We start from the raw sequence: 55,826 nt of genomic DNA on the forward strand, positions 1-55,826 counted from the left end.
CAACCGTCCACACGTGATTGAGATTTTCGACGTTTTCCTTGGAAAGTTCTTTGGACAGGCGCGTCGCCGCCTCAGTGGCTGTTCGAAGCCTTGATGTGTTTCCATCTACTGCTGCTGATTTCTCCCGAAGCTCTTTTGACATCTCAGGAAGAGCAGCTTTCCGAGCAAACTCCACAAACAGCCCATGGCGCAACGGTATCCGACTACCGTGCGCCAGTATCAACCGGATTACCCCCAAGGCCGCCCGCCGCAAGGCAAACGGATCCTTCGATCCGGTCGGCTTCTCATCAATCGCCCAGAACCCCGTCAGCGTGTCGATCTTGTCGGCCAGCGCCACGGCGACCGAGACCGGCGCTGTGGGAACCTCGTCCGAGGGGCCGAGGGGTTTGTAATGGTCGCGGGCGGCGTCGGCGACGGCGTCAGGCTCTCCGGCCTCCAGCGCATAGTAGCGGCCCATCGTGCCCTGCAGCTCGGGGAACTCTCCGACCATGGCGGAGCGCAGGTCCAGCTTGGCCAGGCGGGCGGCGCGTTCGGCTTGTGTGGGATCGGCACCGACCAGGGGCGCGATTTCTCGGGCCAGGGCGGCAATGCGTTCCACCCGGTCGGCCTGGGAGCCGAGCTTGTTGTGGAAGGTGACCGCAGACAGCCCTTCGGCCCAGGCCGTCATGCCCGATTTCGCCTCGCGCAGGTCGTTCTGCCAGAAGAAGGCGGCGTCCGACAGGCGGGCGGCCAGGACGCGCTGGTTGCCCGACAGGATCGTCGCGCCCTCATCGGGCGTCTCGATATTCGCGACGGTCACGAAACCCTCGATCCGCCCGGTGGACGGGTTGCGGGCCGAGAAGAACTTCTGATGCTCTTTCATCGAGGTCTGCAGGACCTCGGGGGGCAGGGCCAGGAAACGCTCCTCGATCACGCCCATCAGGGGGACGGGCCATTCCACAAGGCCCGCGACCTCGGCCAGCAGGGCGTCGTCGGGGACGATCTGCCAGCCGCGGGCAAAGGCCAGGTTGTCGGCCTGCGCGCGGATCTCGGACGCGCGTTCCTCGGCGTCCAGCATCACGCGGGCGCGGCGCAGTTTGGCGGCATAGTCGTCGAAGCCGCTGACGGTGAAGGCGTCGGGCGCCATGAAGCGGTGGCCGCGGGTGGTGTTGCCCGCCACGATCCCGTCGACGGTCAGCGGCACGACCGAGGCGCCGGCCTCATCCGACAGGATGCACAGGATGGAATGCAGCGGGCGCACCCACCGCAGGCTGCCCGACCCCCACCGCATGGATTTGGGCCAGGGGAAGGTGCGGATGGTCGTCTCCAGCACCTCGGCCACGATGTCGGCGGCGGGGCGGCCGGGCTGGGTGATCGTGGCGAACCAGACCTGGCCCTTCTTGTCGTCGCGCGCCTCCAGCTGATCGCGGGTCAGGCCCGCCCCACGCAGAAACCCCTCCAGCGCCTTTTCGGGGGCGTCGGTGCGCGGGCCCTTGCGTTCCTCTCGCGTGGTGGGGCTGTGGGCGGTCAGGCCCTCGATGGTCAGGGCCAGGCGGCGGGGCGTGCTGAACGCACCCGCGCTGGCATAGGTCAGGCCGGCCGCGACCAGGCCGTCGGTGACCAGGCGTTTCAGGTCCTCACGCGCACGGGTTTGCATGCGGGCGGGAATTTCCTCGGAAAACAGTTCGATCAGCAGGTCGGGCATCAGTCCATCACTCCGCGTTCCGGGGTCTTGTCGAGATATTGGTGCCAGCCATAGACGCGGCCGTCGGGATAGATCGCCAGCACGCGATCCACGTCGGGACGGATGTCCTCGACCGAGAGGACGGCGCGGGCGGCGCCGCTTTCCAGATCGGCGCCAATCCGTCGGGCATCGAAACAGTCGAACCAGCGCGGGCCGATCAGGGGCGTCGCGTCGGGAAAGGGGATGGCGTCGGCGGGCAGGTCGGTGACCGTCGCGCAGGCGCGCCAGCGCAGCGGGCTGCTGTCTGCGTCGATCGCCTCGACATCCGCGATTGTCAGCGGCTGCGGGCCAGCAGGTGTGGCGACCTCCAGCGTGACGGTGGCCGGGTCGATGCTGTCATAGTATCCGTATTCCTGCGCATACCACATGCCCCCGCCCGCCGCGACCGTGGCAACCAGCAGTCCGACCGCGGCGATCTTGCCGCCGTTCATGCCGCGCCCGCCGCGTCGGTGGTCAGGAACAGGTCGGCGCAGCCCTTGGCCAGCGCGCGGACGCGGCCGATATAGGCCTGGCGTTCGGTCACGCTGATCACGCCACGCGCGTCGAGCAGGTTGAAGATGTGGCTGGCCTTGATCGCTTGGTCATAGGCCGGGTGCGCCATCGGGATGGTGCGGCCCGCGCTGTCGGTCGGATCGGCGGCCAGGATGCGGGCACATTCGGCCTCGGCATCCTTGAAGTGCTGGAACAGCGTGTCCGTATCGGCATGGTCAAAGTTCCAGCGCGAATATTCCTGTTCGGTCTGGCGGAAGATGTCGCCATAGCGCAGCGGGATGGGCGCGTCGGGCGCATTGAAGGGCATGTCCATGACATGTTCGACGCCCAGGACATACATCGCCAGACGCTCCAGGCCATAGGTCAGCTCTCCGCTGACGGGTTTGCAGTCATGGCCGCCGACCTGCTGGAAATAGGTGAACTGGCTGACCTCCATCCCGTCGCACCAGACCTCCCAGCCCAGGCCCCATGCGCCGAGGGTGGGGGATTCCCAGTCATCCTCGACAAAGCGGACATCATGGACCATCGGGTCCAGCCCGATCGCGCGCAGGCTGCCCAGATACAGCTCCTGCAGGTCGGGCGGGGACGGTTTGATGATGACCTGAAACTGATAGTAATGCTGCAGGCGGTTCGGGTTCTCGCCGTAACGCCCGTCGGTGGGGCGGCGCGAGGGCTGGACATAGGCCGCGGCCCAGGACCGCCCGCCCAGGGCGCGCAGCGTGGTGGCCGGGTGGAACGTGCCCGCGCCGACCTCCATGTCATAGGGTTGCAGCACCGCGCAGCCCTGTTCGGCCCAGTAATTCTGCAGGCGCAGGATAATCTCCTGAAAGCTGCGGGGTCGGTTGGGGCTGGTCATCGGGCCATCCTTTTGGGTAGATCGGGCGCAAGGTTCCGCGTCTTCTAGGCGCGCGGCGGAACAGGGTCAATAAAGGCCCGGCGGCGGGTGGGCGCCCGCGACAGGATGGCAGGATCAGGATGACGGCAAAGATGACCCGGATGCGGCACGCGGCGGTGGTGGTTCTGGCCCTGATGCCCGGCGTGGCGGGGGCCGAGGGTGCGGTGATCCGGCTGGAGGCGAAACGCTCTCCTGAGGCGGCTGCACAGGCGGCGCAGGCCTGGGCGGACCGGTTCGACGGGGTGGTGACGCTGCCGCTGCCGGGGGGCTGGACGGGCATCGCCATCGGCCCGCTGCCTGCGGACCGCGCCGGGCCGCTGCTGGAACAGCTGAAACAGGCGGGCAAGGTGCCGCAGGACGCGTTCGTCAGCACCCCGGCCGAGGGGACCGCCCTGACCCCCGCAGGCGCGCTGGCCGTGCCCGCCGCGTTGCCCGATGAGACACCGCCGTCGCCCGACCGCTATCTGCGCCTGGAATCCGCCCCGACCGAGGTCGAGGGCCGCGCCGCGCTGGAGCGGCTGCGCGCGACCTTCCCCGAGGCCGGGCTGTGGGCGCTGTCCGATGGCTGGTTCGCGGTGACGCTTGGGCCCGTGCCCGAGAAGGCGGGGCGGGCCTGGCTGCCGGTGCTGACCAAGGCCGGGCTGATCCCCGAGGATGCCGTTCTGGCCCGTGCGGCCGATCTGGGCCAAGCGGTGGAGGAGGGGGCCGCGCCCGATCTGGCCGCCCCCGGTGCGCCCGAGCCGCTGCCGCCGCTGGACCGGGTGCAGCGCGCCCTGCGGTGGGCGGGGCATTACGCGGGCGTCATCGACGGCAAGGACGGCCCCATGACCCGCGCAGCCATCGCGGCCGAGATCGCGACCGCCCGCGCCTCGACCGATCCGGGCACCGCGCTGCGCCTGCTGGAGGGGCGACGCGCGGCCTGGGCCGATGCGCAGGGGCTGGCGCCGCTGGTCGATCAGGCCACCGGGCTGACCGTCACCGCGCCGATGCGGGCGCTGACCTTTGACCGGGCGGAACGCGCGCTGTCGATCTATGGCCCGCGGGACGGGTCGGGGGCGGCGCTGATCCTGTTCAGCCAGCCGGGCGGCCAGCAGGAGCTGCTGGACCTGGCGGGGCTGGTCACCGCGCTTGGCTGGGTGCCCCAACCCGAACGCACCGTCCGGCAGGGGCATGTCACCCTGCAGGGCCGGAACGACGCTCATCTGGGCGCCGCCGAAGGCTGGGTCCGCGAGGGTCGGGCCGAGGGCTACGTGCTGATCTGGCCCGCGGGCGACGAGGCCACCCATACCCGCCTGCTGGCGGAGATCAGCGACAGCCTGACCCGCCACGGCCCCGGCACGAACGAAGGGGCCGCACCCTCGACCCTGCCCTAGCCGCGCCAGAATCGCGGCAGCAGCAGCACCAGCACCGAGACCAGCTCCAGCCGACCCAGGAACATGCCAAGCGTCATCAGCCACTTGGCCGAGGTCGGGAAATCGGCGACCGATCCGTTGGCGCTGATGCCTGGGCCCCAGACCGGGCCGATATTGGCGATCGCCGTCCAGGCGGCGGTCAGCGCGGTGCGCGGGTGCAGCCCGGTCAGGGACAGGCCCACGATCAGCAGGCCGAAGGTCAGAAAGAACAGCGTAAAGAACGCCATGACCGAATCGACCACGTCCTGATCCAGCGGCTGGCCGCCATAGCGCAGCGGATAGATGCGGCGCGGCGATTGCATGCGGCGGATCTGCGCGCGGACGGCCTCGAACAGGACCAGGTATCGGAACACCTTGACCGAACAGCCCGTCGACCCGGTGCAGCCGCCGATCAGCCCCACAAGGACCAGCACGACCAGCGGCAGGTGCCCCCATTGCGTCACGTCGGTCGAGGCAAAGCCCGTCCCCGAAAAGGTCGAGATGACGTTGAACACGGTCTCTCTCAGCATTTCCTCGGGGTGGGCGGTCTGGCCCAGCCACAGCACCCGGTACAGGATCACCACCCCGCAGGCATAGGCCGTCCAGCGCAGATAGGCGCGCACCTGCACGTCGCGCCACAGCGGCGCCGCCTGGCCGCGCATCAGCTGGACCATGCGGATGAACGGGATCGAGGCCAGCAGCATGAACACGCAGGCCGCCCATTCCGGCGCGCCCAGAAACTGTCCGAAGCTGGCGTCATAGCTGGAGAACCCGCCCGTCGAAATGGTGCTGAGCGCATGGACGATCGCGTCATAGCCGCTGAGCCCCAGCAGCAGATAGGTGATGATGCAGGCGCCGGTCAGGATCAGATACAGCTGCGTCATCTCTCCGGCGATCTGGCCCGCGCGGGGCAGCACCTTGCCCATCGTATCGAACCCTTCGGAGCGAAAGAACTGCATGCCGCCGACCTTCATCACCGGCAGGAACACCATCGCCACGACCACGATCCCCAGCCCGCCCGACCATTGCAGGATCGACCGCCACAGGTGGATGCCACGCGGCATCCCGTCCAGCACGGGGAACACGGTCGTGCCGGTGGTGGTGAAACCCGACATCGATTCGAACATCGCATCGGTAAAGCTGGCATCCGGCGCGCCCAGCACAAAGGGCAGCGCCCCGAAGGTCGGCAGCACCAGCCAGATCCCCGAGGTCAGCAGGAACGCCTGGTGCAGCGTCAGGTGGTCATAACGCCCCGCCGTGGTGACCGCGATCATCACGCCCGCGACCATGGTCATCACCGCCGATTGCAGGAACACCACCCAATGCGGATCGCCGTTCCAGGCATCGACCGCCATCGGGAACAGCATGAACGCGCCGATCGCGGTCAGGATCTTTCCGATCGGATGGGCGACGGGGCGGAGGTCTATCATCGCCTCTGGTTGCCGCGCGGTCACGGTCGCGTCAAGGGTCGTGAGGGGGCGCCCCGCAGCGCGCAGGGCGTCTGTGGCGCGGCGGCCCCTTGAATGGCGGCCTTGGGCAGGTTACGTTTTGTTCAACTTGTCATCGGAGGGCGTGTGTCATGACGCCCAAGCGTCCTGCGGGTGCGGACGTGGTCCCGAGAAATACGGTCGAACCGTCGGGCACCCGACACCCCGAGGAGGGGGCGCTTTATGCTGCGCTCGACCTTGGGACCAATTCTTGCCGGATGCTGATTGCCCGACCGACGGGCAGTCAGTTTCAGGTCGTCGACAGCTTCTCCAAGCCGGTTCAGCTTGGTCAGGGGCTGGAAGCTTCGGGACGCCTGTCCCGCAGCTCGATGGCGCGTACCGTTCACGCGCTTCAAGTCTGCAAGCGCAAGCTGGACCAGCACAAGGTGCGCAACATGCGCCTTGTGGCGACCGAGGCGTGCCGGCGCGCACGCAACAGCCGCGATTTCCTGCGCACCATCCGCCGCGAGACCGGCCTGCCCATCGAGATCATCGGGTCCGAGGAGGAGGCGCGGCTGGCGGTGATCAGCTGCGCGCCGCTGGTCAGCCACAAGACCGAGACGCTGATGGTCGTCGATATCGGCGGCGGCTCGACCGAGCTGGTCTGGATCGACCTGGAGGACGTGGAGCCCAAGGAGCGGCCTCGCGCCATCATGCGCCTGTCCGACGGCTTCGGGAACCCGCAGCCGGGTGGCGCGCGCGTCGTCGACTGGATCAGCGTGCCGTTGGGGGTTGCGACCCTGCGCGACCAGTTCGCGGATGTCGAGGACGATCAGGGCCGGTTCGCGCTGATGTCGTGGTTCTTCGAGGAGGCGCTGGCGAATTTCACCCCCTATGCCGACGGATCGCCCGATGAGGGGTTCCAGATCATCGGCACGTCGGGCACCGTCACCACGGTCGCGGCCAGCTTTCTGGGCCTGCGCCGCTATGACCGGACCAAGGTGGACGGGCTGGAGATGACCAGCGACCAGATTGACCGCGTCATCCACAGCTATCTGCAGCTGGGCCCCGAGGGGCGGCGCACCGACCCGCGGATCGGCCGCGAACGCCATGCGCTGATCATGTCGGGCGCGGCGATCCTGCAGACGCTGATGCGGGTCTGGCCCACGAACAAGCTGTCGGTCGCGGATCGCGGCCTGCGCGAGGGGTTGCTTTATGCCCAGATGGTGCGCGATGGGGTGCTGGCGCCGGAAGGTTTGAACGGAGTGGCATGAGATGACGAAGACACCGACCAGCCGGGACGGCAAGACCAGCGGGCGCGGTGCGCGCGATCTGCGCGTGCGCGTGAAATCCGCCAAGGGACGCAAGCTGTCCTCGACCCTGTGGCTGGAACGGCAGCTGAACGACCCCTATGTGGTCCGCGCGAAGCGCGAAGGCTATCGCGGGCGGGCGGCCTACAAGATCATCGAGCTGGACGACAAGTACCGCTTTCTGGTGCCCGGCGCGCGGGTCGTCGATCTGGGCTGCGCGCCCGGCGGCTGGTGCCAAGTGGCGGTGGCCCGCGTGAACGCCCTGGGCGAGAAATCGGGCAAGAAGGTCGGGCGCGTGCTGGGCCTTGACCTGCAGGAGGTCGATCCGATCGCGGGGGCCGAGATCCACGTGCTGGATTTCCTGTCCGACGGCGCGGATGATCTGGTCAAGGGCTGGCTGGGCGGGCCTGCGGATGTGGTGATGTCGGACATGGCCGCATCGGCGTCCGGGCACAAGAACACCGACCACAACCGCATCGTGGCGCTGGTCGAGGCGGCGGCCCAGCTGGCCTTTGACGTGCTGGAGCCGGGCGGGACCTTTGTCGCCAAGGTCCTGGCAGGCGGCGCCGAGACCGAGATGCAGGCGATGCTGAAGCGCAACTTTACCAAGGTCGCCAACGTCAAGCCGCCCGCCAGCCGCAGCGACAGTTCCGAGAAGTTCGTCGTCGCCATGGGGTTCCGCGGCCGCGAGGCGCTGACGGGACCCGAGGCGGGCTGAACGACCGCTTAGTCCGGCGTGCGGGTCATCTGCTGGCGATAGGTTTCGGGCGTGCGCCCGGTGGCCGCCACGAAGATCCGCGTGAAATGGCCGTGGCTGGCATAGCCCAGATCCTGGGCGATGCGCGGCGTGGGCCGGTCGGTATGGCGCAGCAGTTCGGCGGCGCGTTCCAGGCGCTGTTCGTGCACCAGATCAATCGCGCGGCGGCCGCGCGCCTGAAGGCAGGCGCGGTCCAGCTGGGTCAGCGTGGTGCCCAGGTCCTGCGCCAGATCGGCCAGGGTGCGGTCGGACCCGATCTCGCTGGCGGACAGGGCCAGGAACCGGTCGACCAGTGGCCGGTCGGCGAGCGCCGCGCCCGCGGAGGTGCGGCGGTCGCGCTCCGGGTCCAGCCGCGACAGGCGCAGCGACAGCACGTTCAGATAACAGTCCAGCGCCTTGCGGTCGGGGCTGCGCGCGGCCTCCTCGACCAGGGCCTGCAGGGTGGCGGCCAGGACCGCCGCGCCCTGACCGATGCAACCCGCCGTCACGCTGCGGGGCAGGGGGGGATCGACCTCGGCCACCAGTTCGGGAGAGATCAGCAGCACATGCCCCTCGGCCCCGGCGCGGGGGCGGGCGGCAAAGGCCGTCCCTGAGGGGATGAACCGCACGTCGCCCGGCTCCAGGATGGTGCCGCTGCGCGGGAAATCCAGCCGCATCCGCCCGCCGGTGACCCAGATCAGCGTGTGGTCGGGGCGGGTGCGGGGCTGGACGGGCGGGGTCGCGCTGCCCCAGGTGAAGGCGCCGATGGGCAGCAGGCGCAGGCTGGCGCGGCGCGGTGCGGTGCGGCGCGAGGCCGGCGTCACGCGCACGGTCAGCGCGTCAGGCACGACGATGCGCCCATAGGACAGCGCCGCAGGGGTGGTGCGCGGCAGCGTCGCGCCCGTGTCGCAGATGGACGCGGCGGTCACATCCACGTCGCCGCCCTGTCCGCGCACCGCCCGGCCAAGCGGGCCGAGGCGCGTCGGAGAGAACGGAAACCCCCCCTTCCAGCCAGAGCGTTCCCAGAGAGACATGTTCCCCGCCTGTCCTGAGCCGGCCGCATCGACCGGCAGCTTATGGGCGGATTATTGCCCATCCCGGTTGAAACTCAATGAATCATCTGCGGGTTTCGCACAATCATGACGCGATCGGCCCGGCGTTGCCCGCCTGCCACAGATGCCAGTCGCGCATCCGGCCCCGAAACCAGATCCGCTGCGATTTCGCATATTGTCGGGACGCGATAATGGCCCGTTCGGTGGCCTCCTGCAGGGTCAGCGCGCCGTGCAGATGCGCCATCAGTTCCGGCGCGCCGATGGCCCGCGCCCATTGCGCGGTGGGCGCCCAATGCGGCTGCATGGCGCGCGCCTCGTCCAGGGCGCCCTGCTCCAGCATGGCGTGGAATCGCCGGGCGATACGGTCCGCCAGCCAGTCGCGGTCGCTGGTGATTACGATGCGCTGGCAGGTGTCGGGCGGCATCAGGGGCGGCGGGGTGTCGGCCTGCCAGGCGGCGATGCCGCGCCCGGTGGCGGCCAGAACCTCCCACGCGCGCTGGACGCGGGCGGGGTTGCGCAGGTCGATCTGCGCGGCGCTCTGCGGGTCCAGTTCCGCGATCAGACCGGCCAGGCCGCCGGGTTCGGACAGCCGCGCATCGGCCTGGGCCCGCAGGGCGGGCGGCGTCGCGGGGATCTGCGCCAGCCCCCGCGTCAGCGCGGTCAGGTAAAGGCCCGTGCCCCCCACCACGATCAGCCGCCCCCGCAGCCCGGCCACCTGACGCAGCCAGTCGCCCACCGAATAGGCAGCCCCCGGCGCGACATGACCGTACAGCGCGTGGGGCGCCAGCGCCTCATCAGTCGCGGAGGGGCGCGCGGTCAGCACCCGCCAGCAGGACCAGACCTGCAGCGCATCGGCATTCACGACCGTGCCGCCTTGGGCCTGCGCCACCGCCAATGCCAGCGCCGATTTGCCGCTGGCCGTCGGTCCCGCGATCACCAGGTGGCGCGAGGCGTCGATCTGTGTCAGGTCAGGGTCACGCATGGGCCATCCGGCAGTTGATCCGGCGGCCCTTTTGCGACATTTAACGGCGCGATGAAAGCGACCGGCGACAGGAGCCCCCCAATGACCACCGAGACCCCCAGGCAATATGGCCGCGTGATGCTGAAGATCTCGGGCGAGGCGCTGATGGGCGACCAGGGCTATGGCCTGCACCCGCCCACCGTCGCCCGCATCGCAAGCGAAGTCGAGGCCGTGCAGGCCATGGGCGTCGAGGTCTGCATGGTCATCGGCGGCGGCAACATCTTTCGCGGGCTGCAGGGCAGCGCGCAGGGCATGGAGCGCACCACCGCCGACTATATGGGCATGCTGGCCACCGTCATGAACGCGCTGGCGATGCAGTCGTCGCTGGAGGCGCGCGGCCTGCATTGCCGCGTGATCAGCGCGATCCGCATGGACGAGGTCTGCGAGCCCTATATCCGCCGCCGCGCCATCCGCCACCTGGAGAAGAAGCGCATCGTGATCTTTGCGGCCGGCACCGGAAATCCCTATTTCACCACCGACACCGCAGCCACGCTGCGCGCCTCGGAGATGAATTGCGAGGTGATCTTCAAGGGCACCAAGGTCGATGGCGTCTATGACAAGGACCCCAACAAGTTCCCCGACGCCAAGCGCTATGAGACCGTCAGCTATGACGAGGCGCTGCAGAAGCATCTGGGCGTGATGGACGCGTCGGCCATCGCGCTGGCGCGCGACAACAAGCTGCCGATCATCGTGTTCTCGCTGGATGCGCCTGGCGGGTTCCGCTCGATCCTGGAAGGCCGGGGGATCTCGACCCGTGTCCACAACTGACGCGACTTTGCGCGGGCGTGTGGATCGGCTGATCCACGGGCCCCGCGCGCAGATGGTGATCACCGGGGTGATCCTGTTCAACGCCATGATCCTGGGGCTGGAGACGTCGCCTGCGATCATGGCCAGCGCCGGGCCGCTGATCCTGGCGCTGGATGCTGCCTGCCTGTCGATCTTCGTGATCGAGATCGCGATGAAGCTCTATGCCCGCGGGCTGCGCTTTTTCCGCGACGGCTGGAACGTGTTCGATTTCGTGATCGTGGGCATCGCGCTGATGCCGGCCACGCAGGGGCTGTCGGTGCTGCGCGCGCTGCGCATCCTGCGGCTGCTGCGCATCGTGTCGGTCACCCCCCGCCTGCGCCGCGTGGTCGAGGGGTTCCTGTCCGCGCTGCCCGGCATGGCGTCGGTGTTCCTGCTGATGGGAATCATCTTCTACATCTTCGCCGTCATGGCGACCAAGCTGTTCGGGACGACCTTTCCCGAATGGTTCGGGGACATGGGCAATTCGGCCTATTCTCTGTTCCAGATCATGACGCTGGAAAGCTGGTCGATGGGCATCGTGCGCCCGGTGATGGATGTCTATCCGCAGGCCTGGCTGTTCTTTGTGCCCTTCATCCTGATGACGACATTCGCGGTGATGAACCTGGTCGTCGGTCTGATCGTGAATTCGATGCAGGAGGCCCATCAGGAGGAGGAGAACGCTGCGACCGAGGCCTATCGCGACGAGGTGCTGGCGCGCCTGACCGCGATCGAGGAACGGATGCGGCGCGACGGGGGTTCGGGCGATGCGCGCTGATGGGAGCAGTGACGGGGGCCCGCTGCCGGACCCTTGGGCAAAGGCTTTGCCAATCTGCGACATTGTGGTTACAAGCGAAAAAAATTCCAAAGCAGAGGCAGTCCGACATGGCTGAGGACATCGACATCGATATCGACGATCTGGAGCGGCGCATGAAGGGCGCCATCGACAGTCTGCGCGGCGAATTCGCCAGCCTGCGCACCGGGCGGGCCTCGGCCTCGATGATCGACCCGGTCCAGGTCGAGGCCTATGGCCAGATGACGCCGATCAACCAGCTGGGCACCGTCAACGTCCCCGAGCCGCGGATGGTCACGATCAACATCTGGGACAAGGGCATGGTCAACAAGGTCGAAAAGGCCCTGCGCGAAAGCGGCCTGGGCATCAACCCGCAGACCAACGGCACCATCATCATGCTGCCCATCCCCGAGCTGAACGAGGAGCGGCGCCGCGAGCTGACCAAGGTCGCCGCCCAATATGCCGAAAGCGCCCGCGTCTCGATGCGCAACGTGCGTCGCGACGGCATGGACCAGGTCAAGAAGGCCAAGGCCGCCGGCATGCCCGAGGACGACCAGAAGCTCTACGAGACCGAGATCCAGTCCCTGACCGACCGCATGATCGCGGTGGTCGACGAGGCGCTGACGGCCAAGCAGGCCGAAATCATGCAGGTCTGAGCGGATCATGGCCTGGCCCAGAGGCGCAGCGACCAAGGCGGTGGCAGAGGGGACGTCGCGTCCCCGCCATGTCGCCGTGATCATGGACGGCAACGGCCGATGGGCCACCGAACGCGGCTGGCCGCGTCTGGTCGGCCACCGGCGCGGCGCCGAACGCGTCAAGCAGATCGTCCGCGCCTGCCCCGATCTGGGGGTGGACTGGCTGACCATCTATGCCTTCTCGACCGAGAACTGGAAGCGGTCGACCGAGGAGGTCCTGGGTCTGATGAAGATCTTTCGCCGCTACATCCAGCGCGAGGCCGAGGAGATGTCGGGCGAGGGGGTGCGCATGCGCTTCATCGGCGAACGCTCGCGCCTGGACCGCAAGCTGCAGGAGCTGATGGCCTCGATCGAGGCGCGGACGGCGGGCAACACCCGGCTGAACCTGACGGTGGCGATCAACTATGGCGGCCGCGATGAGCTGGTGCGCGCCTCGACCCGGCTGGCCGAGCGCATCGTGCGGGGCGAGGTCACGTCCCCCTCCGAGGCCGATCTGGCCGATTGCATGGACACCGCCGGACATCCCGATCCCGATCTGGTGATCCGCACCTCGGGTGAGACGCGGACGTCGAATTTCCTGCCCTGGCAGGCGGCCTATTCGGAATATGAATTCACGCCGACGCTGTGGCCCGATTTCACGCCCGACCATCTGGCGACGATCCTGGACCGGTTCGGCCTGCGCGACCGGCGCTTTGGCGGCGCATGAGGGCGGCACCGATCACCGGGGGCGGCAAATGGGGTGACCTGTCGCGCCGCGTGGCCTCGACGCTGGTGCTGCTGGCCATCGGAGTGCTGCTGGCCGTGGCGCAGGGTCCCTGGCTGAGGCTGGGCATGGCGATCATCACCGCCATCACCTTCTGGGAGCTGGCGGCGATGACCGGCTGGAAGAACCCGGCCCGCCATGTCACCCTGTTCGGACGCTCTCGCCCCATCGCGCTGGCCGCGATCGCGGGCGTGGCGCAGGCGTTCGCGCTGACCGGGCTGCCCTGGGCCTGGCTGGCGCTGTCGCTGCCGCTGCTGCTGGGCCTGCCGGGGGCGGCGCGGCGCGACCGGGCGACCTATGCGATCTTCGGCGCGGCGATCCTGCTGGTCGCCTATGAGCTGGTGCTGTTCCGCGAAAGCTTTGGCCTGAACTTCGTGCTGTGGCTGATGGGGGTCATCATCATCTCGGACACGGCCGGCTATTTCTTCGGGCGCATTCTGGGCGGGCCGAAATTCTGGGCCGCACTCAGCCCCAAGAAGACCTGGTCGGGCACCATTGCGGGCTGGATCGGGGCGTGCCTGTTCGGCGCGATCCTCTGGGCCACGGACCGGGGGGATGCCACGCTGATCTGGGTGTCGCCGCTGGTCTGTTTCGCGGGCCAGATGGGCGACATCGCCGAAAGCTGGCTGAAGCGGCGGGCCGGGGTCAAGGACAGCTCGAACCTGATTCCGGGCCATGGCGGCTTCATGGATCGTTTTGACGCAGTGACGGGCGCGGTGCTGGCCACCATGCTGATCGGATTCGTGACCAGCCTGCCCGTGGTGAACTGACACATGCGACGCATTTCCATTTTCGGCGCGACCGGATCGGTCGGGGCCAATGGCGTCGATCTGATCCGCCGCGCCCCGGGCGACTATCACGTCGTGGCCCTGACCGGCGGGCGCAACATCGCCCGTCTGGCGCAGATGGCCAGCGACCTGCGCGCCGAGATCGCCGTGACCGCCCATGACGAGCTGCTGGACGATCTGCGCGCGGCGCTTGCGGGCAGCGACGTCCAGGCCGCCGCCGGAGAGGCCGCCCTGCTGGAGGCCGCGGCCCGTCCCGCCGACTGGATCCTGTCGGCCATCGTGGGCGCGGCGGGCCTGGCGCCGGGTCTGACCGCGCTGGCGCAGGGCGGGGTGCTGGCGCTGGCCAACAAGGAATCGCTGGTCTGCGCAGGCGCGCTGCTGCGCGACACGGGCGCGCGGTCAGGGGCCACGATCCTGCCGGTCGACAGCGAACATTCCGCGATTTTTCAGGCGCTTGGAACGGATACCCTCGACAGCGTCAGGGATGTCACCATCACCGCATCGGGCGGCGCCTTTCGCGACTGGCCGCTGGAGCGGCTGGCGGCGGCGACGGTGGCCGAGGCCTCGACCCATCCGAACTGGGCGATGGGCCAGCGCATCACCATCGACAGCGCGTCGATGTTCAACAAGGCGATGGAGGTGATCGAGGCCAAGGAGTTCTTTGGCCTGGACGCCGCCCGCATCAAGGTTCTGGTCCACCCGGAATCGATCATTCACGCCATGGTCACCCATCACGACGGCGGCACCATCGCGCATCTGGGCGCGCCCGATATGCGCCACGCCATCGGCTATGCGCTGCACTGGCCCGAACGCCGTCCGCTGCCGGTCGCGGCGCTGGATCTGGCGGCGCTTGGCAGCCTGACCTTTCGCGCCCCCGACGAGACCCGCTGGCCCGCCCTGCGCCTGGCGCGCGAGGTGATGGCCGCGGGCGGGGCAGCGGGCGCGGTCTTCAACGCGGCCAAGGAACAGGCGCTGGACGATTTCATCGCCGGCCGCATCCGCTTTACCGAGATGGCCCCGCGCGTCGAGGCCACGCTGGAGGCGCTCTCCGCCGAGCCGGGCTTTGCCCAGGACCCCCAAGACCTGCCCGCCGTCCTGCACTGGGATGGCCTGGCCCGAAGAAAGGCCGCCCGATGATGGATCTGATTGCCCAGACCGCAGGCACGCTGTGGACGCTGCTGGCCTTTGTCACCGCGCTGGCGGTGATCGTGACCGTGCATGAATACGGCCATTACATCGTGGGCCGCTGGTCGGGCATCCGGGCCGAGGTGTTCAGCGTCGGTTTTGGCCCGCGCCTGTTCGCGCGCCGCGACCGGCGCGGCACGGTCTGGCAGGTGGCGGCGGTGCCGCTTGGCGGATACGTCCGCTTTATGGGCGACGACAACGTGGCCAGCGCCGGGCCGGGCCGCGCCGTCGATCCGGCGCTGCGGCGCCAGACGCTGCAGGGCGCGCCGCTTTGGGCGCGGTTCGCCACGTTGCTGGCCGGGCCGGTGTTCAATTTCGTGCTGTCGATCCTGGTCTTTGCGGGCTTTGCCGTGGTCCAGGGCCTGCCGGTCGATGAGGTCCGCGTGGGCGCCATCAGCGAGGCCCCGCCCGCTATCACCAACGAATTGCAGCCCGGCGACCGCATCGTGGCGCTTGGCGGGCAGCCCGTCGCCACCTGGCGCGACATCGGCGCCCTGACCCCCGATCTGCCGGTCGCAGCCCAGCAGGACTGGCGCGTCGAACGCGACGGCCGGACCCTGACCGTGACCGGACCCGACCCGATGCCCGCGCGCATCGGCGGCGTGGCGCCGCGCAGCGCGGCGGCGGCGGCGGGCATGCGCGCGGGCGACGTGGTGCTGGCCATCGACGGAGAGCCCGTCACCCGCTTTACCCAGATGCGCGAGGCGGTCGAGGCCGCCCAGGGCGCGCCCCTGGCGCTGAGCCTGTGGCGCCCCGGCGTGGGTGACGTCGCCGTCACCCTCACGCCCAAGCTGTCCGACCTGCCCGCCCAGGGCGGCGGGTTCGAGCAGCGCTGGCTGATCGGCGTGACGGGGGGCGAAAGCTTCTTCACCCCCCAGACCCGCAGCGCCGGGCCGCTGGAGGCGCTGTCCCTGGGCGCGGGCCAGACCTGGGGCATCATCACCTCGTCCCTGACGGGGATGTGGGCGATGATCTCGGGGCAGATCGGCACCTGCAACCTGGGCGGCGCGATCAGCATCGCCGAAAGCACGGGGCAGGCGGCCAGCGCGGGGGGCGCCAACTTCCTGTGGTGGATCGCGGTCCTGTCGGCGGCCATCGGGTTCCTGAACCTGCTGCCCATCCCGGTGCTGGATGGCGGACATCTGATGTTTTACACCTACGAGGCCCTGCGCGGGCGTCCGCCGTCGGACAAGGCGCTGAACCTTCTGACCGCGATCGGCATGGCCGCCGTGCTGTCCCTGATGATTTTCGGCCTGACCAACGATCTTTTCTGCCCCTGACGTGCATGCGCTTTTGACAGCCCGGCCCTGTTGGGGCTACAGACCATAGGCAAAACGACAGCCCGAACCGGGCGCGTGCAGGCGGACACAAGAGGGGCCATCATGGAACGGAAACTGGGCAAGGGCGCATTGGCGCTGGTGACGTCGCTGGCAATCGCCGTGCCCGCAGGGGTGATCCCGCAGCCTGCCGCCGCCGTGGTCTTCAGCAGCATCCAGGTTCAGGGCAACCAGCAGATCGAGACGGGGGCCGTGCTGTCCACGCTGGCCCTGCCTCAGGGTCAGGATGTCAGCCCCGGCCAGATCAACGACGCGCTGCAGCGCCTGCAGAATTCCGGCCTGTTCGAGACGGTCGAGTTGGTCCCGCAGGGCGGCACCCTGATCGTGCGGGTCGCCGAATACCCGATCGTCAACCAGATCACGTTCGAGGGCAACCGCCGCCTGAACGACGCCCGCCTGGCCGAGATTGTGCGCAGCCAGTCGCGCCGCGTCTATCAGCCCGCCCAGGCCATCCAGGACGCGCAGGCGATCGCCCAGACCTATGCCGCCGAAGGCCGCCTGGCCGCTCGCGTCGATCCGCGCATCATCCGCCGCAGCGGCAACCGCGTCGATCTGGTCTTCGAGATCCGCGAAGGCAACGTCACCGAGATCGAGCGCATCAGCTTTGTCGGCAACCGCGCGTTTTCGGACCGGCGTCTGCGCAACGTGCTGGAGACCAAGCAGGCGGGCCTCTTGCGCACCTTCATCCGCCGCGACACCTTCGCCCCCGAGCGCATTCCGCTGGATGAGCAGCTGCTGACCGATTTCTATCGCTCTCAGGGCTATGCCGATTTCCGGGTGCAGGGCGTGGCCCCCGAGATCGCGCGCGAACGCGACGCGTTCTTCATCACCTTCAACATCCAGGAGGGGCCGCGTTACCGGTTCGGGCGGGTCGATACCGTCTCCGAGATCCCCGGACTGGACGCCAGCGCCTTTGCCGAACAGAGCCGCGTGCGGCGCGGATCGGTCTATAACCCTTCGGTCATCGACACGTCGATCCGGCGGATGGAGACCATCGCGATCCAGCAGGGCCTGAACTTCGTCAATATCGAACCGCGCGTCACCCGCAATCCGCAGACCCAGACCCTGGACCTGACATTCGCCCTGACCCGTGGAGAACGCATCTTTGTCGAGCGCATCGACATCGAGGGCAACACCACGACGCTGGACCAGGTGATCCGCCGCCAGTTCACCACCGTCGAGGGCGACCCCTTCAACCCGCGCGAGATCCGCAACTCCGCGGAACGCGTGCGCGCCCTGGGCTATTTCGCGGATGCGCAGGTCCAGACCCGCGAGGGCAGCAGCCCCGATCAGGTGATCGTCGGCGTCAATGTCGAGGAGCAGCCCACCGGGTCGCTGTCCCTGGGCGCCAGCTATGGCGTGAATTCGGGCGTTGGCTTCAACCTGGGCCTGACCGAGCAGAACTTTCTGGGGCGCGGCCAGACGGTCGGGTTGCAGCTGTCCACCGCATCGGACGACCGCGCGGCGGCGATCAACTTCGTCGAGCCGTTCTTCCTGGGCCGCGACCTGCGATTCGGGTTCTCGGCGAACTATGTCGAGACCGAGGGCCTGAACTCAGACTTTGACACCCGCCAGATCCGCATCCAGCCGTCGCTGGAATTCCCCATCTCGGACAATGGGCGGCTGGAGCTGCGCTATCGCCTGTCCGAGGACAAGCTGAGCAACGTTACCGAGGACAGCTCTCAGATCCTGATCGACGAGGAGGGGACGCGCCTGACCTCGTCGCTCGGGTACACCTACAACTGGGATTCGCGCCGCACCGGGCTGGACCCGCTGACCGCCTATCGGTTTCGCTTTTCCCAGGATTTCGCGGGTGCGGGGGGCGATACCAAGACCATCACCACCACCGCCCTGGCCGGCGTCGAAAGCACCGCCTGGCGCGACAGCGTGACCCTGCGGGCCGAGGTCGAGGCGGGCGCGATCTATTCCTATGGCGACTATTCGACCTGGATCCTGGACCGCTTCCGCACCGGCAACCGCATCCGCGGGTTCGAGCCGAACGGCCTGGGCCCCCGCGATCTGGCGGCTGACAATGAGGACGGCCTGGGCGGCAACTACTATTGGGCGGCCCGCGCCGAGGCGCAGTTCCCCATCGGCCTGCCCGAGGAATACGGCATCCAGGGCGGGTTGTTCGCCGATGTCGGATCGCTGTGGGGTCTGGACCAGACCGTCGGCACGGGCGGCGTTGCGGTCGATGACGACATGTATGTCCGCGCCGCCGTGGGCGCGTCGATCTTCTGGACCACGCCGATCGGGCCGCTGCGGTTCAACTTTTCGCAGGCGCTGCGCAAGGAAGACTATGACCGAGAGCAGAATTTCGACCTGACGATCCAGACGAACTTCTGATGCGGGTCTGGGGGCTGATGGCGGGGCTGGCGTTTCTGGCGCTGCCCGCGCTGGCGCAGGAGCCGCTGGCCGACGAGGCGGTCCCACAGGTCCCGCCCATCGCCGCGCCCCCGGTCCTGCCCAATGCCACGCTGCCCGGCCCCGGAGAGATGGCCGACAGCGCGCCCATCCTGACGCTGGATCAGGACGTTCTGTACCTGACCTCGGCCTGGGGCCTTCGCGCGCAGGACCGGCTGGAGGCCGAAGGCGCGCTGATCGCCGAGGAAAACGACCGCCTGACCCAGCTTCTGTCCGCCGAGGAAGCCCAGCTGACCGAACAGCGCGCCACGCTGCCTGCCGACCGCTTTCGTCAGCTGGCCGAGAGCTTTGATCTGCGCGCCACCCGCATCCGCCGCGAACGCGCCGAGGCGGTGCAGAACCTGAATGCCTGGGCCGAGGCCGACCGCGCCGCGTTCTTTCGCGCGGCCCTGCCGGTGATGGGCCAGATCATGCAGGACCGGGGCGCCGTCGCGGTGCTGGACCGGCGCACGATCTTTGTGTCGCTGGACGCCATCGACGTGACCGAACAACTGGTCGCCGCCCTGAACGACCGCATCGGCGATGGAGAGGGCGTGATCCCGCTGCCCGCCCCGCCCGTGTCGGAACCCGAACCGGCACGCTGAGCGGTCAGGGCAGGCGCGCGATCCGCTCCAGCAGCAGGGCGAACAGCGCGTCGCGGTCGACGTCCTTCAGAAACAGCGCGTTGGGCGCGCGCCCGCTGACACGCCACCAGTCGGCCACGGTCATGCCGGTGGTCCAGCGGCCCTTGGTCTCGATCTCGACGTTGATGTCGCGGCCCTGGAACAGGTCGGGCTGCAGCAGCCAGGCGATGGTGCAGGGGTCGTGCAGCGGCGCGCCCAGGCTGCCGTATTTCGCCGTGTCGAAGCGTTCGAAGAAATCGGTCCAGCCCGCCACGGCAGGGCCGCAGCGGCCGGGCAGGGCGCGCATCGCCTCGACCCAGGCACGGTCGGTCAGCGCCTTGTGCGTCACATCCAGCGGCATCACCACCAGCGGCACGCCCGCGGCAAAGACCTCGGCCGCGGCCTCGGGATCGACATAGATGTTGAATTCCGCCGCCGGGGTGATGTTGCCCACCTCGAAATAGGCGCCGCCCATCAGCACGATCTGTTGCACGCGCCCGATGATGTCGGGGGCGCGGCGGAAGGCTTCGGCGATGTTGGTCAGCGGGCCGATGGGGACCAGCGTGACCGTGCCAGCGGCCTCGGCGCGCAGGGTGTCGATGATGAAATCGACGCCGTGGACCGGCTGCAGCGGCAGGGAGGGCTCGGGCAGGGCGATGCCGTCCAGCCCGGTCTTGCCATGCACATGTTCCGCCGTGACCAGATCGCGCGACAGCGGGCGGTCGCAGCCGGCAAAGACTGGCACGTCGCATCCCGACAGCTCGACCACCTTGCGGGCGTTCACCTGCGTCAGGGCCAGCGGCACGTTGCCCGCGACGGCCACGATGCCCAGCACCTCCAGCTCGGGAGAGGCCAGCGCCAGCAGAATCGCCACGGCATCATCCTGGCCGGGGTCGGTGTCGATGATGATCTTTTGCGGCATTCCGGCTGTCCCCTCTGGTGGCCTCCAAGCGCGGATTTGTGCGCCAGCATGAAAAAAGGCGCAAGCCCCGCCTGCGCCTTTTCGGTTTTGTCCGGGTGACCGGATCAGCCGTCGAAGTTGACCCGCTCGATCAGGTCCAGCGCCTGCGGGCGCAGGTCCGAGATCTCGGTCAGGGACAGATCGTCCGGGGTGAAATCGCCCCAGCTGGCGACCAGCTCCGAGCGGTCGACGCCGTCCTTGACCGGGAATTCGTTGTTGGTCTCGGCATAGATGCGCTGTGCCTCGTCACCGACCAGGAACTCCATCAGCTGCAGGGCCGCGTCACGGTTGGGCGCCGAGGCGGTCATCGCCATGCCCGACACGTTCACATGCGTGCCGCCATCCTCGAAGGTGGGGAACATGATGCGGACCGATTCGGCCCATTCCTGCTGCTCGGCATCCTTCAGCATCGCACCCATGTAATAGGTGTTGCCCAGGCTGATGTCGCATTCGCCGGCCCAGATCGACTTGACCTGATCACGGTCGCCGCCCTCGGGACGCTTGGCCAGGTTCGACTTGACGCCCTCCAGCCAGGCGACGGTCTCTTCCTCGCCGTGATGGGCCAGGAAGGCGGCGGTCAGCGCGACGTTGTAATCGTTGGTAAAGCTGCGGGTGCAGATGCGGCCCTGCCATTTCGGATCGGCCAGATCCTCATAGGTGGTGACCTCGCCATCGGCGACGCGGTCGTTATGGGCATAGACGATGCGGGCGCGGGTGGTCAGGGCGAACCACTGGTTCTCGTCGTCGCGCAGCGCGTCGGGGATGGCGTCGGTCAGGGTCTCGTCCTCGACGGCCTGCAGCACGCCCGCGTCCTTGACCTCACCCAGACGGGCGACGTCCACGGTCAGCACCAGATCGGCGGGCGAGCGCGCGCCCTCGGCCTGCAGACGCTCGACCATGCCCTTGTCGACAAAGGCCACGTTCACGGCAATCCCCGTTTCGGCGGTGAACGCGTCGATCAGCGGCTGGATCAGCTCGGGCTGGCGGTGCGAATAGACGTTCACCTCCTGGGCCAGGGCGGGCATCGCGGTGGCACCCAGCAGCGAGGCGAGGATCAGGGGACGCATGTTGACTCCTTTGGTCGGATTACAGAGGCGTTCTGCCAAGCCTGACCGAACCTGTCAAGCATTGCCGTGCATTGACGCAGGCGCCGCCGCAGGCTAGGGGCGCGGTCATGGCACGCGCACCCCTTTTGCAACTTTCCGAGATCTCGCTGACCTATGGCGGCGATCCCATTTTCGAAGGTCTTTCCCTGAACGTCCAGCCGGGCGACCGCGTCGCGCTGGTCGGTCGGAACGGTTCTGGCAAGTCCACCCTGATGAAGGTGATGGCCGGTTTCGTCGAACCAGACCGGGGCGACGTCGTCCTGGCCGCAGGGGTTTCCACCGGCTACATGGAGCAGGACCCGGATCTGTCGGGCTTTGCCACGCTTGGGGAGTTCGCCCGGGACGGGCTGGAGCCGGGCGAGGATTACTTGGTCGACATGGCCGCAGAAGGGTTGAAATTCGACCCCGACCGTCCCGTGGACACCGCATCGGGCGGCGAACGCCGCCGCGCCGCGCTGGCCCGTCTGCTGGCCCGCGCGCCAGAGCTGATGCTGCTGGACGAGCCGACGAACCACCTGGACATCGAGGCGATCGGCTGGCTGGAGGACCATTTGTCGCAGACCCGCGCGGGCTTCGTGCTGATCAGCCACGACCGCGCCTTTCTGCGCCGCCTGACCAAGGCCACGCTGTGGATCGACCGCGGCGCCGTGCGCCGTCAGGAGCGCGGGTTCGAGGGCTTTGAGGATTGGCGCGAGGCGACCTGGGCCGCCGAGGACGACGCCCGCCACAAGCTGGACCGCAAGATCAAGGCCGAGGCCAAGTGGGCCGTCGAGGGCATCAGCGCGCGCCGCAAGCGCAACCAGGGCCGCGTCCGCGCGCTGGCCGATCTGCGCAGCGAGCGCAGCAGCCAGATCCGCCGTCAGGGCACCGCCGCGATGGCCTTCGATTCTGGCACCACCAGTGGCAAGCGGGTGGTCGAGGCGACCGGCATCTCCAAGGTTTTCGGCGACAAGGTGATCCTGCGGCCCTTCGATCTGCGCATCCAGCGCGGGGACCGCATCGCCTTCGTCGGCCCCAACGGGGCGGGCAAGACCACGCTGATCAAGATGCTGACCGGAGAGTTGGCCCCCGATACCGGCACGGTCAAGCTGGGCACCAATCTGGAGATCGCGATGTTCGATCAGGCGCGCGCCGCGCTGAACCCCGACCAGACGCTGTGGGAATCGCTGACCGGCGATCCGGACATGCGCGTGTCGGGCCGCGCCGATCAGGTGATGGTCCGGGGCCAGCCCAAGCATGTCGTGGCTTATTTGAAGGATTTCCTGTTCGACGACGGTCAGGCCCGCGCGCCGGTGCGCAGCCTGTCGGGTGGCGAAAAGGCGCGTCTGCTTCTGGCGCGGCTGATGGCGCGGCCCTCGAACCTGCTGGTCATGGACGAACCGACCAACGATCTGGACGTCGAGACGCTGGACCTGCTGCAGGATCTGCTGGGCGAGTATGACGGGACCGTGCTGCTGGTCAGCCACGACCGTGATTTCATCGACCGCGTGGCCGACACCACCGTCGCGATGGAGGGCGATGGCCGCGCCACCGTCTATGCCGGCGGGTGGAGCGATTATCAGGCCCAACGCGGAGAGGTTCAGCCAGAGGAGCCGGTGAGCGTCGCCAAATCCGCGCCCGTGGCCGACAAGCCCAAGGCCGCACGCGAGGGTCTCAGCTTTACCGAGCGTCACCGCCTTGAGGCGCTGCCCGGCCTCATCGCCAAGCTGGAGGCCGAGATCGCCAAGCTGTCCGAGTTCATGTCCGACCCGGACCTGTTCACCACCGCCCCCGCCAAGTTCGAAAAGGCCAGCCTGGCCCTGTCCGAACGCCAGGCCGCCCTGGCCGATGCCGAAGAGGAGTGGCTGGCGCTGGAGGAAAAGGCGGCCGTCTAGGCCGCCTGACCGTCGCTGCGCGCCAGGTGGTTCTGCAGCCAGCCATGCGCAAAGGCGATCTTGTGGCGCACCGGCACGGTCAGCACGAAGGGATACAGGTCGGTATTGTCCAGCGCGCGGTTGATGTCATTGACCGCGATGGTGATCTCGGCCGCGATGTTCAGCAGGCGATAGGGGTCGGTCTCTGTATAGGGATGATAGTCGTCGGGCACCCCCGGCATCGCCAGATGCGTGCTGCAGAAGCTGTCGGCCACGTCGGTCAGATGCAGCAGATGGGCCACTGTCTCGGCCCAGTCCTCATGCGGATGGGACGTCGCATAGCTGGTGATGTATTCGTCGCCTGCGTCACGCGGATTGGCGTAATGGGCGCGCAGGGCGGCGCCGTAATCGGCCCGCTCATCCCCAAAGACCTGCCGGAAGGCCGACAGGAAATCGGGGGACACCGCCAGCCGGTCGAACAGGAAATGCGCGATCTCGTGGCGGAAATGGCCGACCATCGACCTGTACTGCTCACCCAGCTTCAACTGGCGCTTGAGGCGGATCAGCTCGTCCGCCTCGGTCACGTTGATGGTGATGTCGCCATTGGCGTGGCCCATGGTGATCTGCTGGGCGCGCCCGCCGGTATCCTCGGACAGCATCAGAAAGCGGGGGCGGCGGCCCGGATCGGTGGGCGTGAACCAGTGCCATTGCGCCAGGTTCGCCAGCACCCACCGCTTGGCGCGTTCGGCGCTGGCCAGCAGGCGCTGGTTTTCGCCGACATGCATCACCGGGACCACCTGCGACATCGCGCAGGACGTGCAGTAGCCCCCCGGCACCCGCGCCGCCCAGTTGCAGGCGATGCTGTCGCGGTTGGCGCAGGGCGCGGCATCGACCGTCATCTGACCCTGGGCGGGATCATAGACCAGCGGTTCGCTGCACAGGCACATCAGATTGTGGAAATAGGCACGCGTGCCGCAATGTGGGCAGGTGAAGCGTTGCATGAGGCGGGTTCCGGTCCATCGTGGCAGGACACAAGCCCGCAGGCGGCGCAGGGTTCCACACCATCCGCGGGTCTTGACAGCGGGGCCGCGATCGGGCAAATGCTGCGCTCCGGCAGGGCATCCGCCCTTGGCCGGTCGATTGTTTTTAACGACACCCGCACAAGGGTGCGCTGTCCGAAGGTGGGGCGATGCCCCGGAACTCCGACCTGATGTCGGGACCGCAGGACGCGACGAAGAAGGAAGAAAGCGATGTTCGCGGTTCTGAAAACTGGCGGCAAGCAGTACAAGGTGCAGGCGGGCGACGTCCTGCGCGTTGAAAAGCTGAATGCCGCGGCTGGCGATACCGTCCAGTTCAACGATGTGCTGATGGTCGGCTCGACCCTGGGCGCGCCCCTGGTCGCCGGTGCCTGCGTGCAGGCCACCGTGATCGAGCAGATCAAGGCCGACAAGGTCATCACCTATGTCAAGCGCCGCCGCAAGCACAGCTCGCAGCGGACCCGCGGCCATCGCCAGCAGCTGACGCTGCTGCGCGTCACGGACGTGCTGGACAAGGGCGCGGACAAGACCGGCGTCAAAGCCGCCGTCGGTGCCCGCACGAAGGTCGAGGCGTCCGAGGCGCCCGCCAAGAAACCGGCCAAAGACGCCGCTGAAGCCTAAGGAGAACGACCCATGGCACATAAAAAAGCAGGCGGTTCTTCCCGCAACGGCCGCGACAGCGCGGGACGCCGTCTTGGCGTCAAGCTGTTCGGTGGCCAGGCCGCCATCGCAGGCAACATCATCGCACGTCAGCGCGGCACCACCTGGTGGCCGGGCGTGAACGTCGGCATGGGCAAGGATCACACCTTGTTCGCGCTGACCGACGGCCATGTGAGCTTCAAGAAAGGCCTGAAGGGCCGGACGTTCATTTCGATCGTCCCCGCCCAGTTGGAAGCAGCCGAGTAACCTTAGCGTAATATTCTGATGCTAAGGGGGGATCGGCGAAAGCCGGTCCCCCAAACCGTTTTATCGTCACATTTCTTGATCGGTTTCTTGGGGAGGAAACATGGTTATGTCTGCACCCATGCGGGAGGGAAGCCGTCTGGACGACCTCAAGCCCGCCCTGGCCGGAGCCCCGGCCCAACCCGTGATCGCGACCGAGCGGTTCACGTTGCGCCCGCTGCGCGCCTCGGATGCCGGGATGATCGCGCATTACACCGCCGACCGGCGCGTCGCCGAAGGCACGCGGGCCATCCCGCATCCCTTGCCCCGCGGGGCGTCGGACAGTTTCGTGGCCCGCGCCTTGGCCACTGATCGGACCGAGGATGTCTGGGCCATCGACGGCAGCGACCACAAGCTGGCCGAGCTGCTGGGCGTGGTGTCCTTGACCCGGATGGAGAACGAACAGTCCGAGCTGGGCTTCTGGATCGGCGCGGGCTTCTGGAATACCGGTTTCGCGACCGAGGCCGTCGCGGCCCTGGTCGCCGCCAACCCGCATGGCGCGCGGACCCTGTTCGCCGAGGCGTTCCAGGACAATCCCGGCTCGGCCCGCGTTCTGACCAATTGCGGCTTCGTCTATCTGGGCGATGCCGAAAGCTGGTCGGTCGCGCGGGGCGCCCGGGTGCCGACCTGGACCTATCTGCGCAAGATGGCCTGACGGACGATATCTGCGCCCCGTCATTGCAAAGGGGCGCGGACGGCCTAGATCAGGGGGATGACACAGCATCTTCCCTATTCCGTCCTCGACCTGTCGCCGGTGCCCGAAGGGTCCACCGCCCAGGACGCGATCCGCAACACCATCGACCTGGCGCAGCACGCCGAGGGCTGGGGCTATCGCCGCTTCTGGCTGGCCGAGCATCACAACATGCCCGGCATCGCCAGCGCCGCGACCGCCGTGCTGATCGGACTGGTGGCGCAGGCCACCCGCACGATCCGTGTGGGTGCGGGCGGCATCATGCTGCCCAACCACGCGCCCCTGTCGGTGGCCGAGGCCTTTGGTACCTTGGCCACGGTCTTTCCCGACCGCATCGATCTGGGGCTGGGGCGCGCGCCCGGCGGCGACGGTGCGGTGATCCGCGCCCTGCGCCGCGATCCGATGGCCGACAGCTTTCCCCAGGACGTGGTCGAGCTGTTGGACTATCTGGGACCGGAGCGCCCCGGCGCGCCGGTCCGCGCCCTGCCGGGCGAGGGCACGAACGTCCCCGTCTGGATCCTGGGCAGCAGCCTGTTCGGCGCGCAGCTGGCGGCGCATCTGGGCCTGCCCTATGCCTTCGCCAGCCATTTCGCGCCGGATGAGCTGGACCGCGCCCTGACCCTGTACCGAGAGCGGTTCCGCCCGTCGCCCTGGGGACAAAAGCCCTATGCAGTGCTGGCGGCCAACGTCTTTGCCGCCGACGATCCGGGGCAGGCGGCCTATCTGCGCACGACCATGCAGCTGGCCTTTGCGCGCCTGCGCACCGGTCAGCCCGGCAAGCTGCCCCGCCCGGTCCGCGACATCGACGCCGAGATCGGCGCGCAGATGCGCCAGGCCGTGGACGGCGCGCTGCGCATCAGCGCCGTGGGCGGGCGCAATGAGGTGGCCGACCAGCTGGCCCGCCTGGTCGAGGCCTATCGCCCCGACGAGCTGATCCTGACCGGTCAGATCCACGACCACACCGCCCGCCTGCGCAGCTTTGAGATCGCGGCCGAGGCTGCGGCCGCTTTGCCCGTGGCGCAGGCCGCCTGACCCGCGCGCATGAAAAAAGGCCCCCGGATCGGGGGCCTTTTGCACGGGACTGATGGGGCGATTTACTCGCGGTTGCCCATGAATTGCAGCAGGAACATGAACAGGTTCAGGAAGTCCAGATACAGGCGCAGCGCACCCATGATCGCGGATTTGCCGATGAAGTCGGCGTCCGAGCCGGACATCTGCAGGTAGGTGTTCTTGATGTTCTGCGTGTCATAGGCGGTCAGGCCCGCAAAGATCAGCACGCCGATGACCGAGATCGCGAACTGCATGGCCGAGGAGGCGATGAAGATATTCACGATCGAGGCGACGATCAGGCCGATCAGACCCATCAGCAGGAAGGTGCCCCAGCCCGACAGATCCTTTTTCGTGGTATAGCCCCACAGCGACAGGCTGGCGAAGGCAATCGCGGTCACCAGGAAGGTCTGCACGATCGACACCGAGGTGTAGACCAGAAAGATCGAGCTGATCGACAGGCCCATCAGCGCCGCGAAGGCGTAGAAGACGCCGGTCGCGGCCGAGACGGACAGCCGGTTGATCGCGGCGCCGAAGGCAAAGACCATCAGCAGCGGCGCGAACATGATCACCCATCGCAAGGGCGAGGTATAGATCGCGACGCCCAGGCCGGTCAGCTCGCCCGTGGGCGTGACCGCCGCGGTCGAGATGCCATAGGCTGCGACGGCGGTTACACCCATGCCGACCGCCATCAGCCCGTAAACCTTGTTCATGTAGGCCCGCAGGCCCTCGTCGATCACCGCCTGGCGGGTGCCGACGCCCTGCGCGGTGCGGTACGTGTTGTAATCTGCCATCGATGTCTCCCCTGAAAGGCATGTCGGGAACGGTCCCGACTTGGCTTCAATATCGGGGGAAACGGGCCGTTTTTCAATGCCGGGATGGGCGGAAAATGGCCGCGATCACAGGGTGATGACCACTTTTCCGATGCTGCGCCGCTCTCTCAGCAGATGATAGCCCTCGGTCAGGGCCTCCAGCGGCAGGGTCGCGCCCGCGACGGGGTGCAGGCGGCCGGCTGCAAACAGGTCGAACAGCGCCGCCATGCTGGTGCGCAGCGCTTGCGGGTCCAGCTGCCGGTAGCCGCCCCAGTAGAAGCCGTGGATGGCGATGTTCTTGACCAATGCATGGTTCAGGGGCAGGGCCGGGGGGCGACCGCCCGCAAAGCCGATGGACAGGAACCGCCCCCCCGGACGCAGCGCGCGAAAGGCCGCCTCTCCGGGTTCGGCGCCGACGGGGTCATAGACCACATCCGCCCCGCCCAGATCGCGCAGCGCACCGCGCAGGTCGGCGCAATCGGCGCTGTCGATCACATGGGCCGCGCCCGCGTCGCGCACGACCTGCAGCCGGTCCGCACCGCGCGCCACCCCGATGACCCGCGCACCCATCGCGGCTCCGATCTCGACCGCGGTCAGCCCGACGCCGCCCGCGGCCCCCAACACGACCAGAACCTGCCCCTCAGCCAGCGCGCCGCGGCCTGACAGGGCCAGATGACTTGTCCCATAAGCCACCTGAAACCCGGCGGCCTGTTCAAAGCTCATCATGTCTGGAATGGGCTGCACGGCGTCGGGGTCGACCGCCATCACCTGGGTCATCGTGCCGGGCGCCGACACCACGACCCGCATGCCGGGGGTCAGGCCGCTGCCCGCAGGCGCCTCCAGCACGGTGCCCGCGCCCTCCAGTCCCGGCACGAAGGGCGGGTCGGCAGGCTCCTGATATTTGCCCTGCGCCTTGAGGAGATCGGCAAAATTCAGCGCCGCCGCGCCCATGCGCAACAAGACCTGTCCCGGCGCCGCGCGGGGCGCAGGCAGGTCGCGGATGACGGGGTCTTGGCCCAGGGCCTCGATGCGGGCGGTGCGAATCATCTGTTCCATGGCGGCTCCGTTTCGATGTTGCCCACACGTTCGCATGCTGCCCGAACAAGTCAACGCAGGGTGGCAGATGCCCGAATGGCACCCCTGGGACCTGTCTTTTTGGTCAGGAATGGGGTGGTTAACCAAGTTGACACTCGAAAATTGTGCCTATCCGGGCTACGGCATCTGCAGATTGCAAGAGGTTGGGGCAATGAAGCATAGTGTAGATGTTCACGTTGGTAAGCGTATCCGCCATCGCCGCTGGATGATTGGCATGACCCAACAGCAACTGGCCGACAAGGTCGGGATCAAGTTCCAGCAGATCCAGAAATACGAGACCGGCATGAACCGCGTCTCGGCCTCGCGGCTGTGGGACATTGCGCGGGCGGTGGATGTGCCGGTCAGCTTCTTCTTCGAAGGGCTGTCCGAGGGCGATCTGCCCGGCGCGGTCGAGGGCGACATCTTCGCCGACAAGGAGGCGCTGCAGCTGGTGCGCGCCTATTACGCCATGCCTGAGGCGCAGCGCCGCCAGATATTCGAGCTGGCGCGCGTCCTGTCCGACGCGGCCTGACTGCCGAAACCGCCAGAAGGTGGGTGACCCCGCCGTCGTTCCGCGCCGTGTGACCGCCGGACGACAGCCCCCGTTTGACCGCTGGCCCCCCGGCCAAGGACGGGTTACACCCCCACGGGTGACATGACCGCAGGGGGCCAGCATGCAGGACGCAGCCACGATCATCCGCACCGCGCATCTGATGGCCGATGCCGCGCGGAACGCGATCCTGCCGTGGTTTCGCAACGACGCGCTGTCCGCCGACAACAAGCGGCCCGCCGATTTCGACCCCGTGACCCAGGCCGACCGCGATGCCGAACGCGCCATGCGCGCCGTGCTGGCCGCACACCGCCCCGATGACGCCATCCTGGGCGAGGAATACGGCGCGACCCCCGGCACCTCTGGCCTGACCTGGATTCTGGACCCGATCGACGGGACGCGGGCCTTTCTGTGCGGCGCGGCCAGTTGGGGCGTGCTGATCGGGCTGTCGGACGGGCGCGACGTGATCTATGGCCTGATCGACCAGCCCTATACCCGCGAGCGGTTCGAGGGGGGCCTGGGCCAGGCGCAACTGACCTGGTCTGGCGGAGAGCGTGCGCTGCGCGTGCGCGGCGGCCTGGAGCTGGCGCAGGCCACGCTGATGACCACCTTTCCCGAAGTGGGCACCGCGGCCGAGGGCGCGGCCTTTCGCCGGGTCGCGGACCGGGTGCGGCTGACGCGCTATGGGCTGGACTGCTATGCCTATGCGCTGCTGGCCCTGGGCCAGGTCGATCTGGTGATCGAGGCGGGGTTGCAATCCTATGACATCGCCGGTCCGATGGCGGTGGTGCAGGCGGCGGGCGGCATCGTCACCGACTGGCAGGGCGGTCCGGCGGCTCAGGGCGGCCAGGTGATCGCGGCGGCATCGGCGCCCTTGCACCGCGCCGCGCTGGACCTGCTGAACGACTGAACCGACACGACCGCAAGGGGGCAGCATGGCCAACGACAACCGCGCGACCGACAGCATCGACCGCGACGAGGATTATGGCCTGACGCAGGCGCTCATGGACCGCATCGACGCCGCGATGGAGGCGGGCGACCGCCCCGCGCTGGACGCCGCGCTGGAGCCGATGCACGCCGCCGACATCGCCGACCTGATCGAGCGGCTGACGCCTGCGCGCAGGCGGGCGTTCCTGACGCTCTATGCCGACGGCATCGACGGCGAGATCCTGTCCGAGATCGACGAATCGATCCGCGAGGAGGTTCTGGACCAGCTGCCCCAGGCCGTCGTCGCCGAGGCCGTCCGAGAGATGGACAGCGACGACGTCGTCGACCTGGTCGAGGATCTGGACCAGCCCGACCGCGACCAGATCCTGGCCGCGCTGGATGCGGGCGACCGTGCCGCGGTCCAGCAATCGCTGGCCTATCCCGAATATTCCGCCGGCCGCCTGATGCAGTCCGAGGTCGTGACCGCCCCCGAACACTGGACCGTGGGCCAGACCATCGACTTTATCCGGGCCGAGGAGTGGCTGCCCGAACAGTTCTATCACGTGATCCTGGTCGATCCGCGCCGCCACCCCACCGGCTATGTGACGCTTGGGCGGCTGTTGGCCTCGCCGCGCGAGGCGACGATGCGCGATCTGGCCGAGGACAGCTTTCGCACCATCAGCGCCCAGGCCGAAGAGGGCGACGTGGCCTATCTGTTCAACCAGTATCACCTGATCTCGGCCCCGGTGGTGGACGACCATGACCGGCTGGTGGGCGTGATCACCATCGACGACGCGATGACCGTCCTGGACGATGAGCATGAGGAGGACATCCTGCGCCTGGCCGGCGTCAATGACGAAAGCCACGTTTCCGACAGCGCGCTGACCACGGCGCGCCAGCGTCTGCCCTGGCTGGTCATCAACCTGTTCACGGCCTCGCTGTCGGCCATCGTCATCACCCAGTTCGAGGCCACGATCTCCACGCTGGTGGCGCTGGCCGCGCTGATGCCCATCGTCGCCTCGACCGGCGGGATCGCGGGAACGCAATCGCTGGCGGTCGCGGTGCGGGCCTTGGCCACGCGCGACCTGAACCGCTCGAACGCGCGGCGGGTGGTGATGCGAGAGCTGGGGGCGGGGCTGCTGAACGGGCTGGGGCTGGCGCTGATCCTGGGGATCGCGGGGACCGTGATCTTTGGCGACCCCAAGCTGGGCGTCGTGCTGGGCATGGCGATGATCGTGAACCAGATCGTCGCGGCCCTGGGCGGGGTCCTGGTGCCCCTGGGGCTGAACAAGATGGGGCTGGACCCGGCGCTGGCATCGGGAACCTTCGTGACGACGATGACCGATGTCATGGGGTTCTTTGCCTTCCTGGGACTGGCCACGCTGATCCTGATATGACCGACAAGGCCACCCTGCGTGCACAGGCCCTGACCGCCCGCGCGGCGGGAGGCGACCGGGATGCGCTGGACCGCCACCTGATCGCGGCGCTGGCGCCCCATGCGGGCGTGGTGCTGGCCGGATACTGGCCCATGCGCGACGAGGCCGACCCTCGCGCCGCCATGGCCGCCCATGACGGTCCCGTCGCGCTGCCTGTGGTCACAGGCGCTGCGCGGCCGCTGACCTTCCGGCTGTGGCAGGGCGGCGCGCTGGAGCGCGGACCCTTTGGCACCTCCCACCCCCCCGAATCGGCGCCCGAGGTCAGGCCCGATGTCCTGATCGTGCCGCTGGCGGGCTTTGACGACCGCGGCAACCGCTTGGGCTATGGCGGAGGGTTCTATGACAGGACCTTGGAATTGCTGCGTAAATCGGGTCCGGTCTTGGCCGTGGGCCTGGCCTTTGAGGTCCAGCGCCTGCCCGCCATCCCGACCGAGCCGACCGACCAGCCCCTGGACCTGATCGTGACCGAGGGCGGCGCGCGGACCCCCCTGCGCTGAAAATTGCTGATCGTGGCCATTTTGCATCGGCTGTGAACAACCTCCGGATGAGATTTGCATAAGTCTGTGGACAAGATGGGGGGTGTTCCACCCACACCCTTGTCACTAAACGAAATTTCGTAAGACCCGGCCGATCCTGTCCCGCGGATGCGCCGGATCTGTGCGCGAATCCCGGCGGCCTGTCAGGGCGGTGCTGTCAACGGTCTGCGGGGCCGGCCGCTGCGAATAATTCGATTGAAAGCCATCCCGTCCGGGGCCAATTTCCAGGCCAGAGCCGAAAGCGGCACGAAAGATGGTGGCCATGAACGGCGCCACCACAGGCAGGACAAGGCAGACACGATCAGACGGACGACCCGGTCGTCCGCGCCCCGAACGGGCGGATCGCGGCTGCGCGCGGGACCGAAAGGACGGGCAGGCATGAAGATCGAGCGGCGTTTCACCACCAAGGATGGCGGGGCCTATGGCGGCATCGCCTTCACCACCACCGTCAGCGAGATCCGCAACCCGGACGGCACGGTGGTGTTCCACAACGACGCCGTCGCGGTGCCCCAGGGCTGGAGCCAGGTCGCCAGCGACGTCATCGCCCAGAAATACTTTCGCCGCGCCGGTGTCCCCGCCCGCCTGAAGCCTGTGCGCGAAAAGGGCGTTCCGGCCTTTCTGTGGCGCCACGTTCCCGACCGCGAGGCCCTGGCCGCCCTGCCCGAGGAGGAGCGTTTCACCGGAGAGACCAGCGCCGCGCAGGTCTTTGACCGCCTGGCCGGGGCCTGGACCTATTGGGGCTGGAAGGGCGGCTATTTCACGACCGAAGCCGATGCCCGCGCCTATCTGGACGAGATGCGCCACATGCTGGCCCGACAGATGGGCGCGCCGAACAGCCCGCAATGGTTCAACACCGGCCTGCATTGGGCCTATGGCATCGACGGGCCGGGGCAGGGGCATTTCTATGTCGACCACCGCACGGGCACGCTGACCGCATCGACCAGCGCCTATGAGCATCCGCAGCCGCATGCCTGCTTCATCCAGTCGGTCAGCGACGATCTGGTGAACGAGGGCGGCATCATGGACCTGTGGGTCCGTGAGGCGCGCCTGTTCAAATACGGCAGCGGCACCGGCACCAATTTCAGCAGCCTGCGCGGCGAGGGCGAACCCCTGTCGGGCGGCGGCACGTCGTCGGGCCTGATGGGGTTCCTGAAGATCGGCGACCGCGCGGCGGGCGCGATCAAGTCGGGCGGCACCACGCGCCGCGCGGCCAAGATGGTCATCTGCGACATGGACCACCCCGATATCGAGGCCTTCGTGAACTGGAAGGTCATCGAGGAGCAGAAGGTCGCCTCGCTGGTCGCCGGGTCAAAGCTGCACGAACGGGAGCTGAACGGCATCTTTGCCGCGATCCGCACCGGCGGCGGAGAGACCGATCCGGCCCGGAATGACGCGCTGAAGGCCGCGATCCGCAGCGCCAAGCGGGCGATGATCCCCGAGACCTATGTGAACCGCGTCCTGCAATATGCGCGCCAGGGTTTCGACAGCATCGAATTCCCGACCTATGACACGGATTGGGATTCCGAGGCCTATCTGTCCGTGTCGGGCCAGAACTCGAACAACTCGGTCCGGGTGACGGATGCGTTCCTGCGCGCCGTGCGCGAGGATGCCCCGTGGGAGCTGATCCGCCGCACCGACGGCACGGTCGCGAAAACGGTGTCCGCCCGCGATCTGTGGGACCAGATCGGGCATGCGGCCTGGGCCTGCGCCGATCCGGGCATCCAGTTCCACGACACCATCAACGCCTGGCACACCTGCCCCGAGGATGGGCCGATCCGCGGGTCGAACCCGTGCAGCGAATACATGTTCCTGGACGACACCGCCTGCAACCTGGCGTCCATGAACCTGCTGACGTTCTGGACCGATGGCCGGTTCGACGCCGATGCCTATGCCCATGCCAGCCGGCTGTGGACCCTCACGCTGGAGATCAGCGTGCTGATGGCGCAGTTCCCATCCAAGGAGATTGCGCAGCGCAGCCATGATTTCCGCACGCTTGGCCTGGGCTATGCCAATATCGGCGGGCTGTTGATGAACATGGGCCTGGGCTATGACAGCGATGAGGGCCGCGCGCTGTGCGGTGCGCTGTCGGCGATCATGACCGGGGTGGCCTATGCCACCAGCGCCGAAATGGCGGCCGAGTTGGGGGCGTTCCCCGGATATGCCCGCAACGCGGGCCCCATGCTGCGCGTGATCCGCAACCACCGCGCCGCCGCGCATGGCACGGCGTGCGAGGGCGTGAACGTCGCCCCCGTGGCGCTTGACGCCGCGAACTGTCCCGACCAGACGCTGGTCGCGCGGGCGCGCGACGTGTGGGATCAGGCGCTGGCCCTGGGTCAGGCGCACGGGTTCCGCAACGCCCAGACCACCGTCATCGCGCCCACCGGCACGATCGGCCTGGTCATGGATTGCGACACCACGGGCATCGAGCCGGATTTCGCGCTGGTCAAGTTCAAGACGCTGGCGGGCGGCGGCTATTTCAAGATCATCAACCAGTCGGTTCCCGCCGCCTTGGGCAAGCTGGGCTATGCCCCCGCGCAGATCGAGGAGATCGTGGGCCATGCCGTGGGTCACGCGACCCTTGCCAACTGCCCCGCCATCAACCACGCCTCGCTGGCCGGTCACGGCTTTGGCGCGGCGGAAATCGCCAAGGTCGAGGCCGCGCTGCCTCAGGCCTTCGACATCCGCTTTGTCTTCAACCAGTGGACCTTGGGAGAGGATTTCTGCCGCGGCACCCTGGGCATTCCGGCGGACAAGCTGTCGGATCCCAGCTTTGACCTGCTGCGCCACCTGGGCTTCACCCGCGCACAGATCGACGCGGCCAACGACCATGTCTGCGGGACGATGACGCTGGAAGGCGCGCCGCATCTGAAGGCCGAACACCTGCCGGTCTTTGACTGCGCCAATGCCTGCGGCAAGACCGGCACGCGCTATCTGTCGGTGGAAAGCCACATCCGCATGATGGCCGCGGCACAGAGCTTTATCTCGGGCGCGATCAGCAAGACGATCAACATGCCCTCCAGCGCGACCATCGCCGACACGCTGGCGGCCTATGCGCTGTCGCACAGCCTGGGGATCAAGGCAAACGCGCTCTATCGCGACGGCTCCAAGCTGAGCCAACCGCTGGCCAGCGCTCTGATCGACGACGACGAGGAGGCCGAAGAGGTCCTGGCCCACGGCTCCACCCACGACAAGGCGCGCGTCCTGGCCGAAAAGATCGTCGAGCGTGTCATCGTCAAGGAGATCGTCCGGTCGAACCGCGAAAAGCTGCCGCAGCGCCGCAAGGGGTACACCCAAAAGGCCATCGTCGGCGGGCACAAGGTCTATCTGCGGACCGGCGAATATGACGACGGCGGCTTGGGCGAGATCTTCATCGACATGCACAAGGAGGGCGCGGGCTTTCGCGCCATGATGAACAATTTCGCCATCGCCGTGTCGGTGGGCCTGCAATACGGCGTGCCGCTGGAGGAGTTCGTGGACGCCTTCACCTTCACCCGGTTCGAGCCTGCGGGCATGGTGCAGGGCAATGACAGCATCAAGAACGCGACCTCGATCCTGGACTATGTGTTCCGCGAGCTGGCGGTCAGCTATCTGGACCGCACCGACCTGGCGCATGTCGCCCCCGAAGGCGCGCGTTTCGACGATATGGGCGGCGGCGAGGACGAGGGGCGCCCCAGCCAGCCCGCCGAGCTGAAATCGCTGACCATGCTGAAGCAGATCAGCAGCGCGGGCTATCTGCGCAAGCGGATGCCGCAGGACCTGATCGCGCTGCAGACGGGCGTGTCCATGGCCGCCGTGGCAACGGGCATGGACCTGCGCGCCAAGGCCCGGATGCAGGGATACGAGGGCGATCCCTGCGGCGAATGCGGCAATTATACGCTGGTCCGCAACGGCACCTGCATGAAGTGCAACACCTGCGGCGGCACCAGCGGCTGCAGCTGAACAGGATCGCCCCCGCCATTGCGCGGGGGCGTCTTTTTGCCTGCAACATCTTATGGATATCTTCGGCGTGCCGCGCTAGGTCCGGGGGGTGGCGCTTGACGCTGGCCGCTCTTGGGCCTTCACTGGCGGTGCAACAGGCGGTCTGTGGACATGGTGTCCGGGCGTAACTGGTCCAAGGGGTTTGCGATGACGAAGATCACTCCGGTTCTGATGGCGGGCGGTTCGGGCACGCGGTTGTGGCCCGTGTCCCGCAAAAGCTTTCCCAAGCAGTTCGCGGCCCTGACGGGGGACGAGACGCTGTTCCAGGCCTCGGCCCGGCGGCTGTCCGGCCCGGATTTCGCGGCGCCCGTGGTCATGACGAATTCCGATTTCCGCTTCATCGTGGCCGAACAGCTGGAGCAGGCGGGCATCACCCCCGGCCGCATCGTGATCGAACCCGCAGGCCGCAACACCGCGCCCGCGATTCTGGCCGCAGCCCTGATGGTGGCCGCCGACGACCCCGAGGGTCTGGTGCTGGTCGCGCCGTCGGATCACGTGATCCCCGACGCCAAGGCCTTTGCCGCCGCCGTGGCTCAGGGCGCGCAGGCCGCGGCCGAGGGGCGGATCGTGACCTTCGGCATCACCCCCGACCGCCCCGAGACCGGATACGGCTATCTGGAGCTGGCGGGCAGCGGCGATGGCCCGCAACCCCTGGCGCGCTTCGTCGAGAAACCCGATGCCGACCGCGCGGCCCAGATGCTGGCCGAGGGCAATTACCTGTGGAACGCCGGCATCTTCCTGTTCAGCGCCCGCGCCATGATCGACGCCTTCCGCGCCCATGCCCCGGCCTATCTGGAGCCGGTGGGCCAGGCCGTCGATCAGGCGCAGACCGATCTGGGCTTTCTGCGGCTGGCCAAGGCGCCCTGGGCCGCGGTCGAGGATCAGTCCATCGACTATGCCGTGATGGAAAAGGCCGACAATCTGACGGTCGTTCGGTTTTCGGGCCGCTGGTCGGATCTGGGCGGATGGGACGCGGTCTGGCGCGAGGCGCTGGAGCATCAGCCCTCCGATCACGGCGTGGTCACGGACGACAACTCCACCGCGATCGACTGCGAGGACGTGCTGCTGCGCTCGGACAGCAGCGACCTCAAGGTCGTGGGCATCGGGCTGCGCGACGTGATGGTGGTGGCCACATCGGACGCGGTGCTGGTGGCCGACCGGGGCCGCGCGCAGGACGTGCGGCTGGCCGTCAGCGCGCTCAAGGCGAAACGCGCCAAGCAGGCCGAGGCGTTCCCCCGCGACCACCGCCCCTGGGGCTGGTTCGAGACGCTGGCCCTGGCCGACCGCTTTCAGGTCAAGCGCATCGTGGTGAAACCCGGCGCGGCCCTGTCGCTGCAAAGCCATGTCCACCGGTCCGAACACTGGATCGTGGTGTCGGGCACCGCCCGCGTCACCGTGGATGACAGCGTGACCCTGGTGACTGAAAACCAGTCGATCTACGTCCCCCTGGGCGCCGTCCACCGGATGGAGAACCCGGGCAAGGTGCCGATGGTCCTGATCGAGGTCCAGACCGGCAGCTATCTGGGCGAAGACGACATCATCCGCTACGAGGACGTCTATTCCCGCAGCTCGGCCGACTGATCGGGCAGCAAGCGGGGCAGGGTGACCTCGACCCAATCGGCCAGCGCCGCGACATGGGTCGCGGCCTCAAGGCCAAGGGGCGTCAGCGAATATTCCGTCTGCGGCGGCACGACCGGATAGGCCACGCGCAGGACCAGCCCATGCGCCTCCAGCCGGCGCAGCGTCTCGGCCAGCATCCGCTCGCTGACGCCCCCCACCCGACGGCGCAGCGCGCTGAAGCGCAGCGTGCCGTCGCGCAGCACCATCAGCACCAGCACCCCCCATTGGCTTGTGACCACCCGCAGCACCGCGCGGGACGGGCAGGCGGCGGCCAGAACATCGCCGCGCCGCAATTGGTCGCTGATGCTGTCGGTCATATCCATACTTACCTTTCTGTGCGTACTTACGAAAAGTAAGCCGATGCGCCATATCCGGCAAGTCCCATCGAAGGAGAATCCGATGACCCTTGCCATCACCGGCGCCACCGGCCAACTGGGCCGCCTTGTCCTGGACCGCCTGACGGCCCTTGGTCACCCCGCCACCGGCCTGGCGCGCAGGCCCGGCCCCGACCAGCGGCTGTTCGACTATGACCGCCCCGACACGCTGGCCCCGGCGCTGGCGGGCATCGACAGCCTGCTGCTGATCTCGGGCAGCGAGATCGGGCGCCGCGTGGCTCAGCACCGCGCCGTCATCGACGCGGCGGTGGCGGCGGGGGTGCGGCGCATCACCTATACCAGCCTGCTGCGTGCCGACCGCTCGATCCTGTCGCTGGCCGAGGAACACCGCCAGACCGAGGCGATGCTGGCCGCCTCCGGCTTGACCGTCACCATTCTGCGCAACGGCTGGTATCACGAGAACTATCTGGCGGGCATTCCGGCGGCGCTGCAGCATGGCGTGCTGATGGGGTCGGCGGGGCAGGGGCGCATCGCCTCGGCCGCGCGGGCCGATTATGCCGAGGCTGCGGTGGCGGTGCTGCTGGGCCCGGGCCATGACAGCCAGACCTATGAGCTGGCCGGTGCCCCCACCTGGACGCTGGCCGATCTGGCGGCCCAGATCAGCCAGCAGACCGGGCGCGACATCCCCTATCGCGACCTGCCCGAGGCCGATTATGCCGCTGTCCTGGCGGGGGCGATGCCCGCGCCGCTGGCGCAGGTCTATGCCGGGCTGGATGCCGCCGCGGCCCAGGGCGCGCTGGATGGCGACGGCGCGGTGCTGGCGCGGCTGATCGGGCGGCCCTCTCAGCCGCTGGCCGAGGCGGTGCGCGCGGCGCTGGCCTAGTTCGCGCTGTCGCGGATCTGGGCGATGGTCTGCGCCACGCCCACCCGCGGCACGCCGCGCAGCATCTGGTCGCCGATCACGAAGGTCGGCGTCCCCTGGATCGCCATGACCTGCGCCAGCGCGCGGTTGCGCTCCAGCACGCCGGTCACGGCATCGGTCTGCATATGGGCCAGCACATCGACCGAACCGATGCCGATCTGTTCCGAGATGTCGCGCAGTGCGCGGTCGGTCACCGGGCCGCGCAGCGCCATCAGCGCATCATGCGCGGCCAGATAGGCGTCATCCCCCGCCAGCTGATGGACCGAGATGGCATAGCGGGCGGATAGCTCGCTCTCCTCTCCCAGGATGGGAAATTCCTTGAGGATCAGGCGGATATTGCCATCTTCCTCGACCGCGTCATGGACCTCTTGGTTGAACTGTCGGCAGACGCCGCAGCGATAGTCGATGAACTCGACCATGGTCAGGTCGCCCTCGGGGTTGCCGCCGACCCAACTATAGCCGTCCTGGAACAGTGCCTCGCTGTTGTCCTGGACCAGCTGCTGGTCGGTGCGCGACGCGTCCTGCGCCTGGCGGGTCTCAAGGACGGTGATCGCCTCGACCAGAACCTCGGGGTTCTCCATCAGATAGTCGCGCACCGCCGCGCCAAAGGCGGTCTTTTCGGCATCGCTCATCGCGTCGAGGTCAAAGGCCATCGCCGGGGTGGCCAGCGCGGTGGCGGCTCCCAGCAGCAAGGCGGCGGTCAGGCGTGTCATGGGCGCGTCCCTTGAGGTCATGTCGCGCGCAGAGTGGACCGCAGGGCGCGCGATGGCAAGAACGCCCCCCACACGGCTGCGTGTGACCATGCGCCCCCGACAGCACTGCGTGTAAAGAACTGGAGCGTCGCCGCGTCCCGCGCTATCACGGGGCAAAAATGAGGCCGAGCCATGCGACATTCCCTGCGCGGACAGGTTGACCCGTTCATCGTGATGGACGTGATGGAGGCGGCGGCCCGTGCCGAGGCCGCCGGTCGCCACATCATCCACATGGAGGTCGGCCAGCCCGGCACCCCCGCCCCCCTGGGCGCGCGCCAGGCGCTGGCAGGCGCGTTGGAACAGCCCCTGGGCTATACCGTGGCCTTGGGCCTGCCCGCGCTGCGGCAGGGCATCGCGGACCTCTATCGGCGCTGGTACGGGGTCGATCTGGACCCCGCGCGGGTCGTGGTGACGCCCGGCAGCAGCGGCGCGTTCATCCTGGCGTTTTCTGCGCTGTTCGATGCGGGGGACCGGGTGGCGATGGGCTATCCGGGCTATCCCAGCTATCGCCAGATCCTGCGCGCGATGTCGCTGACCCCGGTGGGCATTCCGACGCGCCCCGAGGACCGTTACCAGCCCCGCCCCGGCGATCTGCCCGATGATGCGCAGGGACTGATCCTGGCATCGCCGGGCAATCCGTCGGGCACGGTGCTGACCGTGCCCGAGCTGTCGGCCCTGACGCAGGCGGCATCCGCGCGGGGCATGGCCGTCATCTCGGACGAGATCTATCACGGGCTGTCCTATGGCGACCGCTGCCATTCCGCGCTTGAGGTGACGGATGAGGTTCTGGTCGTAAACTCTTTCAGCAAATACTTTTCCATGACCGGGTGGCGCGTCGGGTGGATGGTCGTGCCCCCGGACATGATCCGCACGGTGGAACGGCTGGCGCAGAACCTGTTCATCTGTCCGCCTCATGCCAGCCAGGTCGCGGCGCTGGCCGCCCTGGACTGCATCCCCGAGGCCGAGGCCAACCGCGCCGTCTATTCCGAGAACCGCCGCCTGATGCTGGAGGGTCTGCCGCGCGCGGGGTTCGACCGCATCGCCCCGCCCGAGGGGGCGTTCTACATCTATGCCGACGTGTCGCATCTGACCGATGATTCCGTGGCCTTTGCGGCCGAGATTCTGGACAAGGCCGGGGTCGCCGTCACGCCGGGGCTGGATTTCGACCCCGACCGGGGGCGGCGGACGCTGCGCTTCTCCTATGCCCGCGCGACGGCGGACATCGCCGAGGGGCTGGCCCGCCTGACCGCCTTCATGGCGGCGCGATGAGGGCAGTGGCGCTGATCCTGGCGCTGGTGCTGGCGCTGTGGCCGGGCGCGCCCGCGCAGGCGCAGGAGGCCGGGCGGCTGGTTCTGGGCGGCTCGTCCCTGACGCAGGCGCCGCAGGGCTGGTGGCACCGCCTGTTCGGCCCCGCACCGCTGGAGGTTGCGCTGACGCTGGATCGACCGGTGCCGTGGCGGGCCTTTCTGGTGGGCGAGCCCGCGCGGCTGGTGATCGACCTGCGCGATGTCGATCTGGCCGGGCTGGACCCCGCGCAGCTGTTCGGCAAGGATCTGGCCCCCGCGATCCGGTGGGGCAGCTTTCGGCGCGGCTGGTCGCGGCTGGTGATCGAGCTGCCCGGCCCTTATCGCGTGGCCCGCGCGGGTCTGCGCACCCAGGGTCCCGAGGCGCGGCTGCAGATCGGTCTGGACCCCGTCGCGCCCGAGGATTTCGCGCCCCGCCCTTCGGCGGCTGCGGCGCTGCGCAACCTGCCCGATCCGGCGCAGCTGCCCGAGCCGCCGCCCCGCGCGCCGGGCCTTGCGGTGACGCTGGACCCCGGCCATGGCGGCTTCGACCCCGGCGCCCAGGCCGGAGGAGAGACCGAGGCCGCCCTGGTCCTGACCTTTGCCCAGGAGCTGCGCCGCGCGCTGGAGGCCCGGGGCGTCACCGTGTCGATGACCCGCGACAGCGATGTCTATGTCCGGCTGGAGGATCGCATGACCGCCGCCCGGCAGGCGGGCGCCCATCTGCTGCTGTCGCTGCATGCCGATGCGCTGCCGCAGGGGCAGGCGGCGGGGGCCACGGTCTATGTCTGGAACCCCGCCTCGGACGGGCGGGCGGCGGCGCAGCTGGCGTTGCGGCACCAGCGCGACGATCTGCTGGCGGGCATGGATCTGCGCGGGCAGGATGACACGCTGGCCACGGTGCTGATGGATTTCGCGCGCACCGACACTCAGCCCCGGTCCGAGGCCTTTGCGAGGCTGTTGACCTCGCGCATGGCGCTGCGCGGCATCGGGCTGCATGGGCGGCCGGTGCAGGGGGCGGCGTTTTCCGTGCTGAAATCGCCCGATATCCCGTCGGTCCTGCTGGAGCTGGGCTTCATCTCGGACCAGACCGACCTTGCGAACCTGACCGACCCCGAATGGCGCGCCCGCATGGTCGAGGCGGTGGCCGAGGCCACGACCGGCTGGTGGCGCGACGAACAGGCCCGCGCGGGGCTTTTGCGTCATTAGCACACCCAGTGTTGCTTTGACCGCTGCGCCGCGCGACGCTATAGGGGGCGCGAAACCCCCGAAAGGCCGACCCCCGTGCTGCGACCCATCCTGTCCTTTTTTGGTGCGATCTTTTCCTGGGTGGTGACGGGGGTGTTCTTTGCCGCCCTGACCGTCGGGGGCATCTTCTGGATCTATTCGCGCGACCTGCCCAGCCACGAGACGCTGGCCCAATACGCGCCCAAGACCATCAGCCGCATCTATTCCGCCGAAGGCCAGCTGATCGACGAATTCGCCGAGGAGCGGCGCATCTTCGTGCCCATCGACGAGGTGCCCGACCTGGTCAAGCAGGCCTTCGTCAGCGCCGAGGACAAGAATTTCTATTCCCACCCCGGCTATGACCTGCGCGGCATCCTGTCGGCCGCCTATGAGGCAGCAGTCACCGGCGGGGCCAGCGTGCGCGGCGCGTCCACCATCACCCAGCAGGTGATGAAGAATTTCCTGCTGTCCAGCGACCGCAGCGTCGAACGCAAGGTCAAGGAGCTGATCCTGGCCGCCCGGCTGGAACGCAGCCTGTCCAAGGACCAGATCCTGGAGCTGTATCTGAACGAGATCTTTCTGGGCCAGAACAGCTTTGGCGTGGTTGCCGCCGCCCAGACCTATTTCAACAAATCGCTGTCCGAGCTGGCCCCCCACGAGGCCGCGATGCTGGCCGCCATGCCGCAGGCGCCGGGCCGCTATCACCCCGTCACCGCCAAGGAGCGCGTGACCGAACGGCGCAACTATGTGCTGCGCGAGATGTGGCAGAACGGCTATATCGACCAGGCGACCTATGAGGCCGAGGCGGCGCTGCCGCTGCGTTCGGTCCAGAACGGCGACTTTCCGTCCTTTCGCCGGGCGCTGCCGCCGCGCGATTATTTCACCGACGAGATCCGCCGCCAGCTGAGCCGCGAGTTCGGCCAGGAGGAGTTCTTTGGCGGTGGCCTGACCATCCGCGCGACGGTGGACCCCGAGCTGCAGTCGGAGGCCGCCAGCGCCCTGCAGACCGCGCTGGAGGATTACGACCGCAACCGCGGCGTCTGGCGCGGCACCGGAGAGGTGATCGAGGCCGGGCTGCTGACCGATGAGGCCAGCTGGCGCGGGGCGCTGTGGGACCTGCGCCTGCCGCGCGACATTCCGGGCTGGCACCCGGCGGTGGTGCTGGAGGTGGGCGCCCGCGACGCCCGCATCGGCATCGAGGGCATCGAGGAGGACGGCGACGGCCACTGGATCCCAGCCAGCGACGTGACCTGGGCGCGGCCCCTGGACCGCGAGACGGGCCGGGCGGGTGCCCGCGCGCAGGTCGCGGGCGATCTGGTCCAGCCGGGCGACGTGGTGCTGGTCCGCGCGATGATGAGCGAGGGCGGCTTTCAGCGCTGGTCGCTGCGTCAGGTGCCCGAGGTTCAGGGCGGCTTCATGGCGATGGACGTGAACACGGGGCGCGTGCTGGCGATGCAGGGGGGCTTCAGCTATGAGAGCAGCGTCTTCAACCGCGCCACGCAGGCGCAGCGTCAGCCGGGGTCAAGCTTCAAGCCCTTCGTCTATGCCGCGGCGCTGGACAACAACTATACCCCCGCGACGATCGTGGTGGACGAGCCGATCCGCATCAACACGCCCCAGGGCCTGTGGGAGCCCAAGAACAGCTCGGGGCGCCATTACGGGCCGACGCCCCTGCGCACAGGCATCGAGCAGTCGCGGAACCTGATGACCATCCGCATCGCCGACGATATCGGCATGGATCAGGTCGCCCGCTATGCCGAGGATTTCGGCGTCTATGACCGACTGTCGCCGTTCCTGGCCAATGCGCTTGGCGCGCAGGAGACGACGCTGTTCAAGATGGTCGCGGCCTATGCGATGTTCGCCAATGGCGGCGAGCGGGTGGAGCCCACGCTGGTCGACCGCGTGCAGGACCGGCGCGGGCGCACCGTCTATCGCCACGACCAGCGCGTCTGCCGGACCTGCGAGATGCAGGCCATGCCCGTGGGGCAGGGGCCGGTGATCGACAGCAACCGGGAACGGGTGATGGATGCGGTCACGGCCTATCAGCTGACCTCGATGCTGCAGGGCGCGGTGACGCGCGGGTCGGGGTCGGGCGTCAACCTGCCGGTGCCCATCGCGGGCAAGACCGGCACCACCAATGACGCCAAGGACGTGTGGTTCATCGGCTATTCCAGCAATATCGTGGCGGGCTGCTATCTGGGGTTCGATCAGCCGCGGACCTTGGGCGAGCGGGCCTTCGGCGGAACGCTGTGCGTGCCGGTATTCAACGCCTTCATGCGCGAGGCGGTGGCGGAATATGGCGGCACCGATTTCGCGGTGCCTCCGGGCGGCTATTGGGTCAAGATCGACCGGCTGACCGGCCAGCGCCTGCCCGACGATGCCAGCGGGCCGAACGTGATCGCGGAGTATTTCCGCGACGGGACCGACCCCGACTGGCTGGCGCCCTTTGTGGTGTCTGGCTTTGGCGACGAGGTCGTGATCCTGCCTTGGGAGGCCGGAGCCAGCAGCGGCGCGGGCCGGGCGATCACGACCTCGACCGGAGAGAGCCGGGTCATCCCGCAGCGCACCGATTTCGGGACCATGTCCTCGGGCGGGCTGTATTGACGGGGTCGAGCGGTTTGCGTCCCGCGACGGCGGGGGGCTGACTGCCCCCCGCACCCCCCGTTCGCGTCGCGCGGGGCCCGAGCGGTGGTCTTGCCCAAGGGCGCGCGGCGCGGTATCACCCCGGACCTGACGCCAGACCGAAGGAACCTGCCCATGCGCGCCGAGACGCAGTCCACCATCGAGGCCATCCGCCGTTCCCTGACCCTGCTGGGTCAGCGCCTGGACTGGACCACCGCGCCGCATCGTCTGGAAGAGATGAACGCCATGATCGAGGATGGCGACCTGTGGTCGGACCCCGCCCGCGCGCAGAAGCTGATGCGCGAGCGCCAGTCCCTGTCGGACGCGATCGAGACCTATCGCCGGATCGAGGACGACCTGTCGGCCAATGCCGAGATGGTCGAGCTGGCCGAGGCCGAGGGCGATGCCGATCTGGTGACCGAGGCCGAGGGCAACCTCAAGGCGCTGGCCAAGCTGGCTGCCCAGAAGGAGCTGGAAGCGCTGCTGAACGGCGAGGCGGATGCCAACGATACCTTCCTGGAGATCAACGCGGGCGCGGGCGGTACCGAGAGCTGTGACTGGGCCTCCATGCTGGCACGCATGTATGTGCGATGGGCCGAAAAGAAGGGCTATGAGGTCGAGCTGCTGTCCGAGACGGCGGGCGATGAGACCGGTATCCGCAGCGCCGGCTATAAGATCACCGGGCACAATGCCTATGGCTGGCTGAAGTCGGAATCGGGCGTTCACCGGCTGGTCCGCATCAGCCCCTATGACAGCGCGGCGCGGCGGCATACGTCCTTCAGTTCGGTCTGGGTCTATCCGGTCGTGGACGAGAATATCGAGATCGACATTCCCGACCGCGACATCCGCATCGACACCTATCGGTCGTCGGGGGCGGGCGGCCAGCACGTCAACACCACGGATTCGGCGGTGCGCATCACCCACCTGCCTACAAACATCGTCGTCACGTCGTCGGAAAAGTCGCAGCACCAGAACCGCGCCAACGCCATGGCCGCGCTGAAGGCGCGCCTGTACCAGATGGAGCTGGACCGCCGCAACGCGGAGGTGAACGCCCAGCACGCCGCCAAGGGCGATGCGGGCTGGGGCAACCAGATCCGCAGCTATGTCCTGCACCCCTATCAGATGGTCAAGGATTTGCGCACCAGCGAGGAGACCAGCGACACCCAGGGCGTTCTGGACGGCGATCTGGACCGCTTCATGGCCGCGACGCTGGCGTTGGACGTGGCCGGGAAAAGCCGCGCCGAGGCGAATGCCGAAAGCTAAGATCGGGGCGCCCTTGTGGCGCCCCTTGTCGTCGGAGGGGTGATGGAACGCAGGCAGCTGGGGCAGGGCGGCCCGATGGTGGGCGCGGTGGCCCTGGGCACCATGAACTTCATGGGCACCTATGGCGCGGCCGATCCGCGCGACAGCCTTGCCGTGATCGACGCCTGCATCGAGATGGGGATCGACCATATCGACACTTCGGACGTCTATGGCGCGGGCGGGGCCGAGACGTTGCTGGCGCCGGTGCTGGCCCGCCACAAGGGCCGCGTGACCATCGCCAGCAAGGCGGGCATCACCCGCAACCCCGACCACCCCTTTGACAATTCGCCCGCCTATCTGCGTGCCGCGCTGGAGGGGTCGCTGCGCCGCATGGGGGTCGAGCGGATCGACCTCTATTACCTGCACCGCCGCGAGGCCGCCCGCCCCGTCGAGGAGGCGATGGAGGCGCTGATGCGCCTGCGGGACGAGGGCAAGATCGGCGCCATCGGCCTGTCCGAGGTCGCCCCCGCCACGCTGGAGCGCGCCTGCGCCGTGGGTCCGGTCGCCGCCGTCCAGTCGGAATATTCGCTGTGGTCGCGCCAGGTCGAGCTGGGCATGACCGACGCCTGCGCCCGGCATGGCGCCGCGCTGGTGGCGTTCTCTCCGCTTGGGCGGGGCGTGTTCGGGGATGCGCCGCCTGACCCGGCGGGCTTTGCGCCGGGCGATTTGCGCATCACCATGCCGCGGTTCCAGCCGGAGAACTGGGCGCGCAACCTGCCGCGCCTGCGGGCCTTTGGCGATTGGGCGCGGGACCGGGGCGAATGCCCCGCCGCCGTGGCGATCGCCTGGGTTCTGTCGCGCGCGCCGCATGTCATCGCGCTGCCCGGATCGCGCAGCCTGGATCACTGGCGCCAGATCGCGCGCGGTGCGGCCTTGCGGCTGGATGCCGCGGCGCTGGACCAGATCGACCGGCTGCTGCCTGCAGGATGGGCGCATGGGCCGCGATACGGGCAGGCGATGGCCGTGGGGCCGGAGGGCTGGTCGTGATGCTGCGCTGCGGCGTAAACAGGGAACTTGCCAGCCGTTGCAGGGCTTGTATCATGCTGCAACTGCATCATTGAGGGCTCCATGGAACAGAAACGCATCAACCTGGCCCTGCAGGGCGGCGGCGCGCATGGCGCATTCACCTGGGGCGTGCTGGACCGCCTGCTGGATGAGACCTGGCTGGAGGTCGCGGCCATCAGCGGCACATCCGCCGGTGCGCTGAACGGGGCCGCGCTCAAGGCGGGGCTGGCGGCGGGTCGGGGGCGGGCCGGGCAGCAGGCCGCGCGCGACAATCTGGACGCGCTCTGGTCCGAGGTCGGCACCATGAGCGACAACCGCGTGATCCGCTGGATCAATTCGCTGATGCCGATGGGGCGCGGGTTCCAGCGCCTGACCGAGGTGTTTTCCCCCGCCGCCTGGCTGGACAACCTGACCCGCCTGGTCAGCCCCTATGATTACGGGCCGTTCTACACGAACCCGCTGGCGGCGGTGCTGCGCGGGCTGCCCCATCCCGATTTCACCGCCGATGCCGGGCCGGACCTGTTCGTGGCCGCGACCAATGTGCGGACCGGCCAGATCCGCGTCTTTACCGGCGCGGAGGCGGATGCCCATGCGGTCATGGCCTCGGCCTGTCTGCCGACGCTGTTCCAGGCGGTCGAGATCCACGACCCCAAGACCGGGCGGCTGGAGGCCTATTGGGATGGCGGCTATGCGGGGAACCCGGCGCTGTATCCGCTGTATCCGTCGCGCTATCCCGATGACGTGGTCATCGTCGCGCTGAACCCGATGATCCGCGAGACGCTGCCCCGCACCCCGGTCGAGATTTCCGACCGCGTGAACGAGGTCAGCTTCAACAGCAGCCTGATGTCGCAGCTGCGCGCCATCAACTTCGTCAAGCGGCTGCATCTGGAGAACCGCCTGACCGATAGCCCGATGAAGAACGTGCTGATCCACATGATCATGGACGACGCGCTGATGAACGACCTGTCCGCCCGGTCAAAGCTGATGCCCGGCGCGCACAAGCTGGCCATCATGAAAGGGGCCGGACGCGTGGCCGCCGACACCTTCCTGGAGCAGCATGCCGACAAGCTGAACAAGGCCGACAGCGTCGATCTGTCGGCCATGTTCAAGCGCAGCTTCGATCACGCCACCGGCTGAGCCATCGCGGCGGCGATCCGCGCGGCCAGGCGGGCGTTGTTCAGCACCAGTTCGATATTGCTGTCCAGCGAGCGTCCCTCGGTCAGCTCGAAGATCCGGCCCAGCAGGAAGGGCGTCACCGCCTTGTCAGCGATGCCCTGGGCCGCGGCCTCGGACAGGGCCTGTTCGATCACGGGCATGATCTGGTCCTGCGGGATCTCGGCAGCCTCCGGGATTGGGTTGGCGACCAGCTGGCCGCCCTTGAGGCCCAGGGCCGCGCGCATGGCGGCGGCGGCGGCGATGTCTTCGGGCGTGTCCATGCGCAGCGGCGCGCGGATGCCCGAGGCGCGCGACCAGAAGGCCGGCAGATCGTCCTGGCCATAGGCGATGACCGGCACGCCCAGGGTCTCCAGCACCTCCCAGGTCTTGGGCAGGTCCAGGATCGCCTTGGCACCGGCGGCCACGACCGTCACGGCGGTCTGCGCCAGCTCCTGCAGGTCGGCCGAGATGTCGAAACTGTCCTCGGCCCCGCGATGCACGCCGCCGATGCCGCCGGTGGCGAAGACCTTGATGCCTGCCAACTGCGCGCAGATCATCGTGGCCGCGACCGTGGTGGCACCGGTCCGTCCGTTCGCGATGCAGACGGCCAGATCGGCACGGCTCAGCTTCATGGCCTCTGCGGGCGGGGTCTGGGCCAGGGCGCGCAGGGCCTCGGGCGTCAGGCCGATATGGATCTGGCCGCCCATGACGGCGATGGTCGCGGGGACCGCGCCACCGTCGCGGATGGTGGCCTCGACCTTCTCGGCCATCTCCAGGTTCTGCGGCCAGGGCATGCCGTGGGTGATGATGGTCGATTCCAGCGCCACCACGGGCAGGCCGCGATCCAGCGCGTCGCGAACCTCGGGGGGATAGGTGAGGGGGGCAGTGTGGGTCACGGGACATCCTTTCCGGAGACATGCGCGGCCGAGGCACGGACCGCCTGGCGCAGGGCCTCGTCGCGCGGCATCAGTTTCAGTTCGGCGGCCAGATGGGCCGCAAGGAAGCAGTCGCCCGCCCCGGTCACGCGTTCCACGGTGACCTTGGGGGGCTGATGGGTCAGGGTCGGGCCACCGGCGATCGCCTCGGCGGCCAGGTTCGGGCCGTCGGTGACCAGCACCCGGGCAGCACCCCGCGCGACGACCGCCTCGGCGGCCTGGGCCGCGTCGGCGCAGGCGCGCCCGGCCAGGATCTCGGCCTCAAGGCGGTTCAGATAAAAGCACCCGCGCCGCGCGGCGATCAGCGGCTCAAGGCGCTCGGCCTTGCCGGGGCTGGCGGGCACCACGCGCAGATCGGCGCGCATCAGGCGCGGATCGCGGGCGATGGCCGACAGCAGCTCCTCGGTCAGGTTGCCGTCCAGGACGACCGGGCCGGTCCAGACGGGCAGGGCGTCCAGCGGCGCCAGGATTGCCGCGCCCGCCAGCTCCAGGCTGAGCGCATCGGCCACGGCGGCGATCAGCCCCTCGCTGTCCTCGATGGCCATATAGCAGTCGGTGGGCAGGCCCGCGTCGCGCGTCAGGTGATCGGTCAGCACGCCAAGGCGCTGCGCCTCGGCGATCAGGCCCTCGCCCTCGGAATCGCGGCCCACGGCGGACAGGACCGAGGGCGTCATGCCCCACCGCGCCAGCGCGACCGCCACGTTCAGCGCGACGCCGCCCGGCAGGTGCCGGATGCGGCCCGGCACGTCCGCACCCGGCGCCATCCGGCGCGGCGCGCGGCCGATCACGTCCCACAGCATCGCGCCAATGCACAGCACGTCAGGCGTCTTGGTCATCATCGCTCCTCAGCTGGACATCCAGAAAGCGTTCGAAATCGTCCAGATCTACCGGGTCGAACTGGCCGAACCCCTGCATCCAGACCGAGGCCCGGCGCATCCCGTCCGGGTCCAGCTTGCACCACGTGATCCGTCCGCGCCTCTCCTGACGGATCAGACCGGCGGCTGCAAGCACCGCCAGATGCTTGGAGATCGCGGCCAGGCTCATCTGGAACGGCTCGGCCACGTCGCTGACGGCCATGTCATCCTCCAGCAGCATCGACAGGACGCGGCGTCGGGTGGGGTCGGCCAGGGCCGCAAAGATCAGGTCCAGCCGGTCCGGCGGGGCAGGCGGGGTCATGGGTGCGGGCTTTCGGATCGGGGAATGGTCAACCGGGCGGTTGAATGATGACGCCGCCGCGCGGCGATTGCAAGCCCGCGCCCACAGCAGGGTTCGCAATTAATGCGCGTCAAATCAGGGGGTTGCGGAATGGTCGGTGCGGCTTGACTTGGGCGGCCCCAGCCCCTAGACAGCGCCCAACGACGTCGGGGGCGTGACAGATGGCCGAAAAACCCCAGGGCGATGCGGATCGGACGGCGGATGCCGACCGCCTGCGGGCACTGGAGGCCAAGCTGGCCGCCCTGACACCGAAACCCTCCGGGCCCGGCCCGATGGGGAAATATGAACAGGCGAACCTTGCCTGGCGCATGGTGATCGAGCTGGTGACCGGGCTGGGCCTGGGCTTCGTGGTCGGTTACGGGCTGGATTATCTGCTGGGCACGATGCCTTTCATGATGGTCCTGTTCATCTTTCTCGGCCTGGCGGCCGGCGTCAAATCGATGATGCGGACCGCCTCCGAGCTTGACAGGAAACCCGGCACCGCGCCGGAGGACAAGACATCCGGCCACGAGCCGGGCAGTGACGAGAGGGATTGATCGTGGCGACGGAAGCGACTGGCGGCGGCCTTGAATTTCACCCCATGGACCAGTTCGTGGTCTCGCCGCTGTTCGGTAACGGCCCGGTGGCATGGTACACCCCCACCAACGTGACGCTGTGGCTGGCGCTGACCGCGCTGGCCTCCATCGCGCTGCTGGTTCTGGGCACCCGTGGCCGCGCCATCGTCCCGAACCGCGCGCAGTCGGTGGCCGAGATGGCCTACGGCCTGGTCCACAAGATGATCGAGGACATCGCCGGCAAGGAAGGCCTGCGGTATTTCCCCTATATCCTGACGCTGTTCATGTTCGTCGTCTTTGCCAACCTGCTGGGTCTGGTGCCGATGGCCTTCACCGTCACCTCGCACATCGCCATCACCGGCGTTCTGGCCCTGGCGGTGTTCTTCGGCGTGACGATCATCGGTTTCGCCAAGAACGGCGCGCATTTCCTGGACCTGTTCTGGGTGCGCTCGGCGCCGCTGGCGGTCCGTCCGGTGCTGGCCGTGATCGAGGTCATCAGCTACTTCGTCCGTCCGCTGTCGCTGTCCATTCGTCTGGCGGGCAACATGATCGCCGGTCACGCGGTCATCAAGGTTTTCGCGGGCTTCGCGGCCATTGCCGCCGTCGCCCCCATCGCCATCGTCGCGGTTGTCGGGATGTATGCCTTCGAGGTGCTTGTCGCCATCGTCCAGGCCTACGTGTTCACCATCCTGACCTGCGTCTATCTCAAGGACGCGCTGCACCCGTCGCACTGAGGCGACGGTCCGCAGCCCCTGCGCGGTCCCTGTCGGGACCGCATCCACCACGATCGACCAACTTCCAACCGCAAGGAGAATTTCCATGGAAGGCAATATCGGAGAACTGGGCCAGTACATCGGCGTCGGCCTGACCGCGTTCGGCATGGGCATGGCCGCCCTGGGCGTGGGCAACGTTGCCGGCAACTTCCTGGCCGGTGCCCTGCGCAACCCGTCGGCCGCCGCCGGCCAGACCGCCACGCTGTTCATCGGCATGGCATTCGCGGAAGCACTGGGGATCTTCTCGTTCCTGGTCGCGCTTCTGCTGATGTTCGCGGTCTGATCCACGGCCATCCTTGCGGCGGGGTGGGGGTCTGTCCCCCGCCCCTTCGTTCGTTCCAAGGCCATGGGGTAGGATATGTTCAGCCTGTTGCAAGAGGCCGCCACCACCGCGGTCGAAACCACTGAGGGCGCGATCGTCATCGACGATGCCACCGCCCACGGCGCGGATGCCGCGGCCCATGGGGTCGAAGGCGCCGGTTACGCCACCGAAGCCGCGGGCCTGCCGCAGCTGGATATCACCACCTTCGGCAACCAGATCTTCTGGCTGGTCGTCACCCTGGTGGTCCTGTATCTGGTGCTGTCGCGCGTGGCCCTGCCGCGTATCGCGTCCGTGTTGTCGGACCGCCAGGGCGCCATCACCGGCGATCTGATGGCCGCAGAAGAATTCAAGCTGAAGGCCCGCGAGGCCGAGGCTGCCTATGACAAGGCCTTGGCCGATGCCCGCGCGCAGGCGCAGACCATCGTCGCCCAGAACCGCGCCCAGATCCAGGCGCAGCTGGACGAGGCCATCGCCAAGGCCGATGCCGAAATCGCCGCCCGCACCGCCGAATCCGAGACGCGCATCCGTGCCGTCCGTGCATCCGCCGATGTCAGCGCGCGCGACGTGGCGCAGGACGTCACCGCCGAGCTGGTCCGCACCTTCGGCGGCCAGGCCGACGATGCCACGGTGGGCGCCGCCCTGGACGGGCGCATGAAGGGGGCCGTGCAATGAACCGCATGATCGCAACGCTGGCCGTGACCGGCCTGACCGCGGGACCGGCCATGGCCGCGGCGGGGGATTACGGGTTCTTCTCGCTGCGCAACACCGATTTCATCGTGCTGCTGTCCTTCCTCGCCTTCATCGGCGTGCTGGTCTATTTCAAGGTGCCCGCGCTGCTGGGCGGCCTGCTGGACAAGCGGGCCGAGGGCATCCGCGACGACCTGGAGCAGGCCCGCCGCCTGCGCGAGGAAGCGCAGGAGATCTATGCCAGCTACGAGCGTCGCTCGCGCGAGGTCAAGACGCAGGCCGACCAGATCGTGGCCAATGCCAAGCGCGAAGCCGAGGCCCAAGCCGCCAAGGCCCGCGAGGATCTGGCCCGGTCCATCGACCGTCGCCTGCAGGCGGCCCAGGACCAGATCGCCAGCGCCGAGAGCGACGCCGTGCGTGCGGTCCGTGACCGCGCCGTGGCTGCGTCTATCGCGGCAGCGTCCCAGATCCTGGCGGATCAGGTGCGTGCCGGTCAGCGGTCGGCCGGGATCGACGACGCCATCGCAGACGTGGCGCGTCGCCTGAACTGACATCACCATCGGACAGTGATCCCTAAGGCCCCCGCCGCACCCGCGCCGGGGGCCTTTTCCTTAGGAACCGGGGCGGTTGTGCAGGCGCAGCCGCGCCACCGCCGCATGATCGTCGGCGCGGCGCTGTGCGGACAGGGTCTGGGCCACCAGATCCAGGTGCTCCTCCAGCGCGGCGCGGGCCTGGGGGCCGTCGCGCATCTGCAGCGCGTCATTGATGGCGATGTGCTGGTCCAGGATGCGGTCGCGCAGATCGGGGCTGGCAAAGATGCGGGGGCGGTTGAACAGCATCCCCTGGCGCAGCAGGTCCTGCATGGCGCGCATCATGTGCAGCGCGATCAGGTTGTGGCTGGCCTCGACGATGGCCATGTGGAAATCGGCATCCAGCGCGGCCTCCGCCTGGGGGTCGGGGGTGGCATGGGCGTGGCGCATGGCCTGCACGATGCGGTCCAGAACCTCAAGGTCGGTGTCGCCCGCGGCGATGGCGGCACGTTCGGCGGCCAGCCCCTCCAGATCCTTGCGAAAGGTCAGATAGTCATCGGCCGCCTGCGGATGCCGCGCGATCAGCTGGACCAGCGCGGGAGAGAACGCGCTGCCCAGCACATCGGCCACGAAGACACCCGAACCGGGGCGGGCGACCAGCAGCCCGTCGGCCTGCATCGCGGCCAGCGCCTCGCGCAGCGACGGGCGGCTGACGCCCATGCGTTCGGCCAGGTCGCGTTCGCCGGGCAGGCGTTCACCGGGGCGCAGCACGCCCTGCAGGATCAGTGCTTCAATCTGCGCCACGACCGCGTCCGACAGGCGGGCGGCGTCGATGGGGTGGAAGGGGCTGTCGGGATCGGTCATGGCGGCGGGTCCGGGCTGTCGGGGTGGTCATCCTAGGGCCGGGCCGGCGCGGGGAAAAGGGGCCGGGCGCATGGCCCGGCCCCGATGCGGCCTTTACTGCGTCGGACGGATCAGGATCTCGACCCGGCGATTCTGGGCACGGCCTGCCTCAGTCGCGTTCGAGGCGACGGGCTGGGTAAAGCCGCGGCCCGCGGCGGCCAGACGGTTCTGCGCGACCCCTGCGGCGGCCAGGATGCCCGCGACCGATTGCGCACGGCGCTGCGACAGGTCCTGGTTCAGCGCGGCGCTGCCGGTGTTGTCGGTGTGACCGATCACCTCGACGCGGCTGTTGGGATACTGGTTCAGGTTGCGCGCGACGGCATAGAGGTCGGTCTGCGCCGGGCCCGACACGGCGGCAGAGCCGGTGGCGAACAGGATGCCGTCGGGCATCACGACCTGCAGGTAGCTGCCGTGGTTGACGATCTGCACGTTGGGGTTGCTGATCGACTGTTCCAGCGCGGCTGCCTGACGGTCCAAGATGTTGCCGGCCACGGCACCGGCGGCGGCGCCGACGATGGCCGCACGGGCGGCGTCACGGCTGCGGTTGCTGCCGTCGCTGTCGCGGGTGCCGCCATAGAGCGCGCCCACGGCTGCGCCCGCCAGCGCGCCCTGCTGGGTGCGGCTCATGCCGGCGGCGCCGGTATCGGTCATCGCGGGGGCACAGGCGCCCAGCAGGGTCAGGCCACACACGGCCAGGATCGAGGTCTTGCGGAGGCTCATGGGGCTCCCTTTCCTTGGTGGGGGCGGGCGATGGTCGCCGCGCCGGGTCTGCATTGGCGGTCCCGCGGCCCGACAGGGGCTGATTCCGGGATATGCCGTCAACGCGTGGCACGCTGTCGCAGTTCCGCGCCAAAGGAAAGTCACTGTTTCGTGGAGGGCACTGGAAACGCTTTGAAAACCTTGTGTGCCGGGGCCCGCTTGCATTGCGCGGGCGGGGCGGTCAAAAGCGGGGGCATGGCCCTGTCCCGTCGTCTGCCGCCCGCCTTGCCGTTCTCCGATCAGGTCGCGATCTTTTCGCGGCTGGCCGAGGGCAATCCGGCGCCCGAAACCGAACTGCTGTTCGTGAACCCCTTCACGCTGGTCGTGGCCGTGGCGCTGTCGGCGCAGGCGACCGATGTGGGCGTGAACCGTGCCACGCGCGGGCTGTTCGCGGTGGCCGATACGCCCGCCAAGATGCTGGAGCTGGGCGTCGAGGGCGTCACCGAACATATCCGCACCATCGGCCTGTTCCGCCAGAAGGCCAGGAACGTCATCGCCCTGTCGCGTATTCTGGTCGAGGAGTATGACGGCCAGGTGCCCGACAGCCGCGCCGCGCTG

At 68.3% G+C, this 55,826-nt stretch carries 54 protein-coding genes (2 of these 54 cut by a window edge); 36 read left to right on the top strand and 18 right to left on the bottom strand.

Going from position 1 to position 55,826, the window contains the following annotated elements; genetic code table 11:
- The 3 genes in view from glyS to FA740_RS11640 are tightly spaced (each overlapping or abutting the next) and all read right to left on the bottom strand, a layout consistent with a single transcriptional unit that may run on beyond the window.
- Positions 1-1,684: the 5' portion of a glycine--tRNA ligase subunit beta gene (gene glyS, locus FA740_RS11630; RefSeq protein ID WP_136856943.1), read on the bottom strand. 635 nt of this gene lie to the left of the window's left edge; the window shows 1,684 of its 2,319 coding nt (coding positions 1-1,684); its start codon is at positions 1,682-1,684; its stop codon lies off the left edge, out of view.
- Positions 1,684-2,154, bottom strand: a complete 471-nt coding sequence (locus FA740_RS11635; RefSeq protein WP_136856944.1) for a DUF6446 family protein — start codon at positions 2,152-2,154, stop codon at positions 1,684-1,686. Before FA740_RS11635 ends, glyS begins: the two co-directional genes overlap by 1 nt.
- Positions 2,151-3,071 carry a glycine--tRNA ligase subunit alpha gene (locus FA740_RS11640; RefSeq protein ID WP_136856945.1) on the bottom strand — a complete coding sequence of 307 codons (921 nt, stop codon included), beginning with the start codon at positions 3,069-3,071 and terminating at the stop codon, positions 2,151-2,153. Before FA740_RS11640 ends, FA740_RS11635 begins: the two co-directional genes overlap by 4 nt.
- A 119-nt stretch (positions 3,072-3,190) precedes the next feature.
- Between FA740_RS11640 and FA740_RS11645 the strand changes: the two genes are divergently transcribed.
- Positions 3,191-4,483 (top strand): peptidoglycan-binding protein, encoded by a 1,293-nt coding sequence (locus FA740_RS11645; protein WP_246053601.1) that lies wholly within the window; start codon positions 3,191-3,193, stop codon positions 4,481-4,483.
- Here the strand turns inward: FA740_RS11645 and FA740_RS11650 are convergent.
- Complete coding sequence (locus tag FA740_RS11650; protein WP_136856946.1) at positions 4,480-5,931, bottom strand: TrkH family potassium uptake protein; 1,452 nt, start codon at positions 5,929-5,931, stop codon at positions 4,480-4,482. The two genes, FA740_RS11645 and FA740_RS11650, sit on opposite strands and share 4 nt — an antisense overlap.
- A 149-nt stretch (positions 5,932-6,080) precedes the next feature.
- Between FA740_RS11650 and FA740_RS11655 the strand changes: the two genes are divergently transcribed.
- Both FA740_RS11655 and FA740_RS11660 read left to right on the top strand, forming a co-directional pair.
- Entirely contained in the window at positions 6,081-7,202 is a 1,122-nt protein-coding gene (locus FA740_RS11655; RefSeq protein WP_136856947.1) for a Ppx/GppA phosphatase family protein, read from the top strand.
- 1 nt (position 7,203) lies between these two features.
- The gene (locus FA740_RS11660; protein ID WP_136856948.1) at positions 7,204-7,956 is read left to right on the top strand and encodes an RlmE family RNA methyltransferase; all 753 of its coding nucleotides are present in this window, start codon (positions 7,204-7,206) and stop codon (positions 7,954-7,956) included.
- 8 nt (positions 7,957-7,964) lie between these two features.
- Here the strand turns inward: FA740_RS11660 and FA740_RS11665 are convergent, their stop codons facing one another.
- Together FA740_RS11665 and miaA are read right to left on the bottom strand one after the other, a co-directional pair.
- Positions 7,965-9,008 carry a helix-turn-helix domain-containing protein gene (locus tag FA740_RS11665; RefSeq protein WP_136856949.1) on the bottom strand — a complete coding sequence of 348 codons (1,044 nt, stop codon included), beginning with the start codon at positions 9,006-9,008 and terminating at the stop codon, positions 7,965-7,967.
- A 103-nt stretch (positions 9,009-9,111) separates the two neighbouring features.
- A complete protein-coding gene (gene miaA / locus FA740_RS11670; RefSeq protein ID WP_136856950.1) occupies positions 9,112-10,008 on the bottom strand; it encodes a tRNA (adenosine(37)-N6)-dimethylallyltransferase MiaA in 897 nt (298 codons plus the stop codon).
- Between the two features lie 81 nt (positions 10,009-10,089).
- On the opposite strand from miaA, the gene pyrH reads away from it, so the two are divergent.
- From pyrH to FA740_RS11715, 9 genes are all read left to right on the top strand, one after another.
- Positions 10,090-10,815, top strand: coding sequence for a UMP kinase (gene pyrH / locus FA740_RS11675; protein WP_136856951.1), 726 nt, complete (start codon positions 10,090-10,092; stop codon positions 10,813-10,815).
- A gap of 52 nt (positions 10,816-10,867) precedes the next feature.
- A complete protein-coding gene (locus tag FA740_RS11680) occupies positions 10,868-11,608 on the top strand; it encodes an ion transporter (RefSeq protein WP_136857010.1) in 741 nt (246 codons plus the stop codon).
- A 107-nt stretch (positions 11,609-11,715) separates the two neighbouring features.
- The gene (frr, locus tag FA740_RS11685; protein ID WP_136856952.1) at positions 11,716-12,279 is read left to right on the top strand and encodes a ribosome recycling factor; all 564 of its coding nucleotides are present in this window, start codon (positions 11,716-11,718) and stop codon (positions 12,277-12,279) included.
- 7 nt (positions 12,280-12,286) lie between these two features.
- Entirely contained in the window at positions 12,287-13,024 is a 738-nt protein-coding gene (gene uppS / locus FA740_RS11690) for a polyprenyl diphosphate synthase (RefSeq protein WP_136856953.1), read from the top strand.
- A complete protein-coding gene (locus FA740_RS11695) occupies positions 13,021-13,851 on the top strand; it encodes a phosphatidate cytidylyltransferase (RefSeq protein WP_246053603.1) in 831 nt (276 codons plus the stop codon). The genes uppS and FA740_RS11695 overlap by 4 nt, the downstream gene beginning before the upstream one ends.
- Before the next feature lie 3 nt (positions 13,852-13,854).
- Entirely contained in the window at positions 13,855-15,006 is a 1,152-nt protein-coding gene (gene dxr, locus FA740_RS11700; protein ID WP_136856954.1) for a 1-deoxy-D-xylulose-5-phosphate reductoisomerase, read from the top strand.
- On the top strand, positions 15,003-16,334 hold the full coding sequence (gene rseP / locus FA740_RS11705) for an RIP metalloprotease RseP (RefSeq protein ID WP_136856955.1): 1,332 nt from the start codon (positions 15,003-15,005) through the stop codon (positions 16,332-16,334). Before dxr ends, rseP begins: the two co-directional genes overlap by 4 nt.
- Before the next feature lie 102 nt (positions 16,335-16,436).
- Positions 16,437-18,737 carry an outer membrane protein assembly factor BamA gene (bamA, locus tag FA740_RS11710; protein WP_136856956.1) on the top strand — a complete coding sequence of 767 codons (2,301 nt, stop codon included), beginning with the start codon at positions 16,437-16,439 and terminating at the stop codon, positions 18,735-18,737.
- Positions 18,737-19,399, top strand: coding sequence for an OmpH/Skp family outer membrane protein (locus FA740_RS11715; protein WP_136856957.1), 663 nt, complete (start codon positions 18,737-18,739; stop codon positions 19,397-19,399). Before bamA ends, FA740_RS11715 begins: the two co-directional genes overlap by 1 nt.
- A 4-nt stretch (positions 19,400-19,403) precedes the next feature.
- Here FA740_RS11715 and FA740_RS11720 read toward each other — a convergent pair whose 3' ends face one another.
- Together FA740_RS11720 and FA740_RS11725 are read right to left on the bottom strand one after the other, a co-directional pair.
- Positions 19,404-20,339, bottom strand: coding sequence for a nucleoside hydrolase (locus FA740_RS11720; RefSeq protein WP_136856958.1), 936 nt, complete (start codon positions 20,337-20,339; stop codon positions 19,404-19,406).
- Between the two features lie 104 nt (positions 20,340-20,443).
- Positions 20,444-21,445, bottom strand: a complete 1,002-nt coding sequence (locus FA740_RS11725; RefSeq protein ID WP_136856959.1) for a Fe(3+) ABC transporter substrate-binding protein — start codon at positions 21,443-21,445, stop codon at positions 20,444-20,446.
- 107 nt (positions 21,446-21,552) lie between these two features.
- On the opposite strand from FA740_RS11725, the gene FA740_RS11730 reads away from it, so the two are divergent.
- Positions 21,553-23,358 (top strand): ABC-F family ATP-binding cassette domain-containing protein, encoded by a 1,806-nt coding sequence (locus tag FA740_RS11730; protein WP_136856960.1) that lies wholly within the window; start codon positions 21,553-21,555, stop codon positions 23,356-23,358.
- On the opposite strand, the gene FA740_RS11735 is transcribed toward FA740_RS11730, so the two are convergent.
- A complete protein-coding gene (locus FA740_RS11735) occupies positions 23,355-24,338 on the bottom strand; it encodes a zinc-binding metallopeptidase family protein (protein ID WP_136856961.1) in 984 nt (327 codons plus the stop codon). The genes FA740_RS11730 and FA740_RS11735 overlap by 4 nt on opposite strands.
- 249 nt (positions 24,339-24,587) lie before the next feature.
- Between FA740_RS11735 and rplU the strand changes: the two genes are divergently transcribed.
- The 4 genes from rplU to FA740_RS11755 all read left to right on the top strand — a co-directional run bounded on the left by rplU (position 24,588) and on the right by FA740_RS11755 (position 27,039).
- Positions 24,588-24,995, top strand: a complete 408-nt coding sequence (gene rplU / locus FA740_RS11740; protein WP_136856962.1) for a 50S ribosomal protein L21 — start codon at positions 24,588-24,590, stop codon at positions 24,993-24,995.
- Positions 24,996-25,007: 12 nt separating this feature from the next.
- A complete protein-coding gene (gene rpmA, locus FA740_RS11745) occupies positions 25,008-25,280 on the top strand; it encodes a 50S ribosomal protein L27 (protein ID WP_136856963.1) in 273 nt (90 codons plus the stop codon).
- A 118-nt stretch (positions 25,281-25,398) separates the two neighbouring features.
- Complete coding sequence (locus FA740_RS11750; RefSeq protein ID WP_136856964.1) at positions 25,399-25,971, top strand: GNAT family N-acetyltransferase; 573 nt, start codon at positions 25,399-25,401, stop codon at positions 25,969-25,971.
- Positions 25,972-26,028: 57 nt separating this feature from the next.
- On the top strand, positions 26,029-27,039 hold the full coding sequence (locus FA740_RS11755; protein WP_136856965.1) for an LLM class flavin-dependent oxidoreductase: 1,011 nt from the start codon (positions 26,029-26,031) through the stop codon (positions 27,037-27,039).
- A gap of 62 nt (positions 27,040-27,101) precedes the next feature.
- On the opposite strand, the gene FA740_RS11760 is transcribed toward FA740_RS11755, so the two are convergent.
- The gene (locus tag FA740_RS11760) at positions 27,102-27,848 is read right to left on the bottom strand and encodes a Bax inhibitor-1/YccA family protein (RefSeq protein WP_136856966.1); all 747 of its coding nucleotides are present in this window, start codon (positions 27,846-27,848) and stop codon (positions 27,102-27,104) included.
- Positions 27,849-27,953: 105 nt separating this feature from the next.
- Positions 27,954-28,922 (bottom strand): NADPH:quinone oxidoreductase family protein, encoded by a 969-nt coding sequence (locus FA740_RS11765; RefSeq protein WP_136856967.1) that lies wholly within the window; start codon positions 28,920-28,922, stop codon positions 27,954-27,956.
- Between the two features lie 190 nt (positions 28,923-29,112).
- On the opposite strand from FA740_RS11765, the gene FA740_RS11770 reads away from it, so the two are divergent.
- The 6 genes from FA740_RS11770 (at position 29,113) to FA740_RS11795 (ending at position 37,948) form a co-directional block, all read left to right on the top strand.
- Positions 29,113-29,472, top strand: a complete 360-nt coding sequence (locus FA740_RS11770; protein WP_136856968.1) for a helix-turn-helix domain-containing protein — start codon at positions 29,113-29,115, stop codon at positions 29,470-29,472.
- A gap of 142 nt (positions 29,473-29,614) precedes the next feature.
- Positions 29,615-30,400, top strand: a complete 786-nt coding sequence (locus tag FA740_RS11775) for an inositol monophosphatase family protein (protein ID WP_136856969.1) — start codon at positions 29,615-29,617, stop codon at positions 30,398-30,400.
- A gap of 94 nt (positions 30,401-30,494) precedes the next feature.
- Positions 30,495-31,814, top strand: coding sequence for a magnesium transporter (gene mgtE, locus FA740_RS11780; protein WP_246053612.1), 1,320 nt, complete (start codon positions 30,495-30,497; stop codon positions 31,812-31,814).
- Positions 31,811-32,350, top strand: a complete 540-nt coding sequence (locus tag FA740_RS11785) for a 5-formyltetrahydrofolate cyclo-ligase (protein WP_136856971.1) — start codon at positions 31,811-31,813, stop codon at positions 32,348-32,350. The genes mgtE and FA740_RS11785 overlap by 4 nt, the downstream gene beginning before the upstream one ends.
- 417 nt (positions 32,351-32,767) lie before the next feature.
- Positions 32,768-36,328 (top strand): vitamin B12-dependent ribonucleotide reductase, encoded by a 3,561-nt coding sequence (locus tag FA740_RS11790; RefSeq protein ID WP_136856972.1) that lies wholly within the window; start codon positions 32,768-32,770, stop codon positions 36,326-36,328.
- Positions 36,329-36,514: 186 nt separating this feature from the next.
- A complete protein-coding gene (locus tag FA740_RS11795; RefSeq protein ID WP_136856973.1) occupies positions 36,515-37,948 on the top strand; it encodes a mannose-1-phosphate guanylyltransferase/mannose-6-phosphate isomerase in 1,434 nt (477 codons plus the stop codon).
- On the opposite strand, the gene FA740_RS11800 is transcribed toward FA740_RS11795, so the two are convergent.
- Complete coding sequence (locus FA740_RS11800; RefSeq protein WP_136856974.1) at positions 37,924-38,304, bottom strand: winged helix-turn-helix transcriptional regulator; 381 nt, start codon at positions 38,302-38,304, stop codon at positions 37,924-37,926. The genes FA740_RS11795 and FA740_RS11800 overlap by 25 nt on opposite strands.
- An 82-nt stretch (positions 38,305-38,386) precedes the next feature.
- Here FA740_RS11800 and FA740_RS11805 point away from each other — a divergent pair, with 82 nt between their 5' ends.
- Positions 38,387-39,205: an SDR family oxidoreductase gene (locus FA740_RS11805; protein WP_136856975.1), complete on the top strand. Its 819-nt coding sequence runs from the start codon at positions 38,387-38,389 to the stop codon at positions 39,203-39,205.
- Here FA740_RS11805 and FA740_RS11810 read toward each other — a convergent pair.
- Positions 39,202-39,957 (bottom strand): DsbA family protein, encoded by a 756-nt coding sequence (locus FA740_RS11810; protein WP_246053605.1) that lies wholly within the window; start codon positions 39,955-39,957, stop codon positions 39,202-39,204. The two genes, FA740_RS11805 and FA740_RS11810, sit on opposite strands and share 4 nt — an antisense overlap.
- Positions 39,958-40,128: 171 nt before the next feature.
- On the opposite strand from FA740_RS11810, the gene FA740_RS11815 reads away from it, so the two are divergent.
- The 6 genes from FA740_RS11815 (at position 40,129) to FA740_RS11840 (ending at position 48,572) form a co-directional block, all read left to right on the top strand.
- On the top strand, positions 40,129-41,265 hold the full coding sequence (locus tag FA740_RS11815) for a pyridoxal phosphate-dependent aminotransferase (protein ID WP_136856977.1): 1,137 nt from the start codon (positions 40,129-40,131) through the stop codon (positions 41,263-41,265).
- Complete coding sequence (locus tag FA740_RS11820; protein WP_136856978.1) at positions 41,262-42,488, top strand: N-acetylmuramoyl-L-alanine amidase; 1,227 nt, start codon at positions 41,262-41,264, stop codon at positions 42,486-42,488. Before FA740_RS11815 ends, FA740_RS11820 begins: the two co-directional genes overlap by 4 nt.
- A 75-nt stretch (positions 42,489-42,563) precedes the next feature.
- Complete coding sequence (locus FA740_RS11825) at positions 42,564-45,110, top strand: penicillin-binding protein 1A (RefSeq protein WP_136856979.1); 2,547 nt, start codon at positions 42,564-42,566, stop codon at positions 45,108-45,110.
- 153 nt (positions 45,111-45,263) lie between these two features.
- Positions 45,264-46,391 (top strand): peptide chain release factor 2, encoded by a 1,128-nt coding sequence (prfB, locus tag FA740_RS11830; RefSeq protein ID WP_136856980.1) that lies wholly within the window; start codon positions 45,264-45,266, stop codon positions 46,389-46,391.
- A 42-nt stretch (positions 46,392-46,433) separates the two neighbouring features.
- Positions 46,434-47,417 (top strand): aldo/keto reductase, encoded by a 984-nt coding sequence (locus FA740_RS11835; RefSeq protein ID WP_136856981.1) that lies wholly within the window; start codon positions 46,434-46,436, stop codon positions 47,415-47,417.
- Positions 47,418-47,498: 81 nt separating this feature from the next.
- On the top strand, positions 47,499-48,572 hold the full coding sequence (locus tag FA740_RS11840; protein WP_136856982.1) for a patatin-like phospholipase family protein: 1,074 nt from the start codon (positions 47,499-47,501) through the stop codon (positions 48,570-48,572).
- On the opposite strand, the gene FA740_RS11845 is transcribed toward FA740_RS11840, so the two are convergent.
- The 3 genes from FA740_RS11845 to FA740_RS11855 are packed head-to-tail and all read right to left on the bottom strand — an operon-like array spanning position 48,557 to position 50,701.
- Positions 48,557-49,486 (bottom strand): pseudouridine-5'-phosphate glycosidase, encoded by a 930-nt coding sequence (locus FA740_RS11845; RefSeq protein WP_136856983.1) that lies wholly within the window; start codon positions 49,484-49,486, stop codon positions 48,557-48,559. The genes FA740_RS11840 and FA740_RS11845 overlap by 16 nt on opposite strands.
- Positions 49,483-50,361, bottom strand: coding sequence for a PfkB family carbohydrate kinase (locus FA740_RS11850; RefSeq protein ID WP_136856984.1), 879 nt, complete (start codon positions 50,359-50,361; stop codon positions 49,483-49,485). The genes FA740_RS11845 and FA740_RS11850 overlap by 4 nt, the downstream gene beginning before the upstream one ends.
- On the bottom strand, positions 50,345-50,701 hold the full coding sequence (locus FA740_RS11855; protein WP_136856985.1) for an ArsR/SmtB family transcription factor: 357 nt from the start codon (positions 50,699-50,701) through the stop codon (positions 50,345-50,347). The genes FA740_RS11850 and FA740_RS11855 overlap by 17 nt, the downstream gene beginning before the upstream one ends.
- Positions 50,702-50,901: 200 nt before the next feature.
- Between FA740_RS11855 and FA740_RS11860 the strand changes: the two genes are divergently transcribed.
- The 5 genes from FA740_RS11860 (at position 50,902) to FA740_RS11880 (ending at position 53,627) form a co-directional block, all read left to right on the top strand.
- On the top strand, positions 50,902-51,276 hold the full coding sequence (locus FA740_RS11860) for an AtpZ/AtpI family protein (protein WP_136856986.1): 375 nt from the start codon (positions 50,902-50,904) through the stop codon (positions 51,274-51,276).
- A gap of 44 nt (positions 51,277-51,320) precedes the next feature.
- Positions 51,321-52,028 (top strand): F0F1 ATP synthase subunit A, encoded by a 708-nt coding sequence (locus FA740_RS11865; RefSeq protein WP_136856987.1) that lies wholly within the window; start codon positions 51,321-51,323, stop codon positions 52,026-52,028.
- 85 nt (positions 52,029-52,113) lie between these two features.
- Positions 52,114-52,350, top strand: a complete 237-nt coding sequence (locus tag FA740_RS11870; RefSeq protein WP_042244507.1) for a F0F1 ATP synthase subunit C — start codon at positions 52,114-52,116, stop codon at positions 52,348-52,350.
- Between the two features lie 75 nt (positions 52,351-52,425).
- Entirely contained in the window at positions 52,426-53,061 is a 636-nt protein-coding gene (locus FA740_RS11875) for a F0F1 ATP synthase subunit B' (RefSeq protein ID WP_136856988.1), read from the top strand.
- The gene (locus tag FA740_RS11880; protein ID WP_136856989.1) at positions 53,058-53,627 is read left to right on the top strand and encodes a F0F1 ATP synthase subunit B; all 570 of its coding nucleotides are present in this window, start codon (positions 53,058-53,060) and stop codon (positions 53,625-53,627) included. The genes FA740_RS11875 and FA740_RS11880 overlap by 4 nt, the downstream gene beginning before the upstream one ends.
- Positions 53,628-53,687: 60 nt before the next feature.
- On the opposite strand, the gene FA740_RS11885 is transcribed toward FA740_RS11880, so the two are convergent.
- Together FA740_RS11885 and FA740_RS11890 are read right to left on the bottom strand one after the other, a co-directional pair.
- Complete coding sequence (locus FA740_RS11885; protein WP_136856990.1) at positions 53,688-54,470, bottom strand: FadR/GntR family transcriptional regulator; 783 nt, start codon at positions 54,468-54,470, stop codon at positions 53,688-53,690.
- Between the two features lie 93 nt (positions 54,471-54,563).
- Positions 54,564-55,229 carry a YiaD family glycine zipper/OmpA-like lipoprotein gene (locus FA740_RS11890; RefSeq protein ID WP_136856991.1) on the bottom strand — a complete coding sequence of 222 codons (666 nt, stop codon included), beginning with the start codon at positions 55,227-55,229 and terminating at the stop codon, positions 54,564-54,566.
- 234 nt (positions 55,230-55,463) lie between these two features.
- Here FA740_RS11890 and nth point away from each other — a divergent pair, with 234 nt between their 5' ends.
- Positions 55,464-55,826: the 5' portion of an endonuclease III gene (gene nth / locus FA740_RS11895; protein WP_136856992.1), read on the top strand. Its footprint extends 300 nt past the window's final position; 363 of the gene's 663 nt are visible here — the first part of the coding sequence; the start codon lies at positions 55,464-55,466; its stop codon lies beyond the right edge, outside the window.

The sequence above is a fragment of the Paracoccus hibiscisoli genome (genome assembly GCF_005048265.1).
GTDB lineage: Bacteria > Pseudomonadota > Alphaproteobacteria > Rhodobacterales > Rhodobacteraceae > Paracoccus > Paracoccus hibiscisoli.

Excerpts from the sequence above, each read along its gene's own strand:
- FA740_RS11765 (WP_136856967.1), bottom strand. The coding sequence starts at position 28,922 with ATGGAACAGATGATTCGCACCGCCCGCATCGAGGCCCTGGGCCAAGAC.
- FA740_RS11890 (WP_136856991.1), bottom strand. The coding sequence starts at position 55,229 with ATGAGCCTCCGCAAGACCTCGATCCTGGCCGTGTGTGGCCTGACCCTG.
- FA740_RS11855 (WP_136856985.1), bottom strand. The coding sequence starts at position 50,701 with ATGACCCCGCCTGCCCCGCCGGACCGGCTGGACCTGATCTTTGCGGCC.
- FA740_RS11850 (WP_136856984.1), bottom strand. The coding sequence starts at position 50,361 with ATGACCAAGACGCCTGACGTGCTGTGCATTGGCGCGATGCTGTGGGAC.
- FA740_RS11755 (WP_136856965.1), top strand. The coding sequence starts at position 26,029 with ATGACACAGCATCTTCCCTATTCCGTCCTCGACCTGTCGCCGGTGCCC.
- FA740_RS11860 (WP_136856986.1), top strand. The coding sequence starts at position 50,902 with ATGGCCGAAAAACCCCAGGGCGATGCGGATCGGACGGCGGATGCCGAC.
- FA740_RS11720 (WP_136856958.1), bottom strand. The coding sequence starts at position 20,339 with ATGCCGCAAAAGATCATCATCGACACCGACCCCGGCCAGGATGATGCC.
- frr (WP_136856952.1), top strand. The coding sequence starts at position 11,716 with ATGGCTGAGGACATCGACATCGATATCGACGATCTGGAGCGGCGCATG.
- uppS (WP_136856953.1), top strand. The coding sequence starts at position 12,287 with ATGGCCTGGCCCAGAGGCGCAGCGACCAAGGCGGTGGCAGAGGGGACG.
- FA740_RS11790 (WP_136856972.1), top strand. The coding sequence starts at position 32,768 with ATGAAGATCGAGCGGCGTTTCACCACCAAGGATGGCGGGGCCTATGGC.
- FA740_RS11840 (WP_136856982.1), top strand. The coding sequence starts at position 47,499 with ATGGAACAGAAACGCATCAACCTGGCCCTGCAGGGCGGCGGCGCGCAT.
- FA740_RS11810 (WP_246053605.1), bottom strand. The coding sequence starts at position 39,957 with ATGACACGCCTGACCGCCGCCTTGCTGCTGGGAGCCGCCACCGCGCTG.
- FA740_RS11655 (WP_136856947.1), top strand. The coding sequence starts at position 6,081 with ATGACGCCCAAGCGTCCTGCGGGTGCGGACGTGGTCCCGAGAAATACG.
- FA740_RS11865 (WP_136856987.1), top strand. The coding sequence starts at position 51,321 with ATGGACCAGTTCGTGGTCTCGCCGCTGTTCGGTAACGGCCCGGTGGCA.
- FA740_RS11880 (WP_136856989.1), top strand. The coding sequence starts at position 53,058 with ATGAACCGCATGATCGCAACGCTGGCCGTGACCGGCCTGACCGCGGGA.
- FA740_RS11695 (WP_246053603.1), top strand. The coding sequence starts at position 13,021 with ATGAGGGCGGCACCGATCACCGGGGGCGGCAAATGGGGTGACCTGTCG.
- FA740_RS11795 (WP_136856973.1), top strand. The coding sequence starts at position 36,515 with ATGACGAAGATCACTCCGGTTCTGATGGCGGGCGGTTCGGGCACGCGG.
- FA740_RS11870 (WP_042244507.1), top strand. The coding sequence starts at position 52,114 with ATGGAAGGCAATATCGGAGAACTGGGCCAGTACATCGGCGTCGGCCTG.
- pyrH (WP_136856951.1), top strand. The coding sequence starts at position 10,090 with ATGACCACCGAGACCCCCAGGCAATATGGCCGCGTGATGCTGAAGATC.
- FA740_RS11785 (WP_136856971.1), top strand. The coding sequence starts at position 31,811 with ATGACCGACAAGGCCACCCTGCGTGCACAGGCCCTGACCGCCCGCGCG.
- FA740_RS11815 (WP_136856977.1), top strand. The coding sequence starts at position 40,129 with ATGCGACATTCCCTGCGCGGACAGGTTGACCCGTTCATCGTGATGGAC.
- FA740_RS11800 (WP_136856974.1), bottom strand. The coding sequence starts at position 38,304 with ATGACCGACAGCATCAGCGACCAATTGCGGCGCGGCGATGTTCTGGCC.
- FA740_RS11665 (WP_136856949.1), bottom strand. The coding sequence starts at position 9,008 with ATGTCTCTCTGGGAACGCTCTGGCTGGAAGGGGGGGTTTCCGTTCTCT.
- FA740_RS11735 (WP_136856961.1), bottom strand. The coding sequence starts at position 24,338 with ATGCAACGCTTCACCTGCCCACATTGCGGCACGCGTGCCTATTTCCAC.
- FA740_RS11750 (WP_136856964.1), top strand. The coding sequence starts at position 25,399 with ATGCGGGAGGGAAGCCGTCTGGACGACCTCAAGCCCGCCCTGGCCGGA.
- FA740_RS11885 (WP_136856990.1), bottom strand. The coding sequence starts at position 54,470 with ATGACCGATCCCGACAGCCCCTTCCACCCCATCGACGCCGCCCGCCTG.
- FA740_RS11640 (WP_136856945.1), bottom strand. The coding sequence starts at position 3,071 with ATGACCAGCCCCAACCGACCCCGCAGCTTTCAGGAGATTATCCTGCGC.
- FA740_RS11775 (WP_136856969.1), top strand. The coding sequence starts at position 29,615 with ATGCAGGACGCAGCCACGATCATCCGCACCGCGCATCTGATGGCCGAT.
- FA740_RS11875 (WP_136856988.1), top strand. The coding sequence starts at position 52,426 with ATGTTCAGCCTGTTGCAAGAGGCCGCCACCACCGCGGTCGAAACCACT.
- mgtE (WP_246053612.1), top strand. The coding sequence starts at position 30,495 with ATGGACCGCATCGACGCCGCGATGGAGGCGGGCGACCGCCCCGCGCTG.
- rplU (WP_136856962.1), top strand. The coding sequence starts at position 24,588 with ATGTTCGCGGTTCTGAAAACTGGCGGCAAGCAGTACAAGGTGCAGGCG.
- dxr (WP_136856954.1), top strand. The coding sequence starts at position 13,855 with ATGCGACGCATTTCCATTTTCGGCGCGACCGGATCGGTCGGGGCCAAT.
- FA740_RS11835 (WP_136856981.1), top strand. The coding sequence starts at position 46,434 with ATGGAACGCAGGCAGCTGGGGCAGGGCGGCCCGATGGTGGGCGCGGTG.
- FA740_RS11725 (WP_136856959.1), bottom strand. The coding sequence starts at position 21,445 with ATGCGTCCCCTGATCCTCGCCTCGCTGCTGGGTGCCACCGCGATGCCC.
- rseP (WP_136856955.1), top strand. The coding sequence starts at position 15,003 with ATGATGGATCTGATTGCCCAGACCGCAGGCACGCTGTGGACGCTGCTG.
- FA740_RS11660 (WP_136856948.1), top strand. The coding sequence starts at position 7,204 with ATGACGAAGACACCGACCAGCCGGGACGGCAAGACCAGCGGGCGCGGT.
- FA740_RS11770 (WP_136856968.1), top strand. The coding sequence starts at position 29,113 with ATGAAGCATAGTGTAGATGTTCACGTTGGTAAGCGTATCCGCCATCGC.
- rpmA (WP_136856963.1), top strand. The coding sequence starts at position 25,008 with ATGGCACATAAAAAAGCAGGCGGTTCTTCCCGCAACGGCCGCGACAGC.
- bamA (WP_136856956.1), top strand. The coding sequence starts at position 16,437 with ATGGAACGGAAACTGGGCAAGGGCGCATTGGCGCTGGTGACGTCGCTG.
- prfB (WP_136856980.1), top strand. The coding sequence starts at position 45,264 with ATGCGCGCCGAGACGCAGTCCACCATCGAGGCCATCCGCCGTTCCCTG.
- FA740_RS11635 (WP_136856944.1), bottom strand. The coding sequence starts at position 2,154 with ATGAACGGCGGCAAGATCGCCGCGGTCGGACTGCTGGTTGCCACGGTC.
- FA740_RS11805 (WP_136856975.1), top strand. The coding sequence starts at position 38,387 with ATGACCCTTGCCATCACCGGCGCCACCGGCCAACTGGGCCGCCTTGTC.
- FA740_RS11650 (WP_136856946.1), bottom strand. The coding sequence starts at position 5,931 with ATGATAGACCTCCGCCCCGTCGCCCATCCGATCGGAAAGATCCTGACC.
- FA740_RS11760 (WP_136856966.1), bottom strand. The coding sequence starts at position 27,848 with ATGGCAGATTACAACACGTACCGCACCGCGCAGGGCGTCGGCACCCGC.
- FA740_RS11680 (WP_136857010.1), top strand. The coding sequence starts at position 10,868 with ATGGTGATCACCGGGGTGATCCTGTTCAACGCCATGATCCTGGGGCTG.
- miaA (WP_136856950.1), bottom strand. The coding sequence starts at position 10,008 with ATGCGTGACCCTGACCTGACACAGATCGACGCCTCGCGCCACCTGGTG.
- FA740_RS11645 (WP_246053601.1), top strand. The coding sequence starts at position 3,191 with ATGACGGCAAAGATGACCCGGATGCGGCACGCGGCGGTGGTGGTTCTG.
- FA740_RS11730 (WP_136856960.1), top strand. The coding sequence starts at position 21,553 with ATGGCACGCGCACCCCTTTTGCAACTTTCCGAGATCTCGCTGACCTAT.
- FA740_RS11715 (WP_136856957.1), top strand. The coding sequence starts at position 18,737 with ATGCGGGTCTGGGGGCTGATGGCGGGGCTGGCGTTTCTGGCGCTGCCC.
- FA740_RS11820 (WP_136856978.1), top strand. The coding sequence starts at position 41,262 with ATGAGGGCAGTGGCGCTGATCCTGGCGCTGGTGCTGGCGCTGTGGCCG.